The following is a 57,671-nucleotide window of genomic DNA, read 5'->3' as shown; positions in this document are numbered from 1 at the left end:
AAAAGATCCGGTATAATTACACGTTCCACTCTGCCCATCCGTGCCATAGCTGCGCCAAGTACTGGATCCACACTTCGGAGATAATCTATGTCTTCTTGCCCATAATCAAAAAACTTAGTAATTACGCTGCTCAAAGTGTTTCCTCCTGTATCTGATAGTGATGACCCTAATCCTAATATACAATACCTATTTGGCAGTGTACGGATTGTTGAATAGAATAGCAAGATAGCGAAACTATAAAAAGCCATAATACCTCCTAAGATAGGTGGTTATGGCCTATTGTAGCGCACAGGCTTATTCATTCTCAGTAATGTATTTTTATGCTCGCAGGATTCTTTTTTCTTTCGCTGCGCTTAACCACAAGGGGAATTCATTCAGCAGCTGATCATACAGATCTTCATCAGACACCTTTTCAATGTGATCCAGATGAATAAAATTGGCGTTATCCACCAAACGGCCCTTCATCGTATCAAGTTGCTTCAATACTTCAAAATCCGAGTTACCGATTCCGACAAACTGCCAGAAAATCGGTTGGACCGAAGCAGCCATAATCACATTTTTAGTGGATTTCACCACACCACCATCGTTAATAAATATGATAAATACCGGTGTAGAATCGGGTTCTTCCTCCGTATATTTTTTAATGATATCCTCCATTACTGGCGGTTCATTATTGCGGCCAAACTTATGAATGGTACGATTATTTAAAATATGCGTAAATACATATCTTCCTAAATCCTGCTCTGTCACAGGTGGCAGCCGGCTAAACTCCGTATCGTACACCCACACATCTAACGATTGGTTATCATCAAATTTACAGGCAACGGCTAATATACGCTCAACTACTTCTTGAACGGTTCCATTATTATAGAGATTTCTCATAGATCCTGTAATATCCAGGACAACGCCTACCCTTGCAATGACTCCTGTCAGATTCTTTTTTTCTAAGGTAATCTGAACAATTTTTTTACGTAAATCAATAGAGGACAGTACATTCTTCTCTTCATAACGGATCGTTTCTAAAGGCAGAGTTAACTCAGCTGTGGCCGCTACCTCAGGGTTTCCTTCGTCTTCTTCAATAACGAGCCCATAGTTTGTACATAACGCAGCCAATCCTCCCTCAAAGCCACTACCAATCGCACTGAATTTCCACTCTGAACCATAGCGATATAGCTCTCCAACCACAATAGCTGTCTCCGTCGACAGGTCAGAGCCATATTCGAAAACGAATAATTCCTCACCGCTAGCAGCATCCACTAAGCGTAGATAAGGAGAGGTTACTTGCTTCATAGAGTGTCCTAATTTTTCTCCTTCATAGATCGTTAAAGTTAAAGCTATTCTAGTAATATCCTTAGGAAGTCGAGAAAGCGTAATGGCGATAGCTTCTTTATCCCCTAGTTGTAAGACAGAATGAGTTACAGCTTCGTCTATAGACAACGGATTACCATAAAAGATAAAGTTCTCATCGCGTTCGCAACGGTTCTGTTCTGACAGTAAAAAAGCAGCAGAGTCTATGCCAATTCTAGTATCAGCAGTCATCCACCCAAATTTCAGCAAAAGCTTGTTCACGTTTCTCCCTTTCGTAATATCCACCTTTTGCCCCTTTATAAGCCGCACTCTATCATCTCCTTATTTTTACTGAACAGCTCATTGTGATTCACTAGATTGTATTTATCATTTTACTACTTTAATATGAAACGTATATATGATAGATAAGGAGCTTTATGAATGGACTTTATAGCAATTGACTTTGAGACCGCGAACTCCAGTCGATCCAGCGCATGTGCCTTGGGACTTGTGGAAGTTAAAGCTGGAAATATAACTGCAGAACATTCTTGGCTAATTGACCCGCAGCAGCGGTTTGATGGCATGAACATTTCGATACACGGCATCACACCATCAATGGTAATCGGGCAACCTACTTTTCAAGAGCTATGGCCCACCGTTGAACCGTTACTACACGGACAAATCGTCGTGGCGCATAATGCTGCTTTTGATATGAGTGTCCTGCGTTATTGTCTCGATGGAGTGTCCCTGAGCTACCCAAGCTTTCAATACTTATGTACCTATTTATTAGGCAAAAAAATGCTGCCCGACCTGCCCTCCCATAAACTTAATGTAATCTCCGAGTTTTTCGGCATTACGCTGAAGCACCATGATGCCTTGGATGACGCACGCGCAGCCGCTACAATTCTAGTAAAACTTATGGAGCAGGAGGAGCACTATGATCCTCTATTGCTCTCTGCCAGTCAAGGATATACTAGCGGAACGATGTTTGCCGGCGGGTATACCCCATTTTCGACTCGCGCGAAAAAGCCTGCTAAGAAACAAGGCACTAAACATAAACCCTCCATTTATAGCAGCCGCGCCACGTTGTCCAAATAACCAAAGAACATCAAAAACCCCCAGCCAGCTCCTTTCTGCTGATTGGGGATTTGTTTTACAGGGCATCACTTAAATCTTCAAACGATACACAGCCTTATTCTCTAGACCTCTGATGAACGGTGTCCATTCCTCGGTCTCCGGTGTGGTATCCAAAGCATCCTCCACCATTTGCAGCTTCGCATCCATCGCATCGATATGATGCAGAGCGACTGCCTCAGCTGTCTGTGGCTGAACAGGACTACCCCATTCGCCCAAATTATGATGTGACAATACAAGATGCTGTAACGCCATAACCTTTTCCGAATTCAAATCAATATCTAAACGGATAGCCGCTTCCGTGATCCAGTTAGACGCCATCGAGATATGGCCAATCAACTTGCCCTGAACGCTATATTCCGAAACAATCCCAAGCTGGGAGACCATCTCCTCCGGCTTCGCGATATCATGCAGAATGATCCCGGCCTTCATTAGATCTGGATTCAAGAACGGACGCTGCTTGCACAGAAAATCACCAATTTCCAGCATACGCACCATATGATAAGCAAGTCCGGCAAAATAAGCATGATGATGTGTTTTGGCTGCCGGATAATGCATCAATTTCTCTTCCACTTTACCCACACAAAAAGAGACAATCGAAGCAATTTCCGGATCTGAAATACTTGCCATAACCCCTTTAATCGTATGAATAAGGTCTACTGGACGAATTGGGGCAGAACGGATGAAATCCGTAAGTGCAACACCATCCTCATCGTTAACCAACCTGATTTTAGTAATTTTTATTTGTAATTTCTCACGATAAGTATGAGCAATCCCGCGTACCTTCACAAGCGCCATAGGAAAAAAAGTTTCTTTATCGGTTGTGCTGGCATCCCAATATTTCGCAGATAATTGTCCAGTGGAATCCCCCAGAACGATGTCAAAATAATCTTTTGGAGGAGTGCCGTTCGTTTGTTTAATTGCCAGCTCTCTTAAAAGATAAAAGCCAACAAATTCATCTTGTGGAGCGAGCTGTTTAATTTGTGTCATGTTGGAGCCTCCTATTAATAACAGGCTTTTGGCCTGCTCTCTATATTAAACTTTAGACACTCACCTCCAAAATCCCTTTAAATCACTATACGATCTATTTTCATATTTATGTACAAGCCAAGAATATTTGAAAAAGGAGGCTACTCCCCGGCCATATTCTGGCACTGGAATACCCTCCTTTTATTATAGAAGATAATTATTTACCAGCCGATTCAAGCGCTGATTTAATAGCTTCTACCGCTTTAGCGGATATTTCTTTCTCTGCATCATTTTTTCCGAAGACTGCTGGACGGTAACCATATTTATGCAGGCTATATCCGGTTGATGTAGACTCGATTTCACCCTTCACCGCCAGCTCCGCGTCCGTTAACTGATTGATTGTTCTTACACTTCCGTTTTTATCCAAATAATAAACAAGCATTTTGACAGGAACACCGTACTCTACATTCACCATAACATTTACAAGCTTATCGGCACTTACACCAATGAAGATTCCATCGAAATAAGCCGCTTTATTAGCTTCTACAATCTCAGCTTTTCCGTATGCTCTATCCACCGCAGTCTTCAAAGCCACGCTGCTGCTGGTTGCACCGGACACAGCATCTACTTCCTGCACACCTTCTCTAGTTCCTGCTGCGAGGAAGCTAGCCGTCAACTGAGGAATTGCTTTTACCACCTCAGGGTAAGCAGCGTTCCCTCTATCTACAAGGTTCATTCCTACACGGTACAAGGCTACATTTACGATTTTGCCGTTACGCAGGGTAACGTCTGCTCTGTTCGTTCCTTTATCATAAGCATCACCAAATGCAGTAAAGGTTCCGTCTTTATAGGTTCCTTGGACTTTGGAAGCATTGGTCAAAGCATCTGTCAGTGCTGCTTTAGCTGCTGCCGACAATGCTTCTTGGCCTGTAATATCGGCCATTTGTACACCTTTTTCTAACAGCCCGGATGTGAGTGTAGCTACCCATCCTTTTTGTTCTGCACTCAGTTTATCGTCAGCAATCAGCTTGCCGTCAGCTCCAAACAGACTTACTTTAATGCCTGTTACCGCATCTGCATCAACATCAACTAGCAGCAGCACTTTAGATTGATTATCTACTCCGGCAAATTTGCCGTCAAAATATTGACCTTCAGCAGGAACCTTCAGCGCTTTCTCAAATGCTCTTTCTACAGCTTGGTTCCAGCTGTGACTACTTTCCGTAGCTCCGGAAATTCCGTCAACCTTTTCATCATAGTTAGCGATATATGAACCATTCGCTAGTAGCTTAGCTGTCATAGGGGCATTTGCTTTTACTACTTCCGCATAAGCTGTTGCCCCTCTGTCAATCAGGTTATTGCCAAGTCTAAACAGCTTCACATCAACCAACTTACCGTTGCGAATCACGATGTCAGCTCTTTCAACGCCAACACTTCTTGCCGTACCATAAGAGGAATAGAATCCGTCTACATAAGCAGATGTATTGTTGATTATTGCATTCTGCTCAGCATCCCAGAAAGCGTTAATCGCTGCTTTAAAGTCGGCTTCAAGACCTGCAGCAGGCTGTGCCTCTGTTCCTTTGGCCAGCAAGGCTGGAGCTATAGCTGCAACCGCTGCCGCTTGCTCAGCTGTGTAAGCTTTCTCCTCAATGAAATCACCAGCGCTGTTCATAGGATACACTTTAACATCTGTGAGCTTGTTGGATTCGTAGGTCGCAAATACAGAATATTTACCTGTAGGATCTACGCCCATATGAACTCCATCAAAGTAAACGGCATTTGTATCTTTCACTGTTAGAGCTCTTTCAAACGCTCTATCTACAGACAATTTCCAGCCATTACTGGAGCGGGTAGCTCCCGAAACAGCATCAACTGCCGCTGCTCCATCTCTTGTTTTGCCAAGCAATCTATCCTTCATCAATCCATAAGCTTGCCATAAAGCACTATAATTGTTACGAGCATCTCTATCAATCAGCTTAGGACTGGTTCTCAAAAGCTCAATGCTGGTAATTTTGCCATCTTTAATTTCGATCTTGGCACCTTCCGTGCCTTTGGAGTATGCATCGCCATAAGCTACGTAAACTCCATCCTGGTATACGTTTTCATTAACTGTAACAGGCTTTGCTGTAGCTACAGGCTTAACAGTTTCCGCTGGTACTACTGTCGCTGCCGGTGCAGCGGTTGCTTTTGGGGTTGCTACGGGTGCTGCTGTAGCTTTTGGGGTTGCTGCTGGTTTGGCTGTTGTCTTTGGTGTTGCTGTTGGTTTTGCCGTTGGCTTTGGCGTTGCTGTTGGCTTTGCCGTTGGCTTTGGTGTTGCTACTGGTTTTGCCGTTGCTTTTGGTGTTGCTGCTGGTTTTGCTGTTGGTTTTGCCGTTGGTTTTGCTGCCGGTGCTTCCGCTTCTTCGGAGGCTGCCGATACTGCATCCACCTTCAAGTTTACAGCAGGCACATTAAGTGTGTAAGCAAACGGCGCTAACAATATAGCCGCGCTAACCGTTAAAGAAATTAGTTTTTTCAATGAAAATTCTCCTTTACCAAACCCCAGTGATATGTAGCTTTTTGTTAACCAAACCTTTTTCGTACGATGCCCCTTCTCTTCTTATGAAGCATAACTTCTCTCTTCATAAGAACTCATCCCCCCTCTCATGCTTTTGCATGCTCGATTTTCAATAAAAAATATCTTGAATCTATTTCATTTCTTCCTTTTAACACAAAGCTGTATAAAAGGTGAAATAATTCACATAAGTTACTATAAAAACACTTACACCCGTTTTCCATCAATTTCTGGTTTGATACTACCAGACCTTTCTGCGGTTCTTCTGTATCGAAAATCACACACCCTATAAGAAACATCACTATTTGCGATTAAATTTAATTTATACGCGCAAAGTGATCTCAATAACTGTGCATTCAAGGCCAGCTATGCTATTTTAGAACGATCTCTTATATGGGAAAGGAGTTCTGTGCTTTGAGCAAACAGCCACCTATTGGAGTTATAATCGCCCAAATCGGCACCCCTACTGCACCAACTGCAAAAGCTGTACGGCCTTATCTGAAACGTTTTTTATCAGATCGCCGAATCATAGATTATTCTCCTCTGCTGTGGCAGCCTTTGCTGCGAGGTGTCATTCTGCGTTCACGTCCACGCCGGTCCGCTGAGCTGTACAGTCAAATATGGACAACCGAAGGATCACCATTGCTCTTTCACTCTTTAGCTCAGCAATCTGGATTACAAGAACTGCTTGGCCCGCGGTATCAGGTAGAGCTTGGATTGGCTTATAGCGAACCCAGCATGGAGCAAGCGATGGCGAAATTCGACACCGCCGGAGTTACCCGAATTATCATTGTGCCGCTGTTTCCGCAATATTCGTCCACGACTACCGCATCCGTATTCGATCAGGCCAGCTTTGCAGCCTTAGGTCGCCAAAGCTCCACTGGTCCTGTAACTAAACGTCTGATTCCGGCTCTAAGATTTATTGATGCCTACTATAATGAGCCCGGTTATATTTCAGCTTTGAAGTCACACCTACTGCGTCAAATGGAGATTCTGAGCAAAGAACCTGATTATTTTGTACTGACCTTCCATGGGATTCCCAAACGGTATGCGGATACCGGTGATCCTTACCCGCAGCAATGTATGGAAACTGCGCGTCTTCTTGCTTCTGCTATGAACTGGGAGCCCGAACACTGGCAGCTTAGTTTTCAATCACGTTTCGGACGAGAAGAATGGGTAGGACCCTCTACTGCGGATGTTCTGGGAGAGCTTGCCGGACGAGGAATACGTAAACCTCTGATTTTTTCACCGGGTCTTGTGACCGATTGTCTGGAAACGCTGCATGAGCTAGCCATAGAAGGACGAGAACAATTCGAGGCTGGTGGAGGACAAGCAGAGGAATTTATGGCAATCCCCTGTTTGAATAACCATGAGGATTGGCTTGATTTTTTGGCTGAACATGTAGAAAAAAATGCCCAAGGGTGGTAAAACAAAAAACCGTCTTGTCCACAGATCATCTCTGTTGCAGACAAGACGGTTAGCTATATCAATTGTTAAGCATGAAGAATCGAAAGGATACTTATGCTGTAAGCTGCTTATATTTCGTAGTCAGTTCATGGAACCACTGCTTGTCCTGTAAGGTCAACGCAAAATCAATCAGCTCGGCAATCTCACTCGACTGTAAATCTGCTGAGTCATTAAAGGATACTTCAGCCATAGCTGTAGCTGCGCCATTCCCATCCTCTGCGTAATCATAAGAAAAACATAACTTAATGTCACTTTCCAGAAATTCATTACGAAGGAAATATAATACCTCACACATTAACACAGGTCTAACATGATCATCAAAGACACATTCCATAACCTTTGCCCAATATTGCTGGTTGTTGAGGTGTAACTTATCATTAGTTAAGAGATATTTCTCACCCTGAAAATCGGTAACAAATCTCAGTTCAAGCGGCTTCATCTTAAAAATAGTAGCAATTTGCTTCATGCTAATATTCAAAATATCTTGCGTTTCTAGTCTGATCATCTCTCATGCACCTCGTCCCTCTTAGTTGGGTTATTCGAAACCTGCCATTATCTATAATTCTTTATATGCCATTAGTGTAAAATTAACTCCATTAATTCACTTTAATTTTATCTAATTTAACATTATTATCGTCACCTGACTATGCTTTATTTATATTTTTTTAGGATTTCGCTCAGAAAAATGTTTCATTCTCTAAAAATCTGTTTAATATTATTGTTCATTACAATAAGATATATAAAGATTACGCAACATGTGAAGCTTTTGCTTTCTTATATTTAAACAAAAAAAACTGTTCTGAATGGTCATTACAACCTCAGAACAGTTTTTTGCATTAGGATTATACTTCAGTTAATTTACTTAAACAAACAATGGCACTAACTGTATTCCCTCGGGTGAAATCCGCACGAGTCCTTTATCTGTGATACGTAACGTTGGGATAACCGCCAAAGCAAGCAGCGATAAAGTCATAAACGCGTAATTCAAAGTACAGCCGGCATCATACAACGCTTTGCTGATCGCAGCTGATTTCTCAGCAGCAATTTCAAATGGCTCTGTAGACATTAGGCCTGCAATGGCCAACGGGAATAACGTTTCTCCACTGGCTGTGATCATGCAAACCCCACCCTGAGCGTCCGCCACCGCGTTCGCAGCTTTAGCCATTAACTCATTATCATTGCCGATGACGAGTACATTATGACTATCATGAGCAACAGTCATTGCGATTGCAGCCGGTTCTTTAAAACCGATGCCTTCCACAACAGCCACTGATTTATTTCCTGTTCCTTTATGCCGTTCGAGCACAGCGATTTTACACAGACCCTCTACAGCATTTACATCCAGCTGCCCTGTCACTACAGGTACCGAAACTATACGTTCAATGGTCTCCACATGATTTTCTCTTACTTTAATAACTCTTGTAGTAAGTTCACCTGTTTCAATTGGAGCCGCGATAATAAAATCTTCGGCGGTAGGACGCTGTGGCAAATGAACCGAAGCCAACACTTCCTCTGGATAAGTGAATTTAGCAAGCTCTGCCGTCATCACACCGTTCTCCGCAACTACTACACCTGCGGCAATTGTCAGCACTACATTAATATCCGCCAAATTCCCGTCTAAAAGGATGATATCTGCAAAAGAACCCGGAGTAATAGATCCGATATCCCGCGCTAAACCAAAGCGTTCAGCAGTATTAATGGTAGCCATTTGGATAGCCATTATAGGCTTAACACCTTGAGCAATAGCATCACGCAGGACGAAATTCATATGCCCTTCATCTCGTAAGGATTCCGAACTACGATCATCCGTTACCAGCATCATTCGGCGTGTATCTATGCCGTGTTCTGTATGGGCCGTAATTGTTTTAGCCACATCATGCCAAGCGGAACCCCGGCGCATTTTGGCATACATCCCCAGTCGAACGCGCTCAATCACATCGTCTGCCGTCACACACTCATGATCGCCAGTCACACCTGCCGCAGCATACACGGGCAGTCTCCAGTCGCTGGAAGGCCATGTGAAATGACCATCTACAAATCTGCCTGCCCGCAGCGTAGCTTGAATCTCTCCAAGCATTTTCTCATCGCCGTAAACAACGCCAGGGAAATTCATCACTTCGCCCAGAGCAATCACATCTTTGCCCCAAGTAAAAGCTTCGGCAACTTCTTCAGGACCAATTGAGGCACCCGTTGTCTCGAATTCCGCACCTGCCGCAGGCACACAAGAAGCCACCTGCATGTAAGCAGCTAACGGCGTACCCCGCATCTCATCCAGCATCAATTGAATACCCTTCAGCCCGAATACATTAGCAATCTCATGCGCATCAAAGAAACCACCTGTTGTGCCAAGCGGCAGAACAGCGCGGGAAAATTCAGTAACGGTTAGCTGGGTGCTCTCAATATGGCAGTGGCCATCGAGCAATCCCGGAGCTATATACTTGCCGTTCGCATCAATAACTTGCGTTCCTTCGCCAATCATATGTGTCACATCTTTACCAACATAAGCAATTCGTCCACCTTGAACACCAACAGACATTCCTTCTAGAATTTCACCAGAGCATACATTAACCAGCTTTCCACCTGTAATTACCAGTGTTGCCGGTTTATCGCCTCTTGCCGTAGCCACAAGCTCAGGTACACAATCCGCTAAAGGCTTTCTTGTAAAAGTTGTCATCTTCATCTCTCCCCCGTTAGTATCCAAGTGTTGTCTTGATGTAGTGAATAGATCCGTAATCATAGAGGATTGCCTAACTATTAAGCCTAGGATAATATAGTTGCGCAGGTCTGTATTTGTAAGAAAAAACGGCTCAATCATCCCTGTAGATGATAGCCGTTTACTTATTCCCAAAGATTGTCCAAACCATCCGGACATGCCCCTGTTTTTACGCTCCCGCCATCCGCTCTATTCCAACGATTATCTTACTTTTGCCTCATATACGTCAAGTGCTGCCGGAACCCCAAACCCGCAAGGCCCCTTAAATCCATGACGCTGTAATGCGGCTTCCAGCGCTCCAAGCAGCCGCAACACATTATTCTCACGACAGCTAAAACCCATCGTACCGATGCGCCAGATCCTTCCCTTTAACGGTCCAAAAGAACTGGCAATTTCAATTCCGAACCGCCCCAGCAGCAGCGAACGGACAGCTTCCCCATCTATCCCCTCAGGGATCAGCACACAGGTAACAACAGTAAGCTTGCAGGAAGGATCCCCGTATAGTTCTAAACCCATAGCTGTTAATCCAGCTACAAGTGCTTTTTCATGGAGGATATGTCTGGCGAATCTGGCATCCAGCCCTTCTTCAAGGGTAAGCCGCAAGCCCTCCCGCAGTGCATAAAGCATTGAGGTCATCTCTGTATGATGATTGAGGCGTTGTGGACTCCAGTAATCCTGAAGCATGCCGAGATCGAAATAATTGCTGCGGACAAAAGATAAGTCACCTGGCTGGACATCACTTGTTCTAATCCCGCGTTCTACTCGTTTTCGGGTCATGAGCTTAGCTTCGGCACGATCATTATACGTTATCGGTGCCATTCCGGAAGGGACGGATAGGCATTTCTGTGTACCGCCAACGACGGCATCCAACATCCAAGCATCTGTCTCGACAGGAATGCCCCCAATGGTTGCAACTGCATCAACTATGAATAAAGCATCCATCCGGCGGCAAGCTCTACCGATTTCCGCGAGTGGCTGCACACGTCCTGTAGAGGTCTCCCCATGAACCATTGCCACCACATGTGGTTTAAAAGTCTCCATAGCTGCTATCACTTCATCCGGCTCAAACACACTCCCCCATGGCTTTTCCAGCACGAACACCTCAGCGCCACATCTTTCAGCAATCTCATGCAATAGATGTCCGAAGCGGCCAAAGATCGGAATCAGCACACGCTCACCCGGCAGGATCAAACTAACCATCACGGCTTCAATTCCAGAACGGGAGGTACCATCAATTGGGTAAGCCCATGAATTACGAGTAGCAAACAGCTCCCGCAGCATTTCCATCGTTTCATTCATAATAGAGGTGAACTCTGGATCAAACTGACCCAGCACCGGAAAAGACATCGCCCGCAGTACACGCGGATCTACCTCGACCGGACCTGGAGTCATAATACAGCGTTGGGACGGCGACAAATCTTCGTAACGCTTCATGATGATCCTCCCTTAAAAGTTCGGCGAACTCTTTTTAATAAGCTAACTCATATAACATCGCAGTCAGCACCTCAAGCCCAGCAACGAGCTGCTCAGGGGAAGTATACTCTTCCGGAGAATGGCTGATCCCAGCTCGGCTTGGCACAAATATCATCGCAGTAGGGCAACGCGGCGCAAAGAGCTGGGCGTCATGTCCCGCTCCACTTACCATCATGCGGTACGTCTTCCCCTGTTGGCGGCAGATATTTTCCAGCATTACAGATAGCTTCGTATCCATAGGTGCAGGGACTGTGTGGAGCACGGATGTAACCTCAAGAATCACCCCACGTTTAACAGCAATTTCATTACATTCCGCAAAAAGCTTCTCACAGAAACGTTCCAGTTCGTCCTCTTCACTATGGCGGATATCTAATGTAAAAAGAACCTCACCCGGGATCACATTTGGCGTATTCGGGAACACCTCAAGCTTACCCGAGGTTGCTACAAGAGGTTCACCAGCCGTTTTAGCAGAACTTTCAAGCACGTACAGCATTTCAACCGCACTAGCCAGTGCATCCTGCCGCATAAACATCGGTGTCGTGCCCGCATGATTAGCAATACCACTGACCTTGACCACATATCGTCTCTGTCCAACAATCCCCTGAACTACGCCTATCTGAGTATCCGTCTTCTCCAGAATAATCCCCTGCTCGATGTGCAGTTCTACAAAAGCACCAATATCATTTCTGACTCCGGTCCGCTTAGAAGCTTTCTCCTCCGTTATGTCCTGTAAGAAACTGAATTGTGCCATTGCTGCTTTTAACGTCACGCCCTCTGCATCCATACAGGTCTCGGCCTCGCTTCCGTCATACCTTTCCGTGACATGGCCCGAACCCCAATAAGCAAGCGGAAATCGGCTCCCCTCTTCTTCACAAAAAGATACGACCTCAAGCGTCCGCTGCGGCTGGCCAAAGTTCCTCTGCAAATCTTGAAGCGCAATCATAGCCGCAGCGATCCCATAGGCACCATCATATTTCCCGCCATTGACTACAGTATCAATATGCGATCCGGTTAAAATAACCTTTTGCTGCGGATTGCATCCACTCAATCGTCCATATACATTGCCAACCTTGTCTATGGAAACTTCTAAGCCGAGCCCAGCCATTTTTTCCTGCAAAAAAATCTGCGCCCGGCTCCATTCCTCCGTATATAGCAGTCTAGTAACTCCTGGCCCAGGTGTGCTGAATGCCGCCAGCTCCTCCAGCAGCTCCAGCAGTTTCGGAGTCGACGCTTGAACTCTGGAATCATTCATAGGCTGTACTGCTCCTTCCTAATTCGCAGCCACTGTCCACCTCCCTCACTGATCACTCCTTCTTCAGAGGTATAGATCACATTCCCGCGGCAGATCGTAGCAACTACTTTGCAGGATAAAGTTCTTCCGATGTAGGGGCTGTGCTTGTGGCGATACAATAAATCCTCCGCAGTCAGCGTATAGGTTGTGCTTGGATTCAGCAGAACTAGATCGGCATCTAGACCTAGGGCTATAGCGCCTTTACGATGCTCTATTCCAAAACGTTTTGCGGGTTGCCCTGCGAGCAGACTGGAAATTAACGTAACATCCAACCCCCGCACATTCACACCTTCATGGAACATAAGCTCCAGACTGCTCTGCGCACCTGAGATCCCACCCCAAGCTGCAAAAAAGGACAAGTCCGGCTTCACCTTCAATTCCGTTGGACAGGGGGAATGATCCGAAGCAATCAGATCGATTTTGCCTTGGGCCAGCATCTCCCATAACTTCTCCTGCTCCACCGCACTTCGCAGCGGAGGCGCACACTTCGCCACAGGGCCTAAAGCCTTCATATCATTTTCAGTGAGGACCAGATAATGTGGACAGGTTTCGGCCGAAACGTCCAGACCTCGTAGCTTAGCTTCATAGATTTTCTCAATGGCGGCGGCCGTGCTGATATGAACAAAATGCAACCGGCAGCCCGTACGTTCACTGTACAGCAGCGCCCTGGACACTGCCTCCAGCTCTGCTTCAGCAGGGCGGCAAGCCGCAAAATCACTTGCGCTGGTTCTGCCATTTCGCACTGCATCTGCGGTCAACACCGCCGTGATAGCCTCACTTTCTGCATGCAGCGCCAGAATCCCGCCCAGAGAAGCGATTCGCTGCATCCCTTGATAGAGTGTATCCTCATCCACTTCACGGAATCTGCCTTCGCCCTCCCCTCCAGGATTGGAGAGAAAGGCTTTAAACCCAGTGACGCCAGCGGCTGCCAAAACTTCTAAATCATCCAGATTGCCGGGAACGAGCCCACCCCACAGCACATAATCAACGGCAGAGTTTCCAGCCGCAGCATCCACCTTTTGACGAAGTGCAGCCTCGTTCACAGTAGGTGGATTGCCGTTAAGCGGCATATCTGCATAGGTTGTGCAGCCGCCAGCTGCCAACGCCGCAGAGCCGCTGCGAAAGCCTTCCCAATGTCCAAACGTTGGTTCATTAAAGTGGACATGCATATCAATCATACCGGGGAGCACATAGAACCCATCTGCGTCGATGACTTTGGTTAGCGGCGCAAGCGAAAGTTCCTCTCCAAGTGCGACAATCTTACCCTCTGATACTGCAATATCCAGCTTGAGTACCTGATCGGGCAGCACTACATTCCCGTTCTTAATCACAAGTTCATAGGATTCCTTCATGAGCTGCCACCTCCTCCGGTCGTCAACTTTCTCCTAACTTCCCCGATACGTACTATATCCACCAGGAGCTACTAGCAAGGGGACATGGTAGTGTTGCATGGAGCTCTCTATATGAAAGCGAATAGGTATTTGTTCTAGAAAAAAAGACATCTCACGTTGAGTATCTGCTGAGCTTTCTGTTACTCCTATGCCAGCTGCTGACGCTTTGGCATCAGCTCTACGGTAGTAATCGCCAACCATAAACAGCAGCTCGTAACATCCAGCCTCCATTTCGTTTCCCTCCAGCAGCGGAGCATCCAGCCTCCCGTCACTGTTCGTGACTTCTTCATACAGAAGCTTGCTCATCCCATCCGTAAGCTTCCAGAGCTGAAGCGTCAGACCTGTAGCAGGAATCCCCCGCGACAGATCCAGCACATGGGTGGTAAGACGCCCGCTCATTACACTGTCTCTCCGGCCAGATCTGCACGGCTGACAGAAAAGCCCTGAAAACCATAGGGTGGACGAGGTTCGGTGAAGACTCCACCTTTAGTTTCTTCAGGCTCAACAATGGTTTCCCAAGTCCGGTTATTGGACTCAAATGAAACGGTAGCCAGCTGTGAAAAACGGGACAATACGCGCAGCCCAATTTGATAAATCAACGATTGGATTGATGGACTGTTCAGCTCATGAAAAGCGCTATGGGCGATATCGCGAACCTGCTCCGATGCCACATATTGGCCTAGATCTCCATCCAGAGCATGCTGAACATTACTGTAGGTCCAGTTAATATTCAGAAAAATATAAAGCGGACGGTCAAAGCTCTCCGGCAATGTTGTGTACTCATCACGGACGAATCCATAAAACGAGCTTCCACTCACTTTTATCAGCTGTAAATCCTTCAATCGGCATTCATGAGCGATAACCTCAGTCCCATTTTCTCCACGTTTTATAGTTAACGAAGCCGAATAAGATTCATTATTGGAGTGACGCAGTACTAAATGACTCTGTATAAGCCCCTCAACCCCGGGCACCATCACCTGTTCAAAAGGTAACCGGTCTGCGGAAACTGAAACTGCGGTGACATGATCGTATTTATCGAGAAAACGGCGGCTTAGAAGCTGCAGTAGCCCCTCCGTTGTGCTGCCAGTGTAGTCCGCGGTATTGCGCAGAATAAAATTTTTCATAGAATCGGTAGCAACAACCATGGAATTATCCCCCTCTGAAAAAGAAGGAAGAAACGCTTCGCCCGTGACCGCGAATGTAATATTATGTGCGAATATAATGTTCTCGCAGCCCGTGAAGGAAGATTCGGGAACGGGGGTAACGGCCAGCGGTTTAGCATAGGTACGATAAGTTAGCACATCACTTTTTCCATAAAATATTGTACGTCCGTTAATTGGTTCCAGCATGGCTGACACCCTCCCCGTTTATGATGAATGAATGAATGAATGAATGAATAATTAAATAATTAAATCACTTAGGCGAAATCTCGTAATTGTACCGACTTCAGAAAAGGCTTGAACCCATTCCTCCTGAGGGGAACGCTCAACTCGCACTCCAATGGCGCCGATGATGTCATCTTTGTTTTTGCCACGAACAGCTAGAATAAAAGGGAAATGAAATTTGTCCGTATATTTTCGGTTCAGATCATTTAATAGATTGAACTCTTCCGTTGTTAGCCGATCCAGTCCAGCTCCCTGCTGCTCCGAGGCAGACAAAGCCGTAACTTGAAGCCTAGTCGCCAAATCTGGGTGAGCTTTTAATAGTTCCTCCATTCGGCTCCGGTCAGCACTCAGTACGGTCTGCATCATTGTGCTATGCAAATGCTCTAAAGAATGGAACGGAATCTGCTTATAAGCCTCCTCTGCTACCCACGGTGAATGTTCAAAAATGCCGCCTAGATGATTCACAAAATCCGTTATACTCATGGCATTTATCTCTTCCAACGTAAACCTGCCTTCAGAAACGACCATCCACTCAACCTCCAATAGCTTTGTTAACAGCTCGTAAAATGCCACCGTACCCCGTACAGCGACAAATGTTACCCGATAAAGCTTCTTCCACTTCAGCCTGAGAAGGATGCGGGTTCTCTTCCAGCAGAGCAACCACCGAGATAACCATCCCTGGAGTACAATAACCGCATTGGAACCCCCCCTCTTCTAAAAAAGCCTGTTGAACGGGATGTAGGCCTACTTCACTAAGACCCTCAATTGTTGTAATTTCCGCACCTGAGCATTGATAGGCCATAACCAGACATGAATTCACTGGACGTCCATCCACCAGCACCATACATGCCCCGCAGCGGCCAATCTCACATGAACGTTTTGTGCCGGTCAGCTCCAAATCTTCACGTATGACATTTAAAAGCCGGCGAGAGGGTGGAATCTCTGTGGATATCGCTTTCCCATTGAGATTGCAATTAAAGGTGAACCTCTCTTCTGCAAAAGCTTCCTCAGACGATAAGGGGTCAAGGTTATCTTCATCTAGATTGTGATCTGAATTATGGCTCGACATGGATGTTCACCACCTTTTGTGGAATAAACGGTGTAGACTGCAGCCATTCGGGATCAATGGGCAGCCTGGTTACACGCTTCCCTACAGCCTGAAATATGGCTGACACGACTGCCGGAGCTAAATTGACGGAACCCACCTCTCCAATGCCGCGAGGACCGTACGTGTCATGATCCGGTAAATCCTCTATCGGCTGCACCTGAATGCTGCCATTCATGTCGGCAATGGTCGGCACCAAATAGGTGTCTAAATTTTTGGTGACATAGCTGCCGCCAGACATCACAGCATCCTCTGACAAGGTGAAGCCTACCGCCATACTGCTGCCACCTTCGATCTGTCCAAGATAACCTTGCGGATTAGCCACCGGTCCCGCCGCTACCGCATGATATTGGTCCAGTACACGGACACGTCCAGTAAGCAGATTAACTTCCACGCGGACTGCGATTGCAGAATAGGTGTATAGGAAATGTGCCCCCACTCTTTTAAAGGGTGTCGTTGGATAAGTAAACTTTGTATTACAGACAATGGGTTCTGAAATACGCTGTGCCAAGTCCTTGTAAGTCAGAAGCAGACCGCCGTCTTTTAGCCAAATGCCGCCAGGGCCGAGCTTCATTTCATAGCTATCCAGCTCCGGCTTTATCATCGCAGCTGCCTCCAGCACTCGAGCGGTGAAGTCTGGATGCAGCCGTTTCAAGGCCATCCACATCATGCTGGTTGATCGGGAAGCCGTACTAGATCCGCTATCGGGCACAACATCCGTATCGCCAATGACGATGCTTAGATCCTCTACCGCCAAGCCAAACTGTTCAATCAGCATTTGTTCCATTGTTGCAATTAAGCCCTGACCAAACTCCTCGTAACCAAACACCGCCTCAATCTTGCCCTCTAGCGTCAAAGAGAGCCTGCCTCCCGCCGGATCGGGAATACCATAACCAAGTCCTGCACCATGCATAGCTATAGCAGCACCCGTGCCAGTTACGATCCAAGGTTCCACAACACCTGAATCACTGTCTGTAGATGCGGCCTCAGTCATAAGAGGCGAACCCGCCAGCGCTTCCCACACCTGAAAGGCACCATCGGTCTGAGCAATTTCCTGACCCAGTGGCCCCAGATCTCCATATTTACGCAAATTGCGGCGGCGCATTTCCCACGGGTCGATCTGCAATCGCTCAGCCAACCGATCGATTTGTCCCTCCAAAGCAAAAATCGCCTGATTGCCGCCAAAACCGCGAAATTCACCAGATACACCGTTATTGGTATATATAGCAAAACCCTTCACATCCACATGATCGATGATATAGGGGCCCATCACATGTTCTGTTGCGAAGTTGAGCACCTCCGCCCCCAGTGTTGCGTAAGCTCCCGTATCCGAAATAATGCTGACCTGATGTGCCCTGATGATTCCTTCGGGGTCGCAGCCAGTCTTCATGGTGATTTTCATGGGATGGCGTTTTAGTCCTGCACGTACCGATTCAGCTCTCGAATTATGCAGCCTTACCGGACGGAGTGTCCGCAAGGCGAGCAGCGCTCCATACGGCTGTACATTCAGCTCGTCTTTTCCTCCAAAGGACCCGCCGATAGGACTCGAGATGACGCGAATATCTTCTTGAGGAATAGCCAGAATTCTGGATAGCTGCAAGCGATCCATTAACCCATGTTGTGTAGCTGAATATACGGTAAGCCGTCCGTTATCCTCTGGGATAAACAGTCCACCTTCAGTCTCCATATAGGTGTGCATTTGGCGTGGTGTATAGTAAGTCTCCTCTACCACATGGCAGCAATCCGTAAATACCGCTTCCGGATCCCCTTTCCGATATTCCGTATGATGAAGCACGTTTCCCTCGGCATGCAGCAGAATTGCGTCCTTTTTCATCGCCTCTTCCGGATTCTCGAGTAAGGGTAGAAGCTCATAATCCACTTCGATAAGAGATAGGGCGTATTCCGCAATTTCGTCCGTCTCTGCCGCGACTGCCGCAATCGCATCGCCAGTGTAACGCACACGGTCACTGCAAAATACCGGTTGATGCGGCAAAGCTATGCCAAAGCCGTTAAGTCCGGGCACATCCTCATGAGTGATTACAGCGTGTACACCAGGGACTTCAATGGCCTTCTCAATGCGTATGGACAAAATACGAGCATGTGCCTGCTCACTGCGGAGCACGCGGCCGATCAACATTCCTTCTGCCCTCATGTCGGTCAAATACTGCAGCTTACCGGATACCTTGCCCTCTCCATCAGGTCGTGTACGCCAGCGGCTACCGCTGGATTCCTTATTCAGCAGCATTTTCCCTCTCTCCTTTCGTCGGGTTATTCACCTCTTAACTCCGTACATTCATAGCCTTCCACAGCTCAGATACAACCAAATTCCCAGCAGTCTTTTTCTTGTAAAGTTCTGTTGCAAAGGGATCACTATACGTCTCAAAGCTGTTCTCAACCCCTTCATATAAAGAAGCCAACAGCTCCTCTGTATACCTCACACCTTCAAGCATAACTTCAGCCCTACTTAGTCGCTGTGGCCGCCCAGAGCCCCCACCTGCGGCGATACGCACCTCACGGAAACGGTGTTCCTCATCAATTGATGCTGAGATTGCTACCGTTACAAGTGAAGGGGTGAACGCTTCCCTGCGGCCAACCTTACGAAAAATTTCTAGCCTATCCGTTAACGGACTCTCTAAGCGAGTAGGTGAGATGCGAATCTCAGCCACAAGATCTGCCGCAGGTTTTATCCCGCTCCAGTGATTGTTTAGCCACTCTATCAAAGGTAGAGGAGTCATAAATTTGCCGTCAAAGGAGATTAACTCCGCGTCATAGACCAGTAACGCAGGTAGAATATCTCCGAAGCCAGAAGCGATATTGCCCCCTAGCGTGGCAAGATTACGCACCGACGGAGCCGCTATGCAACGTGCAGCCTCTTGCAGCGCAGGAGCTAAGGCCTGCAAATGCTCATTACTGCGGCACTGGGAGAGTGGAACAAGAGCGCCCAGAGATAAGTGAAATTCCGTTAAGGTAATGTCGCCGAGATTTGTAATTTGCCGAAGATCAATCAGCTGTTTGGGCATATGAGCCGTTCCATTTTCCCACCCTATTCTCAGCAGTGTTCCTCCTGCGACATATCGGGCACTGTCACCAAACGCCGTTTTTCTCTCCCAAGCTTCGTGCAGGCTGCGGGGTTGAATTACTTCAGGTAGCCTTCCTTCCTCTTCCCGTATAACTCCCATACACTCCGCCTCCCTTTTTGAGTACCAGATTGCCGCTTCCCTTCTCGTATAGCCTGCCTTAAAACCTTTGTTCCCGAATATAAGGAACTCCGAGCGCCTCCGGTGTGCCGGATGGTTTGTTGCGATTGCGGTACCCCAGGTACATCAGGACCAGAATGGTCACAAGGTACGGAATCATTTTGAGAAAATAGGGCGGAACTGCACTGCCCAGCAATTGAATACGGAAGCCAAGTGAATCCAATGCCCCAAAAAAGTAAGCGCAGAACAAGGCGCGCAGCGGATTCCATCTGGAAAAAATCACTAGCCCTACCGCAATCCAGCCTCGACCGGCTGTCAGCCCTTCATTCCAGGTTGGCGCGTAGGCCAATACCATATCCGCTCCGGCCAGGCCGATGAGAGCAGCACCGGTGATCACATAACTGTAGCGGATAAGCCGTACACGGATCCCCATCACATCTGCGGTAGCCGGACTGTCTCCGACTGCCCGCAAATGCAGGCCCCATGAAGTGCGGTGAATTAGCAAATGCAGAGCAAGCACTAGCAGCAGGCTGAACCAGGTTAGGTAATCCATATTGCCGAATATTTTTCCGATGAACGGTACATTTTCCAGCCAAGCCAGATGCAGCTTAGGGGAGGTTCCCGGCAAAGGAATGCCGCTGATCGGTTTACCAAGATAAGCGCTCAACCCACTGCCGAACAGGGTCATCGCAAGACCGGACATCGTTTGATTCGCCCGCAAGGTCACACAGAGAAAAGAATGCAGCAAACCAAGCACAGCCGTTACAGCTACGGTAGCCAGCAGAGCCAGCAGCAGGTTTCCGGAGCGAATATACACGATACAAGTGGTGACCGCTCCCATCAGCATTAGACCTTCAGCCCCAAGCTGTATAATGCCGGCACGTTCATTTAGAATGCCTCCCAGCGTAGCCAGCAGCAGCGGGGTCCCTGCGGAAATAGCGGCAATAAGTAGCTGTGTTGTAAAATCCATTGCCTATCTCCCCCCTTTCAGCTGAACCCGGCTACGGCGAATGCGGAAGCGATAGATCATATCGCCAGCAATCAAGAAAAACAGGATGGAGCCTTGCAGCATCTCAGATATCGATGAGGGCAGCCCGATGGTTTGAACACTATATCCGCCAACAATTAAGCCACCGAATAGAATAGAAGTAACGATTAGACCGAGTGGATTCAATTTAGCCAGCCAAGCTACAATAATGGCGGTGTATCCATAACCCGGTGAAATGCCCTGCATCAGCTTGTGTGTAACACCGGAGACCTCCGCCATGCCAGCGATCCCGGCGAGCCCCCCACTGATCAGCATGACGATAATAATATGACGCTTGATAGGAATCCCCGCGTATCTGGCTGCAACAGCATTGGCCCCAATCAGCCGGAGCTCGTAACCCCACTTGGTAAAACGAATCATTAAGTAATAAATCACAACGGCGATAAGTGCAAATAACAATCCAATATGCAATCTTGTACTTCCGAGAACAGGCAGCGACTGAGCCGCAGTAAACATAGGTGATCCCGGGAAATTAAATCCTTTAGGATCTTTCCAGGGTCCGAATACCACGTAATCGAGCGCCAATAGGGCAACATAATTCAGCATTAATGAAGTGATTAGCTCATTCACTCCAAAATGCGTCCGCGGAATAGCTGTCAGCAGTCCCCAAAGCGCACCCGCGGCAATCCCGAACAGCAGCATTAAGCTCAGGGACCAGAATGAAGGTAAGCCAGGAAAATAAATCGTGACCGCTGTGGCCGCCATAGCCCCAACGGTTAACTGGCCTTCTGCTCCAATATTCCATACCGAAATGCGGTAAGCCACAGCAATCCCAAGCCCACATAGGAGTAGCGGGATCGCTTTAACCATCGTTTCCGTGAGCCCATACGCAGTGCCAAATGCGCCACGGAACATTTTTTCATAGACCAGCACCGGATTCATGCCATTCGCCGCAATAAATAGGGCACACAACAATAGCGCTAAAATTATAGATACAATAGGTGTCCACCAAGGAGAACGGATGCGGCTGGCATCGTATTCGAAACGTAGAGAGAATCGTTTTCCGGAGTGGGAGGGGAGGGATTCCAGTACAGCTGCTGCGGTATTTCTTCCATTCTCCAGGCTCATACGGCGCTCTCCTCTCTATTTTGAATACCAGCCATTAGTAGTCCTATGCTCTCTCGATTCGCTTCCTCATGTGTACTCTCACCAATAATTGAGCCGTTATAGATCACTAGAATCCGGTCGGACAACTGAAGCAATTCATCTAAATCCTCCGAAATTAACAACACGCCACTACCTGAACCACGCAGCTCCATAAGCAGGTCGTGAACACCAGCCGTGGCACCTACATCCAGCCCTTGTGTCGGATGAACGGCGACCATCAGCTTCGGCCGATGACTGATTTCACGTGCAAAGAGCAGCTTCTGCTGATTACCACCTGACAACTGTTGTACTGGCGTCTCGAGCTCAGGTGTTTTGACGTTAAAGCGCTGGACCAGCTCCTGTGACCACAAACGGTTCTTCGCGGACTTCAAGAAACCAAATTTGGAATGCTCCTCTGAGCGGTAAGACTTAAACAAAAGATTATCCACCGATCCGAGGCGTCCAGCTAAACCGCTCTTCATCCGGTTCTCCGGCACGTGGGAGATTCCTGAATCAATTGCCCCTCTAACCGAAGCCGATTTCACCGTCTTTCCATCAAACGTGATTTCACCACTTTTCCAGCCTCTAAGACCTGTTAACACTTCAGCCAGTTCCTTTTGCCCATTACCAGCTACCCCAGCTACACCTACAATTTCCCCTTTACATACGTTCAGAGAGAAGTGATCCAGTGCTTTTCGCCCGTGATCAGCATATACGTCCACATCTTTCACTTCTAATAAAGAATCCCCTTCAGTGGCTTCCCGTTCTTGACGGGTGATGGTTACTTCCTTGCCCACCATCAGACGAGCCAGCTCCAGTTCATCTGTATCTGCCGTGGTCAGCGTGGCGATCATTTTCCCTTTGCGCATGACGGAAATCCGATCGGAGGACGCCATAACCTCTTTCATTTTATGAGTAGTCATAATGACCGTCTTTCCTGCCTGCTTCATGACCCGCAGCGTTTCAAATAGCTGTTCCACCTCTCCCGGGGTCAGTACAGAGGTTGGTTCATCCAGAATAATAATGTCAGCCCCGCGATACAGCGTCTTAACGATTTCAACACGCTGCTGCTCACCCACGGACAACTGCCAGATCGGGCGATCCACCGGGAAATTCAGTCCAAACCGTTCCGCTAATGCCTCGATCTCCTTGTGTTTCTTCTTCATCCACTTACGGCCGCGCCAGAAAGACGACTTTTCGCCAAGCACGATATTTTCTGCTGCTGTGAGGCTTGGCACCAGCCTAAAGTTCTGAAACACCATACCTACACCCAGCTGCGCAGCATCTTTAGGAGAACGGATCTGAGTACCTTTCCCATGAATGAAAATTTCTCCTTCGTCTGCTCTATACACCCCTGACAGCATGCTCATCACCGTGCTCTTTCCGGCCCCATTCTCCCCAAGCAACGCATGAATCTCACCCGCATTTGCCGAAAAGTCGACTTGATCACTGGCGGTTACCGAGCCGAATTTTTTCACAATCCCCCGCATTTCAACTGAAGTTCCCCGCATGGCCTGAACCCTCCTTCCTTCAAGTTGTAGTACGGGTGGGGAAGTTTCCGCTTAACGGAACCCGCCCCACCCATAGATTGTGCACATTTTATTCCCTATTTTTAAACATTATTGCGGGATAGTTCCTTCCACACCTTTTACGAGCCAGTTCATGCCCAGCACTTCCTCCAAGGTCAGCTTCTGACCCTCCTGAACCTTCACATTCCCTTGATTATCTGAGATCGGACCTGTGAAAACCTCGAGCTCACCACTGATAATTTTCGCTTTGGCGTCTTCGACAAGCTTTTTCACATCATCTGGGATCTTGTTCCCGAAAGGAGCCAGCTCCACCATACCGTCAGCCATATCACCAGAATATTGCTCGCTCTTCCAGGTTCCATCCATAACTGCCTGCACAGCTTTTACGTAATACGGCCCCCAATTCCATACCGGGTTCGTCAAATAATTGTCCGGAGCGTATTTGCTCATATCCGAGTCATTTCCCCCGGCAAAAGCCCCTCGTTCAGCAGCAGCCTGCAGTGTTGCAGGTGAATCCTGATAGGCCAAAAGCACATCCGCACCCTTATCCAGCAAGCTGATTGCCGCTTGACGTTCAGTCGTCGGGTCATACCATGTATTCGTCCATACCACATTCACCTTTACATCAGGATTGACACTTTGCGCTCCAAGGGTAAAAGCATTCAAGTTATAGATCACTTCGCTGATCGGAAAAGCGCCCACATAACCCAACTGATTGTTTTTGGTCATTTTTCCTGCCGCTATGCCGCTCAGATAGCTGGCCTGATAGTTTTTCCCGAAGTAGGTTCCCATGTTCTCTGCGGTTTTGTAACCCGAAGCATGCAGGAACTTCACGTTGGGGAATTTGCCCGCTACATTTAATGTAAAATCCATATATCCGAAGCTCGTTGTAAACACGATGTCATGTGATTGTGCAAGCTCGGTGATGATTCGTTCGGCGTCAGCACTTTCAGGGACATTTTCTACAAAGTCAGCTTTAATCCCAAGCTCCTTCTCCATATACAGCCGTCCTTGATCATGTTGGTACGTGTAGCCGCCATCCCCTGGAGGTCCGATATAAACAAAAGCAACCGTCGGTTTCTTTGCAGCCGGTTCTGTTGTTGCAGTTGCCTCTGTTGCCGCTGCAGTTGTCGCTGGTGCCTCCGTTGCATTTGTAGAAGTATTATTATTGCTGCCACACCCCACCAAAGCCACCGTCATTAGAACCATTAATGCAAGACAAGATGTTATGAACTGACCCCTTTTTTTCATAATTCTCCTCCTCCAAATCATCTCTCATCATGGCTGCAACCATTAATGTACTTCTACTATACTTAGAGGTGGCCTTGGCGTAAATTTATATAACATACGTTTGTATAGGAATATAAGAATCAGAACTTTTTTTGTGTGTAATGCACTAATTGGTTTTTGTATGGTGAGTTTCGTGTCACATTATATGACCAGAAGTGGAAAAGGAACACTGTTTCAGATTACTTTTCAGATTACCTTCCAGACTATTCTTTACTTCACTTTCCATGTCTCAGAATCCATTGCTCCTGAATCTCACCAAAATCCTCTTTTGTATCTGCGTCCATGAAATAATGGGCAGACTCAGATTCCAGAACAATCCCCTTATAATCAGGTGAACGCAATATCCCCGCCGCTCCTCGATCTCCATCTAATCCCTGTAGAGCTGGAAACAACGTCTTCGAGAACAAAGCCGGGGGCATAGCCGACCCATTGCTGACGCTAGCGACATAGTCCATCTCCGGAGATTGTTCAAACGTTTGTATTAGACGGTTCACTAATGCTGTAGTAATAAATGGCTGATCCGCAAGCGCAACAACTACTGCATCGGGCTGCAAAGGTAATACCGCATTAAGGCCGCAGCGCAGTGAAAAAGACAATCCTAGATGTGCGGTCAAGCAAGTTTCGGTACGTCTGGATGCTTGCGGTTCAATCGCGGGTGGCAGCCATTCCAAGTTATCATCCGCACGCACTACCACGATTAGCGGTTCTAGATTGCAACGATCCAGTTCACTAAGCGCGACGCTCCCGAGTGAGACCTCCTGCGACAATTTCAGTGAAACCTTGGACACGCCCATCCGCCTGCTCTGCCCCGCTGCCAAATATATTCCTGCTACCTTCAAGACTATCCGCTCCTTTGGGCAGCTCTCGTGAGCCCACCCTTCTAATTTGAATAATTTCCGCTATAATACTGACCGCAATCTCCTCCGGACCTTCTCCTCCAATCGGCAACCCTACAGGTGCATGCAAAGATGCAGGATCCTCAAGCCCTTCCAGTAAAAGAGATATCCGCGCCTTCGAACCGATAATCCCTATATATAGAGGAGCAAGCGGAATCACACTCTCCATGAACTGTCTATCCCGCCCAAGTTGATGACTGCAAATTAATACATAATCCTCCCGAGCTATACCCAATCGCTGAACAACCTCCATAGGAGAACAAATTACTTGTTCAGCTCGAGGAAACTTATTGTGCAAGCTTCCTTCGCGCCAATCCGCAACCGCTACCCGAAAGCCAACTCTGTCAGCAAGTTCCGCAATCGGAACCACATCACGTCCCCCTCCAAAAATCACAAGCCGCGGTTTAGGCACGAAAGACGTATGAAATGCTGTCAATTCTGCTGGAGCGGCCATAAAGCGACCTGCCGCCAGGCTTTCTTTTGCCGAGTGGGATAATTTCGGATGTTTCTTGCTCTGCGGCAGTACAAGGTCTGGATCCAGCTCCAGCTTATAGGCAAAACCTTTCTCCACTGCTTCGCGGAACAGAATTAACTTCTCTCCCCTAGCCAATCTGTCACTCGCCTGCACTAAAAGCTTGCAGAGCTGACCCTGCACGGGTTCAAGCACTACTTTGATTTTGCCTCCACAGCCGACAACCTCACCCCAGGACAGATCATCCGGAGACAGCATGTTGTATTCCACAATTTCGGGCAGCCCTCGTTCCCAGATCTCAGAAGTTCGCAGCTGCAGATCGTTTTCCAGACAACCTGGACTCAGGCTCCCAATCGTACCTTCTTCAAAAAACAACATCACCGCTCCGGGTTTACGATACGAGTGTCCCTCCACCTCTATCAGCGTTGCCAGCACCGCAGGCGCCTGATGGGTTTGAATATGCATTGCGATCTCATGTGTATTCACGAGGTTCCCCTCCTCCGTGTTTGCATTTCAACCCAGAACTTAGAACTTAGAACTTAGTCCCGTCCGAGCATCCTCCGAAACATGAATACTAACTTCAACCTCATTAGATCATTTATTTTTTTAAAATCGACGTCCAGCAGCTCACTAAGCTTCTCGATCCGGTAGGTAGCCGTGTTTCGATGAATAAACAGTTTCTTAGCCGTCTCATTAACATGACCATCGTTCTCTAGATAAACTTCCAGTGTCCGCAGCATTTCCCTGACATACTCCGGTTCTCGGCTAAGCAACCCTCTAAGACTTCCATTACAATATTTCTCCATAACCTCTGCCGGAATTTGCCCGAGCAGCAGGTTAAGCTCAAGCTGCCGGTAATGCACAACATTCCCTTTTACTCCCCCGCCCTGAAGCATTCCCATACAATCCTTTACCTCCGCAAAAGCCTCCTTCAGCCCCTCCGGCTTCGCTTTACAACTGCTTATCGCAGCTCGCGGATAATATCCCTTATCAAACTTCATGTTGTCAAAACAAACCTGGATTAAATCCCGAAATTGTTCAGGACGCTGACGATCTCCCGGATATATAGACAAAAGCCCTTGATCTATGATCACATGAATTCCCTTTACTTCCCGCAGCCCGGGATGTTCAAGATATTCTTCTTTTAGTCTGAGCAGCTCCCCTTGACGTTCTTCCCCAGTCGCAGCTGTATCGGTCAATAAGAGACAAAATGGTGATTGAAGCAGCTCAATCTCCAAGTCGACAGCAGCCTGCGCCAAATCTGTGTAAGATAAATTACCGCTCAAACAACGTCTCAGCAATCCGCTAAACTCCCTGTGTTCTGCCTGTTCAAAATAATCTTCGTATCCTGAATGAATATGATAGGAAATAAGTTCAGCTCCCTGAACGAACAAACTTTCTTCCATTGGGAGCAATAAAGGGTCGATGGCACAAAACAATAGATATCCGGAGCACTTCTCTCCTTGCAAAAGCGGTGTACGGTAGCCCACATGATCTCCCACACGAAAGCGCTGATTCCGTTTCTGCCATGGCCACCCCTCAAGCAGCTGTGAAGGATGGTATTCAGAGTTGTTGTAGATCACATCCCCCCGTGCGCTAACCACCACAAGTGAATGGCCAATCACTTCAGACACCGAATCAAACAATGGACGGCTGCGGACAGGTCTTAAGGCGAATTGCATCAGCTTTTTCTGCTTCTCCATAATGTTCTGCAGAACGTGAGTGCTGCGGCTAAGCTCGGCGCGAAACAGACCATTCATCTGATCCGAAAAAGTAAACTCGAACGGCAGCTGGATTAGAGGGAAGTTAAGACTCTCCGCTTCTGCGACCAGTTGCTCTGGTACTTCATCCCAAAACCGACCCAGCTTAATGCCCAAGGCTGAAGAACCCCGGCGATTCAAAGTCTGCAGCAAGGCAGAGGCTTCCTCCATATTGTCCTTTATCAAATAGGCTGTCGTTAGCAGCATCTCGCCTTCTTTGATCCAATCCGAGATATCGGGGGCATCCATCACATTAATTGACTTCACAATTCGATGTTTCCCTTTAGACCCAGCGATAAGCTTCGCCTCGGACAAAGGATAAATGGACAACGCTTCTTCAACCGTAAGATGCATGCCACCCCTCCTTATTAGGATCAATAGAACCATTTCTGATTTATAATGTTATTTTATGTAACATTATAAATAAAATGAACCGTGTTGAATAGAGTGAAGTTAAAATTTCATGATCAACGTGTTATTAAACATAACATATAGTGAACATGAATTATGAAATATGAATTATGAATGAGGAATTATGAATTATGAATGAGGAATTATGAATGAGGAATTATGAATGAGGAATTATGAATGAGGAATTATTGAACTTTAACTCATATCGTTCGCGTGAACTATATAAAGGGATTGGAAAATAGTAGGTGGAGTTGAGGGAGGGCTTTCAAGTAAAACAAGTTTTTACGGGTTCTACATGGGAGTTGATGGGAGGGTATTCTCGGGCCATTCGAATGGGCCATCGGATCGAAGTCGCAGGCACACCAGCGTTGCAAAACGGGGAATTGAGCTGTGTAGGAGATCCTTACGAGCAGAGATAATATCACCCCACTATAGCTGTGGCGGAGGTACAAGCTCTTATAAATCCACTGCTGCCGGTAGAGGTGGAGGGCTTTTTTGCCCTTCTTTTTGGCTACATAGGCGTCTACGCCACATTCTACGGGATTTATACCGTTCTTTTTAGCTACTTGAGCCAATTCCACGACTTCTGCGGGATTTATACCGTTCTTTTTAGCTACTTGAGCCACTTTCCTAGATTCTACGGGATTTATACTGTACTTTTTAGTTACTTGAGCCAATTCCCCGACTTCTGCGGGATTTATACCGTTCTTTTTAGCTACTTGAGCCACTTTCCTAGATTCTGCGGGATTTATACCGTTCTTTTTAGCTACTTGAGCCACTTTCCTAGATTCTACGGGATTTATACCGTTCTTTTTAGCTACTTGAGCCAATTCCACGACTTCTGCGGGATTTATACCGTTCTTTTTAGTTACTTGAGCCATTTCCACGACTTCTGCGGGATTTATACCGTTCTTTTTAGTTACTTGAGCCATTTCCACGACTTCTGCGGGATTTATACCGTTTTTTTCTCTCCAGCGACGTATTCACTCAATTCCACTGGTTTTACAACATAATCGAGCGCTGAATTTATCTTTTTCACACTACTGCCCCACTATTGAGCCGAACTCCAACTAATTTAGTATTAAAAGCAACTCCACTAGGCTCCCCGGTATCAATAAAACTAAGAGCAGGAGGGAATCACATGTGTATTCCGTTAATTTGTGAACGAATAAGTGAGTGTGGCGTTAGAGTGTATTTCTAGAGTGTATTTAGAATGTACTTAGAATGTACTCCAAGAGTATATTCCTTGAGTGTATTCCAAAAGTATAATCCAAGAGTGTATTCCAAGAGGGTAATGGAGGAGTACCGGTTAACAGTAACTAGAAAAGTATCAAGCTATGTTGTTCAGTAGCTACGATCTGTTTAGTATCGCTTTTTCAAGACCACTGCAGCCAGCATCTCAGGACTGCTGCCACACTTCATTCACCCAAGAGAGTAACCGGAGATCCTGACCATGTCCGGCAATAACGGATAATCCCAGTGGCAATCCACTTGTGGAGAGCATAGGTATTGTTACCTGAGGCAAACCCGCCAACCCTGCTATGCAACTCAACATCATCGCACCACTACGATTCTCCTCCAATTGGCGCAAATCCCCTCCACGCAGCGGCGCTGGTCCCGGAACTGTCGGAATCACAAGACAATTGTTCTCCCCTAGCAGCAAGCGCAACTGATTAGAAATCTCTTTTTGCTTACATTTCGCAACACTATGATCCTCTTCCGCCAAACTAGCAGCCCACGAGAATCGCGCTGCAATATCAGGTCCAAAAACTGGTTTCTTGTTCTCAATCCAAACGCCATGAGTTTCCCAAATTTCATTCCCCTGCAATTCTCTAAAAACATCCATCCAGACCTTTAACCCCTCCAAAGCAATCTCTATCTCTATGAGATGATCTGCCCCGGATCGCAAACACCTTAATCCCTCCGATAAAATAGCTGCATCCTCCAGATTAACCAGAGCCCAACAGTCAGTAGCAACAAATACAGTACCCATTTTGGTTTTGTCTTCTATTTTCTTCTTCGCCTTGTTCTCCGAGCCAATCTCTAAAATTTCCTCCGTACTGTTCTCAATACGCTTCTCCAAAATCGTTTCAAAACTTTCCTTCTGGCTCATTTCTAAATTATTTTCATCAGTCTTCACCATGTCTCCCTCTAGGTTGTTCTCTAAATTTTTCATTACATTCTTCTCCATGCTCTTCCCTACAGTTCCCTCTATACTACTTTCTATTTTCTTCGCCGTCTTCACAGATATACTCCCAGCCACAAACAACACTTCCCCTACCTTCTGGAGCACATCCAAACGATCTGACATCCAGCCAACGGTATCAAAAGCCGGAGATAATGGAATAACACCTTGAAAATCCACAGCGCCATGCGTTGGTCGAAAGCCATATACTCCGCAATAGGAGGACGGCACTCGAATTGAGCCACCGGTGTCCGTACCGAGCGCAAAATCAACACTACCAGAAGCTACCGCTACTGCCGAACCACTTGAAGATCCGCCCGGAATACGACCTACAGCACGCGGATTAACTGGCGTTCCATAATGATGGTTCTCACCACCCAGACTATACATCAGCTCATCCGTATGGGCAGCACCACGAAGTGTAGCACCCGACAACAATAAACGATGTACAGCCACCGCATTTGCCGTGGACGGATGGTGGCTATGCAGCCAATCAGGATTACCTGCAGAAGAGCTGTGTCCAGCTACAGCGAATACATCTTTTACTGCAAAGGTCAGTCCATCCAATATCCCGCTACCTAAACTCTCAACCGTAAGTTCAGGATCTATAAACGCACCATACCGATTATCCAAAACCATAATTACTCCTCCTCCCTTCACCATTACTATTACAATCCCTCTAGCAGCCTTTCAGATCCCACACAATCTCGCCTACGATTCCTCCAGCAGCCTTTCGAATTCTTCACCTTTTTTCCTACGATTCCTCCAGCAGTCCCTTTGCTCCCTGGTCTTTCCACCTACGCCCCTCCTCCACTCTTTCGCTCCCTCATCTTTCTTCTACGACTCCTTCATAGCCCGTTAGCTCCTTAATCCCCCTCTTACGATTCCTTCAGAGTCCTTCCGGTCGCTCCATCATTCCTATACTTACCACCCAATCGCCGCACCATCGCAGCGCGGGTCCGTCCCCCCACTGCGGTATCCATTGTCATCTATCGAAATCACATGAGCGTGCCCCATAACCCCATCGTAGTCATCTACTTTCCGGACAATATGACCGGCTGCGGCCAAATCTGCCAGCACCTCATCAGCTACCCTGCTCTCCACCTTCAGTTCTTGCGTAGGCTCTCCCCACGTTCTCCCCCACACAAAACGCGGCGCATTCACAGCCATTTGTGGATTCATGCCATAATGCAGCATCCGTGTGAGCAGCAGAGTTTGAGTCTGTGGTTGACCTTCGCCACCTTGCGTCCCATAAAGAATTGCAGGTTTTCCCTCGCGGCAGGCCATCGCTGGCATCAGTGTGTGGAAGCTGCGCTTATGTGGCTCAAGCGTATTGATGTGCCCGGGGTTCAGCGAAAAAAACGAACCTCGATTCTGCAGCAGAATCCCAGTATCCCCAGCGACCACGCCCGAGCCAAATTCAAAATACAGACTCTGAATAAAAGAGACCGCATTCCCATCTTCATCCACAACCGCAGCATAAGCTGTATCACTGCCGATAGGCTGACTTGTCAGTTGCGCAGCTTTTTGTATCGAGATCGCAGACGCTAATTGTCCTGCATAACGTTTATCCAGCAGCTGCTCCAAAGGTATAGCACTAAAATCCGGATCCGTAAGCACCCTATCCCGATCGCGGAAGCTTAGCTTCAACGCTTCAACAAGCAGGTGGTAGTATTCATACGATCCATGTTCGATTGCTTCGAAGTTGAAATTTTCCAACATATTAAGACTCATTAGTCCTGTGAAACCTTGAGAGTTAGGCGGCACTTGGTACACCGTATGCCCGTGATAATCCGTTTGAAGCGGCTCGCCCCACTCGCCCTGATGATCCGCAAAGTCATCCCGAGTCAGATACCCGCCAGCTGCCAGCATAAAGTCACAGATGTCCTCCGCAATCTTCCCCTTATAAAAAGCGTCCCGCCCACCCGCCGCCAATGTCCGCAGGGTGGCTGCCAGCTGTTTTTGCTGGAATCGCGATCCAGCACAAGGAATCACGCCGCCTGGCGTGTAAATCGCTGCCGCCTCCGGCGACAGCGCAGAGCCCGCAACAGCCGTGTTATTCCGCTGATCCGGCGACAGCGGAAACCCCTCCAAAGCATAACCAACAGCAGGCTCCAGTACTTCCGCCAGCGTAAAGCGGCCATACTTACTCAGTATGGCATCCCAACTGTCTGCCATCCCCGGCACCGTAATGGCGCTGCTAATCCCCCGCCGCGGAATAAAAGCATCCCCGGCATAGCTGCCTCTGCGGACTCCGTACCCGGAGCGCCCGCTTCCGTTATAGGCCCGAACACGTGCCTCTTGCGTGTTATAGGTCAACCAAAAGGAATCTCCGCCTAGCCCCGTCATATGCGGATATACTACAGCTAATGTCGCACTGATCGCCACCGCTGCATCAAAGGCATTCCCCCCTTTTTCCAACATACGTGCACCAGCAGCCGAGGCTAAATAATGTGGGCTAACTACCATAGTTTTTGTGCCTATTACGGGTTTCTCCGCCATGTCCCATCCCCCTATGTTTTTACGGATTACTCCGCCATGCCCATCCCCCTAAATTTTACGGGTTTCTTCCTCATGCCCATCCCCCTAAGTTTTATGAGTTCACCATCATGTCCCAACTCCTTGTTTTTGCGGCGGGATTCTTCAACATATTCAATCTTCCTATCTTCTGCACCAGGTTCCTCTGCGAGCCCCTATAACTTCAGGTTTAATTAGTGTCATTTAACATTACACGAAAATCCTTTGTCAATCGGTTACGCTGAAACGCAAAATAAACCTCTTCTTTTTGTGAGCCATGCACAAATAAGAGGTTATCTTTGTTTAACCTTGTAGATTCACGTCTACGAATATTATAAAATCATTTTAATTACAGGGAGCCGCATACTACCATGGCGTACTACCGTGACCTTTTACCGTCAAATGGCTACCTATCCCAGATATGTCTAGTCACCTTTTGCCACCAAATGCCTACCTATCTCGGATATGTCTCTAACCTATTTCTTCCACTGGCTGCCTATCTCAGATATATCTAGCTGAATCCAACCTTAGTAATCTTAGCCACTTTTACTTAGGGGGGGCTTGTGCTTTGGAACACCGAATAAACAATTTATTTTAAAATATATTGCGACAACACGGCCTGCACCTCGTAAATATTTACGGATTTATTGAAGGTCTTCTTCACCGGAAGCGTGCTGCTGGAAATGTAGATACATAGCTCCGCATCCAGATCAAAATGCCCTGCCGTCTCCACGGAATAATGCGAGATGCTTTTGTAAGGGATCGAATGATATTCTGTTTTCTTGCCCGTCAGACCTTGTTTATCCACCAGAATAAGCCGCTTGTCCGTAAAAATGAACATATCTCTAATCAGCTTATAGGCACGTTCGATTTTCTCCTGAGGAGCAAGAATTTGTGCGTATTCCCGCTGGACCTCCGTAAGATTCACTTGCGATGCATTGCCCATTAATCCGTCAAAAAGTGCCATATCTCTTCCTCTTTTCATCCGTTAAATTTAGCCACTTGCCCCCCACTACAGAACCATATTATTCTATTTTCCATATTCTATGCTGTGTAAAAGACATCTTTTTACTTGCTTATTTTCTGATTTTTGATTACACTGTCATTAAATTTACTAAGAGAGGGGTGTGGAAGGAATGGATCACAATTGGACCAACAGTGTTATGAGTCGGCTACCTAAAGCGATAGCTGGCATTGCTCATGTAAATGGCGATAACGGGAGAAGTCTGTCCATTTGTATGAATTTAATAACACTACACAATTGTGAAATGCCTTTCCTGCCATCACCCGGACGGATCAGTTAACCGGAGAATGATAAGGCCGTGGGGAAATTTCCCTACGGTCTTTTTTTATGGTTTTTTACAGGATTTCGGAGCCATTTAGGGTACTGGCGGTGCGAAGGGCATTCTTAAAGGAGAATATAAATGATCATCCAATGCCAAAATGTTCAAAAATACCACGGGGCACAACTCGTGCTGAATAGCATCACCTTCGATATCCGCCAAGGGGAAAAAATCGGCCTGATCGGCCGCAACGGCTGTGGCAAAACGACACTATTCCACCTGCTGAACGGGGAGGAACGCCCCGATGAAGGGCAAATCTCAATACGCAAAGGCAGCGTAGTAGGTCTGTTAGCTCAAATTCAAGAAGTTAACGAAAAAGAAACCGTATATGATGTTCTGCAGCGCAGCTTTGCCGAACCTTTGCAATGGCAGCATCGCCTGCGGGAGCTTGAGCTGGAAATGTCCAGCTTTAACAGCGGAACGGATGAACCCCTCTGGAATCGGCTGCTTAAAGAATATGGCAGCTTGCAGGATAAGTTCGAGGCCGCCGGAGGGTACGAGATCGAATCCTCTATTCAGCGCGTAGTCTCGGGTCTCGGGATCGGAACCGGACAATACAGCCGACTGTTCGCCTCTCTTTCAGGAGGAGAAAAAACAAAAGTCGGACTTGCGGAGCTGCTGCTGCGCCGTCCAGACATCCTTCTACTGGATGAACCAACCAATCATCTCGATATGAATGCCATCGAATGGTTGGAGCAATTTTTACAGAGTTATGATGGAACAGTGCTGGCGATTTCCCATGACCGCTACTTTCTGGACGCTGTAGTCAAGAAAGTCATCGAGATTGAAGATGGCGAGGCTTTTACCTTCCACACCAACTACAGCGGCTATCAAGTGGAGAAGGAAACACGGCTTCTTCAACAATTTGCTGATTATCAAGAGCAGCAGAAAAAAATAAAACAAATGCAGGAAAGCATCAAACGTCTCATTGATTTCGGCAATCGCGGGACCCCTCCTAACCCTTCCTTTTACCGGAGAGCAGCATCCATGCAAAAAGCACTGGATCGTATGGTGAAGGTTAAACGTCCTATTCTGGAGCGCAAATCGATGGATTTGCAGCTACAGCAAAATGACCGTTCCGGTAATCAGGTTGTCATTTTGGAGGATCTCGGAAAAGCCTATGGTCAGCGAAGCCTTTTCGCAGAGGCAAACGAAGTACTTCGCTACGGAGAGACTACGGCACTCATCGGCGGTAACGGGGCAGGTAAAAGTACACTTTTAAGAATTATTTTAGGGCAAGAAACCCCGGACAGCGGAAGCTGTACACTCGGCTCAAGAACTGTGGTCGGCTACCTCGCACAAGAGGCTGTTCCGGAAAATAACAAACAGTCTGTACTCCGCTACTTCCGCGAAGAAGCTGGACTAGAAGAAGGTGAAGCTCGCGGGCAGCTTGCACGTTTCCTATTCTATGGTCCCGATGTATTCAAAGACATTACGAATCTGTCCGGTGGTGAATGGACCCGCCTGCGTTTCGCTGTACTAATGCATCGCAAGCCAAATCTGCTGATTCTCGATGAGCCGACCAATCATCTGGACATAGATTCTCGTGAAGCACTCGAAGAAGCACTAGAGGAATTTCCAGGCACAGTTCTGGCGGTATCTCATGACCGTTATTTCATCAATCGTCTATTTCACAAACTATGGTCCATTGAAGACGGGCGGTTTGGAGTGTTCAACGGAAACTATGAATATTACAAGGAAAAACAAGCTGAAAAAGCATTACTAGCTCCCTCTTTTGCGGATCAAGCTAAACCTTTCTCTGCAGAACGAACAAGTTCAGGCTCTGATAAGCCTCAATCTAACAATTCAGGGAAAGAATCCAACGCTAAATCCTCCAGTTCCCGTAGGAAAAACAACAACTTCGACTGGGAAACGGCCATTGCAGAGGTAGAGAAACGCCTTGGCGTGATCGATGCCAAGATGTTAGAGCCCCTGATCAGCAGCGATGCAGTTGAACTTGCTGAACTACAACAAGAACGTGATGCGATACAGGAACAGTTGGATGAGCTCTATACAGGATGGATGGAGACAACTGATCTATAAATTAATCTATAAGGAGATGAGCATATGAGCAACAAAGAGAAAATTAAGTTGTTATGGAAAGAATATACCCAGCTTCATCCACAAACAGCGGATAACTATGACGCGTGGGCCTTTGGTGACAGTCCCCAGATGGCCGATGAACTGCTCGATCTGGTGATTCGTGGGATTAAGACAGGAACTGCTTCAAATTATGATATATTTGAAACTTGTGACGAGACGTTTCCGCAAGTCGGCGGTCACAGTATCGTGCTGGATGGTTCTGGTGATCCGCAGGCAATAATTGTTACTACAGATGTACAAATTATACCTTTTGATGAGGTTAGCGCTGAGTTTGCCTATACTGAAGGAGAAGGTGACCGGACGCTTAAGTCATGGCGGTATGATCATGAGCAGTTCTTCACCCGAGAATCCTTAAAATTCTTAAACAAACCCTTTGATCCAAAGATGAAAGTTGTTTGTGAGAATTTCAAAGTGGTATTTACAAAAGGCTAAGATCTTCAAAAAACGCAAAAGGCTGTCTCTTCCACAAAGAAGGGACAGCCTTTTGTGTATACTATAAATTCAACAGAATTAGATCCTCATTAATTTATGGTTTAGTGCCAAAATCCCAAAATCCAGCCAATAACAGAGATCCATAACGGAATGCTGATTAAGATACCCCAAACCAGCCCAGTGGCAATATTGCCTTCTGCAGGACGCACCACATTTTCCTGTTTCAATGGAATGCTCAATTCTTCTTGTTCCATGCGATCCCCTCCTAAAATATCTTATCGTCACAGTAGAGGAAAAAATGTAGACCGCTCGACCCAAAAAATTAAAATTTTGAATTTTGGTAGATATAAAGGCTCAGCGGCCAAAACGTTGTAAGTGCTTACATATTAGATATTAACCAAATTTTGAATAATTAAAAACTTAAATTTACGGAAGTCATACAGTATATGCAGATTCTTAGTCCAATATTACTACTTTTTCCGGATTTCGTAAATATTCAAACATCGTCCGAATCTGTGCCTCTGTATTCCGCTCTGCTGAAAGCTCAGGCAGCATATCTTCTGCAAAAAACGAAACTTCGCTAGTCTCTACCCCTTCCATTGCCTCTCCGCCCACGATGCGGCATAAAATAAAGAACTTGTACACGTGATAAGGCTCCGGAGGATGGTTATGAAATTTCTTATCTAATACAGCCAGTAAGCGAATTGCTTCTGCCTCAAAACCCGATTCCTCTTTGATTTCTTTCACAACAACCTCACTCGGGGACAGTCCAATGTCTCCCCAGCCACCAGGAAGCGCCCAATTCCCGTCCAACTTCTCGCGAACAAGTAGAATTTTATCCTCCCGGAATACAACACCACGGACATCAACTTTTGGGGTAGCATAACCCCCTTCACCCGCAAAGGAGAGTCTAATTCTCTCCTTGCTTTCAAAGGTATAATTAGCGAGGATATCTACACTGAGCTCCCGCAAAGCTTGATACCGTTCTATATCATAAACATCCTTAGCATAAGTTAATCCAGTCTGTGCGATGGCCTGAATTTCTTTGGCCCACGTTAACCATTTCTGCTCCATTGCTGCACCCCTTTTTCGGTACCTGATTAGGATTACTGGCAAAGCATTAAATGACGCGAGAAGGCTCCTTTTTTAGCTTCACAACGGTCTATGATTGTAAATCCAGCTTCAGTGATCATCTCATCCATCGGTTCAATCGCAACGATAACCACCCGATCTGCAATCCGGCGCGCATTCACTAGAATCGCGAACTGCTCCTCAGGTGTAATACTAGAATATAGATTATATGGCATATCTACAATGGCTACATCGTAATGATCAGTGATATCCGCAATATCCCCAAGCGTTACCTCACTGGTGAATCCAAAATGGGCAATATTTGTTCTCGCACCGGTAGCAATCATAGGGTTAATATCACGTCCAACCATATCGATTCCCATTGACAAGGCTTCTACCATTACAGTTCCAATACCGCAGCAAGGATCTATAGCACGTATACCTTCAGGATTCGGAATAGCCATATTAACCGCGGCACGGGCTACACGTGTACTAAGCGCGATAGAATAGCTGCGTGGCTTCTTCATTTGGCGGAACCAAGTTGCCTTGTTTTTATGATAAGATCCGAAGTACCAGCGTCCACCCAACGTAACAATGCCGTATACCAGCTCCGGATGGTTAACATCCGCTTCTCCTTCAATCCGCAACCCAATTTCCCGCTCGATCACTCTGCGCTCATCATACTCTATTTTGTCTGCAGGGCCCAGATCGTTGGTCTTCACAAAAATAACCTTAAACGTCTTGCCGCCAAGCTCCACCTGCTCCGTTTGATCATAAATCTCAGGCAGACTATCCCCTTCATACATTACATCAATCCGCTCTTTAATGAAGGGACTGCGGCTGACATCCACCTCAACCTCACTCTTAAAAAGAGCAGTCGGCACCTGCTCGCCAAAAAGACATCGCAGCTCCATCTGACACAGCGATAACTCGTCCTCTGAACAGGTGTAAGTATAAATAAATGTGTTGGTTTCACTTTCCTTATGCAATATAATCCATCCTCTATCCCAGTGAATTGTTCTGCTGTCTTGTTACTCCTGTGTGTCGTGCTGGTGGTCATAATCTATACGCGCTTTGGCGATCTTCCCATTGTTTTTGTTGACCCAGTCCACAAGCGAGGTTAAAGGTCCTAACAATGATTCTCCTATGCTCGTCAGACCGTATTTCACAGTCAATGGGACTGTAGGCGTCGCTTTACGCCAAACTAATCCATCCCGTTCCAAATGGCGCAGGGTCTGGGTCAGCATCCGTTGTGATATCCCTCCAGAGCGCCTTTGCAACTCTTTGAACCGCAAAGCTTCAGCACCTAAATTGACTATGATCAGTACACTCCATTTGTCTCCGACCCTGTCCAGAATCTGGCGGGTAATGGAGCAATCCTCCAGCATCGGCATGAACCGGGTGGGTTCTTCCTTTGAATGTTCCAACTGTGGTTACCTCCATGTAACTTAAGCATGTAATAGTGCCTTCTTGTCCCTCAAGCCTATTCAGCTTATCATGGTTACTGTTAGTAATCAACAACCGGAAAGGAACTAATAAATCATGAAAAAGACCATTGCCATCATGGGTGCTGGACCCGGCCTAGGACTCTCAATCGCCAAAAAATTCGGAGCCAACGAATTTCAAGTGGCATTAATCTCTCGAAATGAAGAGAAGCTGAACACCCTTGTTCAGGAACTGCAAGCACTGAATATTGAGGCTGCTGCTTTTCCTGCCGACGTATACAATAAAGAACAAGTAGCCACAGCCTTCGATAATATCAAGAAAAAATACGGCTTTATCGATGTGCTCGAATTCAGCCCGACAAGTGGAAATCACCCTCCTACTCCTGCTTCACAAGTAACAGAAGAAAATGCACAGGATGCCTTTCAGGCACTGGTTGTAGCCGCTATCCGCAGCGTAGCACAGGTATTGCCTGAGATGCTGGAGAAACGCAGCGGCGCACTGCTGTTCACAACCGGATTGTCCTCCGTCTATCCCATGCAGATGATGGGTAATGTAGGCATTGCGCTTAGCGGATTAAGAAACTACGCACTTAACCTGCATGCAGATTTGGCTCCACAAGGAATCTATGTAGGTCATTTAGCACTTGGTGTATTCATTAAACCCGGCACAGCTACAGATCCAGGAATCATCGCTGATGTTTGGTATGAAATGTATATGGACAAAAGCAAAGCTGAGGATACTTTTCCCCAAGGTGTGACACCGGCTACAATCATCTGGTGAGAGGTTTGCCCCATCGCTTTTGATCCATAGTGAGTTCTCCAGTATAATGGTTCCTATAGAATGCTAAACAAGACGGTCACGCATGGCCAATAAGCTTATGCCCAGGCGCTTACAAAGCCGGTTTTGCGCAGCAAAACTTAAGGAGGTACATACTCACTATGTCATACGAAACGTATTTTTCAACCCACCGGGATGAACATCTCGAAGAACTAAAACAATGGCTCAGAATTCCAAGTATTTCTGCCTTATCTGAACATAAGGACGATGTACTGAAGGCAGCCCATTGGCTGACAGACACCCTGAAAAAAGCCGGACTTGAGAACATTGAGTTGCATCCGACAGCGGGACATCCCGTTATATATGCCGATTATCTTCATGCTCCAGGCAAACCAACCATTCTCGTGTATGGTCACTACGATGTACAACCAGTAGATCCATTAAACCTATGGACCACACCTCCATTTGAACCAGAGATTCGTGATGGCAAGCTTTATGCACGCGGAGCAACAGATGACAAAGGACAAGTATTCGTTCACCTCAAAGCCATTGAGGCGATCCTGAAACAAGAAGGTACTCTTCCTGTGAATCTCAAGCTTTGCATCGAAGGTGAAGAAGAAATCGGCAGTGTGAATCTGCCTCCGTTCCTTGAAGCCAATAAAGAAAAGCTCGCTGCGGATGCGGTGTTAGTCTCCGATACATCCCTATTGGAACGCGGTCGTCCTGCCATCTGCACTGGGCTACGTGGTCTAGCTTCCCTTGAAGTTGACGTAACTACTGCTTTGACAGACCTGCACTCCGGTTCTTACGGCGGTGGCGTTCCGAATGCACTGCATGCCCTAGTATCTTTGCTAAGCTCACTTCATGACGACAAAGGACGTGTATCTGTAGACGGATTCTATGAGGGCGTTCCTGAGCTTTCCCCAATGCTGCGGGAAGAATTCGTGAAGCAAGGTGTGAATGAAGATAAAATCCGCGAAGGTCTTGGATTGGAATCGTTATACGGCGAAGAAGGTTATTCCTTTGTAGAACGGATTGGCGCTCGTCCTACGCTAGAGCTTAACGGCGTATACGGCGGTTTCCAAGGGGAAGGCAGTAAGACGGTTATCCCTAAAGAAGCCCATGCGAAGATTACCTGCCGCTTAGTTGGCGATCAGGATCCACAGCATATCCTCGATGCCGTTGAAGCACATCTGAAAGCTAATATTCAGACCGGAGCGAAAGTGCATGTTAAGCAAATGGAGAAGGCACGTGCCTTTAACATCGATCCGTCGAATCCTATTCTGCAAACTGCAGCAGACGCATATGGCAAAGTATATGGAACCCGTGCCCTCTTCACCAAAGACGGCGGCTCCATTCCGATCATGGAGAGCTTCTCCCGTGTGCTGGAAGCACCCGTCGTTCTGATGGGCTTTGGTCTCGATGATGAGAACCTGCATGCACCGGATGAGCATTTCAACCTGGAGAACTTCGACAAGGGATTACTCACCATCGTTGAGTTCCTAAAGACTGTATAAGATACCTACAAACAATTAAAGCCAGGATCCCTAAATTGGGAGCCTGGCTTTTTAGTATGCGGCCAAACAAAAAAACATCATTACTTAGTCCATTTATAAAACCACCATACCATTGCTATCACCAATATTATTAAAAGAAAAATCAAGCTTTTAACTGAGCTACTTATTATTAAAGGTCTTAAATAAGCGATCATTATCTGTCCCCCATATAGAATGAATATAAAAGAGATATAATCACCATATCACTTAAAACAAAATATTGAAATAGCAGAGAAAATCTGTGAGTAATCACCATTATTAGCCTTCATGTAATATAGGTTTGTTAGCCAACTGTTCATGTTCGGGTTCAATGTGAATTAACACCTGAGCACGTTCAAATATGCCTTGAATGGCTTGTTCAATTTCGTCGCATAATTGATGCGCAGTAGCAACACTCATTTTAGAAGGAATCACAAGGTGAAAGTCGACATATTCTTCTGGACCAGATCGTCGGGTACGAAAATCATGAAATTCAATATATCGCCCTTGAAATAACTTTATGACACGTAATATTTCATTTTCTTCTGCCTCAGTTAATCGTGCATCCAACAGCGGAGGAAATGACTCCTTTAGAAGTTTATAGGCTTCACCCATAATGTACAGAGCCAACACAATCCCAATGACAGGGTCGAGGATCGTCCATCCAGTGAGGGTGACCAATAATAAACTGAATGCAACCCCCAAAGAGGTGAAAACATCCGTAAGCAAATGCAGAGCATTCGATTTCATAGCCACAGAGTGAAGTTCGTCTGCCTTCTTTTTAACCTTGCGCGAAACCATATAATTAATCCCCGCTCCGACCACCATCACAATAATGCCCAAAAAGGGAAGTTCGATTGCGGTTGGATTCATTATTTTATGAACACACTCATTTATAATCCAGAATCCAGCTACAAAAATAAGCAACGTTTCAATCGTCCCTGAGATATTCTCCACTTTGCCATGACCATAAGGATGAGCTTTATCCGCAGAGCGACTCGACCATCGGACCGAGAAAAAAGCAATCAACGAAGCAACTAAATCTAAGGAGGAGTGGATCGCTTCCGAGATAATTGCTACTGAACCTGTAAGTACTCCGACCATAAGCTTTAAAGAAACGATAAATGTATTGCTAAGTACAGATAGGAACGCAATCTTTGCACCATTCAAAAGTTTCACAACCTTTTCTTAAAAGTACGCTATATTAAAGTTTTTCCATTAGGCAAATAGTATAAACAACAAAATCCCACCAACCATTAATAGGCTGATGGGATATAAAAAAATCCTTGCATCGCAAGGATTTGGAAGTTTGAATTATGGAGCGGGTGATGGGAATCGAACCCACGCTATCAGCTTGGAAGGCTGAAGTTCTACCATTGAACTACACCCGCACTAGAAAGTGAATACAAGAGATATTGTATCATCCCTACAAGTAAAAATCAACATTTTTTTAGTTTACAGGGAAGCGCCGAGGGGTGCCTTTTTTAAAAATATCGCCTCAAACTCTGCTGGCTGAATAGGTTTGCTGAACAGAAATCCTTGAGCTTCATGACAATGCTGCTCACGCAGAAACTGCAGCTGCTCCTTGTTCTCAACACCCTCAGCTGTAACCTTCAGCTTCAAATGATGCGCCATAGAAGTGATTGTAGAGACTATAGCAGCATTGTTGCTGTCCTCCATAACCTCTGATACGAACGACCTGTCGATTTTCAATCTGTCGATCGGCATGTTCTTTAGATAATGCAGGGAGCTGTAGCCTGTACCAAAATCATCAATACTGATGAAGACACCAAGCTCTTTCAGACGTTTCAGCTGATCAAAGGCTGTTTCTTTGTCCAAGGTCATACTCTCAGTAATCTCAAGGTCGACATAACACGGATCTAATCCAATGTCGGTTAAGATGGTATGAATCCTCCCTGCTAGATTAGGCTGAAGGAATTGCCGCATAGATAGGTTGATGGAGACGCAAATCGGCACATAGCCGGCCAGCTGCCATTTTTTATTCTGCAGACAAGCTGTTTTGAGAACCCATTCCCCAATCGGAACAATGAGGCCACTCTCCTCAGCTAACGGGATAAATTCCGCAGGAGAGACCAGACCACGCTTCGGATGATTCCAGCGGAGCAGGGCTTCCATTCCTACGATCTCTTCCGTCTCCAGCAAAACCTTTGGCTGATACACCAGAAAGAATTCATTGCGTTCAAGCGCTCTGCGGAGGTCATTTTCCAGCTTTAGACGTTCCTTTGCTTTCATCTGCATAGCTGGGATATACCGGCGAATCTCCACTCCCTGTTCCTTGGCATTATGTACAGCCGTATCAGCATTCTGAATTAGATGTTCCGCAGTTTCACCGTCACCGGGATAAATACTTAAACCCATACTAAGCGATATATGGTACTCCCCCGACTCTAAAGCAATAGGTATCTCAAATAATCGATGCAGCTCCGTAGCTCGAACTAAACATTCTCCAAGACTTGCTCTCTCCATCATAAGAAAAGCGAACTCATCCGCCCCCATACTATAAAGCTCTTCAGTAGATTTGGCCTCATTCACAAGCCGCTCAGACACCAGCTTCAATAAATGGTCTCCGGCAAAATGGCCCAGGGAGTCATTTATATTCTTGAAATGATTAATATTCATAATAGCTAACGCTGAGAATTTATCGCTCGTATTCTTTTCCCCAGCAATAATCATTTCTTCTACACGCTGCGTCAGTCGACGTCTATTGGGAAGTCCCGTTAAATCATCATGATAGGCTAAATAATTGATCCGCTCCTCAGCCAACTGCTTTTCGTAAAAGGGTTCTTCAATCGTCAGACGATATACTCCGGTAAGCAGCAAGTAGTAAGCAACTCCGCTACACACCATTCCAAAAAGATCATCTATATTGCCACTACTGAATGGACTCATAAAAAAGGCTTGGCCCAAAGAGAAAAAGATAAGTGCTCGAATAATAATAAGAAGTGAGGCTGACTTTTCACTTTTTTCAGGAAATACAATAACTGCAACACCTGCCAAGTAAACAAAAAGAACTGCTAAATCAGCAATCTGCTTCAAAGGATTCATCCAAGGCTTAGTTAAAAACTGTGGCAACGCCGAGTGGCTGATTATAAACAAAACAATGGAAAGCACAATCAGCATGAAGGCTATTCTAAACAATTTTCTTTTTTCAGAGACAGACACGGGCTTATCTTCCCTGCTAAAAATAAACAACATTCCTAAACCGCTGATTAGTCGTGAGAGGGTTCGCAGCCATAAAGATTCTTCAAAAGTTATGAATGATGAAATCAACGGGACGCCGACAAACCCCAGTGTATGCAAGAAATCAATAATACATATTCCACCAAAAAGAGCAGCGGCATATAATCTTCCTTTAGATAATCTGCTAGAGAAGAATAACCAGCCCTGTGCAAATATTGCAAATCCAAAAGCAACATTACAGCAGCCGACAATGAGATAGAGAGAAGAAATAATATCCCAATCGTCCAATCGGTTAAGCGATGTATGGAAAATTTGAATTAAAAGGAACAGCAAGGCGCCTACAGCAGCTGCTTGAATTGTCTTTTTCTCTTCTTGTCTCATAAGTCCCTCGCGTCTGAAAATAATATCTATTAATTAACATTCAAGTATAGTTATGTCCTATGTATAAATATCGGCGGGATAGGACTTTTAAGTTACATTTCTTTTATGAGCATTCAAATGGAAGGCGCGTTTATAAGTTATATATTCATAAATCTTGCATAAATATAAACCATTTTCTGCTAGCAGGCAACCAAAAAAGCACTTCCCCCTACGAAAGGGTTCAGTGCTTCTAAGAAACTCAAGTTTATTTGTCTCCAAAGGTTACTTCTGGTGTTGTTAGCTTATCAAAAAAATCAACGGATTTATCCTTGTCTGCAGAGGCACGAAGTGCCATTGCTGAACGTGGATGCTCATCAAGTGTACCTGTGATCATATAAGGAATGATATAGCCCCACTCCTCTTTCTCACGCAAAGGAATCATCAGGCGTTCAATAATATCAAGCACAGGGCGCAAGGAGTAACGTGTATTCTTCAAATGAGTTACTAACAGCTCTGTAGGGCAATTTCCTGCAGCTCGTCCCATTCCATAACAAGAAGCATCCAGTAACTCTACACCATTCTCAGCAGCAATCAACGTGTTGGAGAACGCCAACTGAAGATTATTGTGAGTATGTACGCCTAGACGTTTGTTTGGCAGATGTGTTTTGAACTTCTCAACCAGATAATTCATGTCATTGTGATCCAAGCTGCCGTATGAATCTACAATATATACCACATCAACAACGCTCTCACGGATCATTTCAAAAGCTTCCAACAATTCATTCTCCATAACATTAGACAAAGCCATAATGTTGATCGTTGTCTCATAGCCTAGATCATGGAAAGTTTGTACCAATTGGAGGGCTTTTTCTACATCTTTGCTGTAGCATGCCACACGAATCAAATCCAGCATACTTTCGCTGCGAGGCAAAATATCATTTTCATCCACGCGGCCGATATCAACCAAAGCAGATAGCTTGGTGTGACCTTTTTGCGGAATCACTTTACGCAGGAAATCATCGTCTAGAAAACGCCATGGTCCGGCACCCTCTGCTCCTTTGAGTAATTTTGGTGAATTTTTATAACCGATTTCCATATAATCAACACCAGCTTCATTCAAGCCGGCATATAAGTTTTGTACAAATTCCACACTAAAATCCCAGTTGTTCACTAGGCCCCCATCTCGGATGGTGCAGTCAACAATCTTACATTGATTAGTCTTCATAATTATCTCCCTTCAACTATTGCAATCATTATAACATATAGCTTTACTATGCAATTTATATCGTATAATCATACTTTAATGAAGAATAAAATGTAAAGGAATTTCATCTTCATCTCTTTAATACTATTACCACATCGTGTCAGCGACAATAATCACAGTAAATAAGCCCTAAAAATGCTACATTACAAGAAAATCATTGAGATTGATTATCAGTCTCTTTTGGAGGGATAAAAATGGCTTCTACCTCTTGCTCATTACTGCGACTACAACCGGGATCGACCGGATATATTTATAAAATAGAAGGAATCAACCCCATCCTGCGTCGTCGTCTGGCTGATCTTGGAGTGTCCGAGGGTGTGAGCATTCGCCTGAAAGGGAAAGGACCTTTTTTAGGACCTATTACCTTAGAATGCAATGGCCAACTGTTCGCCATCCGCCGGAAGGAAGCTTCATTGATTGAGGTGAACGTGTCTTGAGTTCAATAGCACTTGTAGGTAACCCAAATACAGGTAAAACCTCTCTCTTCAATACGTTAACCTCCTCATACGAATATGTTGGTAACTGGTCAGGGGTAACGGTAGAAAAGAAGATTGGCAGCCTGAAGAACGGCGCTGGCAAGCTCATTGATTTGCCGGGCATCTATTCCTTGCACCCACTCTCACGTGATGAGGGAGTTGCTGCCCAGTATTTAATAGAAGAATCTCCTGAAGCCTTAATTAATATCGTGGATGCTTCACAGCTGGAACGAAATCTGCTGCTCACGCTTCAATTACTTGAGTATGGCAAACCTACCTTACTCGGACTGAATATGATTGACGTCGCCAATGCACGTGGAATTCGCATCAATCATGAAGTCTTACAATCACGACTGGGTATAACTGTCCTCCCGCTTGTTGCAAGAACGGGAAAAGGCTGCGCACAAGTCCTCAGTATTTTAGAGAAATCCTCTGCGATTCCCGCTGTAAAGTTCAAGTTGAACTACGGTGAGATTGTAGAGCATGCGATATCTTCTATAGAGAAGGAATTACTTCCTATCAAGGACTTACCCAATCACCGCTGGATTGCTCTACAGCTTATGGAGCAGAATCCGGTTATTCTTCATTTTCTAAAGACACGTATGGACACCACCCGCCTGCTAAACATCTGTGAATCCTGTCAGAGTGAGCTACAGATCAAAAAGCTGGCCCTGACGCTCCCCCAATGGATTCGCTCACAGCGGATGGATTATATCCACTCCATTTGTGAGGTAGTACTTGATACTACAACACAGAAGCCTCATAACTTAACAGAAAGATTAGATTCCATATTGACGCATCGTTTTCTAGGACTGCCCTTATTTATCTTCTTTATGTACGCTCTCTTTAAGACCACATTTGACTGGGTCGGCGGACCTCTATCAGATCTCCTTGATGGCCTGATCTCCGGACCGATTAGTGATGGGGCCAATTCCCTGCTTCAGACGCTTGGAGCATCCAGCTTCACGCATGCCCTGATCGTCGATGGATTAATTAGCGGTGTAGGGGGCGTCCTCGTCTTTGTCCCGCAAATCTTCATTCTCTTCCTGATCATTTCCTTCTTGGAGGATTCAGGATACATGGCTCGGGTTTGCTTATTAATGGACAGCACGATGGAACGTATGGGACTAAACGGAAAAGCATTTATTCCATTCATCATTGGCTTCGGCTGCAATGTACCTGCCATAATGGCGGCGCGCAGCATCGAACAGCCCAAAGACCGAATGCTGACCACCTTGCTAATGCCGCTGATGTCCTGTTCTGCGAGACTGCCTGTTTACGCTTTATTCGCAGCAGTATTTTTCCCGGCGCAAGAGGCCGTAGCAGTTCTGTCCATGTATGTGATGGGTATTGTGTTTGCGCTGATTCTTTGTAAGGTATTCTCTAAATATTTATTCAAAAATGAATCCTCAGTTTTCATGATCGAGCTTCCACCTTATCGTATGCCGCAGATCAAGACCTTATCGCGCAGTACTTGGGAAAAGGGCAAGGGTTTCCTGCGAAAAGCTGGAACTATTATTCTTGCAGGCTCAGCAATTATTTGGTTTATGTCTTATGCCGGTCCTGGCGGGTTTGATGTAGACATGGATCACAGCTTCCTGGCTAAGTTTGGAGGTATGATTGCCCCGCTACTGGCACCGCTTGGTTTCGGAACATGGCAGGCTGGCTCTACATTGGTTCCGGGATTTTTGGCAAAAGAGGTAGTAGTCTCTACCATGAATATCATCTATCACGCACCAGATGCTGCTGGTTTAGAAAATCAAATTTCTCAAGTCTTCACACCATTGAGTTCGATCAGCTTTATGGCCTTTATCCTGCTATATATTCCTTGTTTGGCTACTGTAGGGGTAATCAAAAAAGAAACAGCGTCTTGGAAATGGACCTTCTTCTCCATGGGCTATTCTCTCGTTCTGGCGTATATCGTATCTTTAATTATTTTTCAAGGCGGACGGTTATTAGGATGGTCGTAGACTTGTAAATTATAAGATTCTCATGATGAAAGTGGGGTACCATTATGATAAATGTTGTGATTGTCGCCTTAATTTTCGGTTATTCTGGCTGGACCATCTATCGACATGTGCAAAAGGGAAAGCAAGGCGCTTGTGCAGGCTGTGATAAAGGAAAAAGCTGCTCGGCAGCATCGATGGATTCCCCGCTTTCTTGTTGTTCTACACCGGTTAACAACAAGAAGTAGGCTTGTAAAATGGGCAATAAATAGAGATTTATCGTTTAGCCTCCTTAACTAACGGGTATGTTTGTTATAAGCAACTACAGACAATACCAAGGAGGTAATTCCTATGAATACCAAAAAGACATTATTTACAACGGTCGCATTGGGAGCAGTATATTTACTGAAGAATAAGGGAACTCGCGATAAAATTATGAACGGCATTCAATCCTACACTTCCCAATCGAAGGCCAAAAAATCCAGTGGTACTGTTTAAGCTTCTGCTCTTGGATTTCAATAAAGGGGTGTTCCCTAAACCAGACTCTGGTTTAGGGCACACCCCTTGTTGTTTAGAACGGACAGCTCTCCGGATGTTTAGATCTCGCTTTCACTCAGCAGCCACTGAATGATAGAACGAACCATGACACCTGTTGCTCCCTTAGGATTAACTCCACGTTCTTTAGATACATATGCAGTGCCAGCAATGTCTAGATGAATCCATGGCAAGCCCTCAGCAAACTCACCTACAAATAATCCGCCTGTAGTAGCTCCACCATATCTTCCAGCAGTGTTACGGATATCGGCAACCTCGCTCTTTAGCATCTCACGAAATTCCGGGTATGCCGGAAGCTGCCAGACCTTTTCCCCTGAATAGCTTGAAGCGGCCAGAAATCGCTCCAGAAAGGCTTCATCATTAGTCACAGCACCTGTTGCTATATCTCCCAAAGTGGACAACACAGCGCCTGTCAGCGTAGCTACATCTATAATACGTTTCGCTCCCCATTCCCGAGCATAAGTCAGCGCATCTCCCAGGACAATTCTGCCTTCAGCGTCGGTATTCAACACCTCTATCGTTCGTCCGCTCATGGAGGTAATAACATCTCCAGGCTTAAAAGCATTGGCAGATGGCATATTCTCTGCAGATGGAATAACCATAACGACATTAATTCGTGGACGTAAGCGGCCAAGCGCCTCCATTACTCCGAGTACTGCCGCTGCCCCTCCCATATCACTAATCAGCTCTTCCATACCTGGTGCCCTTTTTAAGGAGATCCCGCCGGTGTCAAAGGTAACTCCCTTCCCTACAAGCCCCACTACGTTATCCCAATTCCCTGTCCCCTGATAACGGATGACGATCATTCGTGGAGGGTTTACACTTCCTTTTCCAACTGCGAGCAATCCGCCCATTCCTTTTTGCTCAATTTCCCGTTCATCCAGCACCTCAGAAGGAAAGCCATATCGCTCTGCAACCTCTATAGCGGCCACAGCAAGGTCTGAGGGGGTCAATAGATTACCAGGCATGTTGGTCAAGCTCCGCGCCAAATTCGTGGCCTCACCAAAAGCTAGCCCCTTCTGAATGCCTTGAGTCCAATCCCGTCCGGTAGTACCCTCTAATTTCTCTTTTATAGTGAAAACAACTGCTGTTGGGCCTGTATAAAAAGACTGCACCTGCTTATAGGTAGTCCGACGATAGGAACCAAGCAATAGTCCCTCCGTCAGCGCATAAGCAATAGAAGTCACATCCTTCTCTACGGTAAGCTCCTGTATTTTGTCCGGCACTTCAAATACCAGCTTGAGCGCCTTCAAACGAAGCGCTGCACGGGCTGTCTGAGCCCCCATTTGCCTTAGATCCTCAGTCGTGAGAAGTTGGTCCCCCCTGCCAACTAAAATAACAACAGGACAACCAGATGAATTCTCAGCAGGTAGTACATAAGTCTGATTAAGCTTGCCTTTAAATAGACCTGCCTTTCCCAATAGGCGAATTCTGTCATCCCAGCCCTCGGAAAAGCCTCCATTTTCGACCTCAGACTCAGAAGTAATAAGGATAAGGGCATCACCCTGCACATTGTTGGCAACACCACTGTTGTATTCTATATTCATTGCGATTACCTCCATTTGTTTCCCAAAACCAACACCCATTGTAACATAAGCAAAGGCTGATCTCCGCATCTGTATTATCCGCAGGGATCAGCCTCTTATTACTTATTCTAATGGATTAGTGGCAAAGAGATCACAAAATGAGTACCCTCGTTAACTCTGCTGCTAACAGAAATGCATCCGCCATGATTTTTGATGATGCGGTCACTTACGGAAAGACCCAATCCTGTACCATTCTCTTTGGTAGTAAAGAAAGGATTAAATAACCTGTCCAGTGTACGAATATCCATTCCTTTACCGTTGTCAGATATGAACATACGGACCTCAGAGCCTTCTCTGCGGGCACCAACCTCGATTTTCCCCATCGAATCATCTTCTCGATCCGCTACAGCCTCCATTGCATTTCTAATCATATTAAGCACGACTTGCTTCATCTGTTTGACATCTCCAGAAATCACCATGTCCTCTTGAAGAGGCTGAAGATTGATCTGGCAGCCTTTCATTAAAGCTTCGCTCTCTGTAAGGAGAACAACCTCCTTGAGCAATGCCGACACGGGTATCATCCCCACCTGCGGAACTGACGGCTTAGAGGAGGACAGAAATTCATGGATTATATCGTTCGCACGATCGATCTCGGCCAATATAATCTTGGCATATTCCTCTTTCCCCAGTTGGTGCAAGTATGGATGAAGCAGTTGAATAAATCCCCGGATCGCGGTCAAAGGATTCCGGATTTCATGGGCAATAGATGCGGATAATTTGCCTAGCATAGCCAAGCTATCGTTCTGGTAAGCCGTTTGTTCGATTAACTTATAATCCGAGATTTCCTTGACAGTGAACAAATAACATCCTTTCATTTGCTCTCCGCAGCATAAAGTAACCTTCCAGTAACGGCCATACTCGTCTAGAAACTCATAATTTGATTTTCCTTTGTATACCATCTCTCTGTAGCTCTGCATTACTTGTTTTTTCTTGGAACGGCTCAGTCGAACATTAGACAGTAGATGGGAAAATGTGCAGCCCACAAGAGAGTGACGGGTAAGCTCAAGCATCCCGTACATTTGCTTATTTACAAAACTTATAACTCCCTCTTCATCAAAAAGCATGATTCCGCTGTCAATATTCTCTAGAACATCCTCGTATGTAGTATCCACAGGTCCAGTTTGATAGGTTCTTCCCGGTAATAGAAGACTTTCTTGATATTGGCTAATCACGATACGAAGTTCCCCCTTTTACTGCATTTGACGAAGACGCTTAAGCGACATCAAATTACTATGTATTTGAGTGTATGACGAAGCCGCCAGAACATTCGGTAATCGTTGCACTTTTTCCAACCGGTTCAATTATATTCCAATCATATCCAAGAGAACTAGACAACGCAATCGGAGAAACTGTCGAATGGTAAAAAAATTCATAAAATGATTCCAAAGACATATGAAACATCACATCAAATTATATTTATCGCTATTTATTCGCCTAAATGATTTAAAAAAATCTAAAAAGGATCACGAAAAACTAAAAAGGATTATAAAAAGCTAAAAAGCCCCCGCGATTGCGGAGGCTTACATGGAAAAATGGGGCATGCCCAAAAAATTAGTAATAAACTTATGCCTTTTGTTGCAGGCGTAGACGGCGCTGACTCATCACTGCTAACCTTTTTTTCAATTCCCGTTCCCACTTGGTATCCTCAATCTGTTTGGCTACAGCTAGCAGGTCAAGCGCCATATCGATTTGATTGCGTACAACGGCTAGAGGATCTTCACTCTCGACGTTAATGACGTTCTCGAATATTGCAGTTTCGTCTTCCATGACATAGTCCTGAAAGTCCACGTCGGTAACACCATCTCCATGTGCATATTCCGCTAAGATCTCATATTCATTCTCGACCTTGTAGTGAACCTCCACACGATGACATACCGGACAAAAAAGCAGGGGAACATTATGGACTTGCGTGCGATAATGTTTTAGGGTCCCCTTTGTTCCTACCATACTCGCTCCACAGCAAAAGCTCATATTTGTTCGCCCTCCTTAGAAATAACCCTTTGATTGTTTATTATTGTATTACATTACCCCAATGGAGATTCCTCCACTCGAGGACATAATATAACTTTTCGCGCCTATTTTCAAATCTATTTAGATATACAAGATCTTTTGGTGCAAAAAACCCCCTTACAGAAAATTTTCTGCAAGGAGGTAGAAATCAGAATATCAAAGATCACTATGATAACGTTCTAAAGTTTACAGATTCTTATCGCCCGGCTTCCAGTTCATTGGGCATAAGCCACCAGATTGCAAGGCTTGCAGAACACGAAGAGTTTCTTCCACGCTGCGGCCTACATCATTGTGGTTAACGACTTGATATTTCAATTCGCCTTCAGGATCGATTATGAACAAGCCACGCAATGCGATACCTTCTTCTTCAATCAGAATGCCATAGTCTTTAGAAACTTGTTTCGTAATATCAGCTGCAAGCGGGAAATTCAAACGACCCAGGCCGTTGGAATCCTTAGGGGTATTAATCCAAGCTTTGTGGCTGTGGATCGAATCGATGCTTGCGCCGAGAATCGCTGTATCAAGTGCTTCAAACTGTGCTGCTGCGTCACTGAGAGCTGTGATTTCGGTTGGACATACAAATGTGAAATCAAGCGGATAGAAGAAGAATACGAGCCATCTGCCACGATAATCAGACAAGCTTACTTTACCAAAATCCTTACCATCACCTGATACGGTTTCCATAGTAAAATCGGGAGCCGGTCTACCTACTAAACGTTCCGTCATTGCTAGAATCCTCCCTCTGATTATGTAAGAAAAAATACCATTTGTATCTCTCAATATACTGAAAAATGCTGAAATAGATAATATCTTGTCTACTTAACAAATGGTATCATCGCACAAAATCAAAGTCAAGATTAGATCAATTATTTATTTATAATTATTACAAATAGAAGATTAGGCTTTGCGGATTGCTGCAACAATCAGGTCGCCCATTTCAGTTGTACTGATCGCTTTGCTCTTATCCACGGCGATATCACTTGTACGGTGTCCTGCATCCAATACTGCAGCAACTGCCGCTTCGATTGCAGCAGCAGCATCCTCATAGCCAAAGGTTAGGCGGAACATCAGGGCCAGCGACAAGATTGTTGCGATCGGGTTCGCAAGCCCTTGTCCGGCAATATCAGGAGCAGAGCCGTGAACGGGCTCGTAGAGACCATAGTTGCCGTCACCCATCGAAGCTGAAGCAAGCATACCGATAGAACCTGTCAGCATAGCAGCCTCGTCGCTCAGGATATCACCAAACATGTTCTCGGTAACGATAACGTCAAAGCTAGATGGACGGCGCAGCAGCTGCATTGCGCAGTTATCAACCAGTACATGCTCTACCTCTACCTCTGGATATTCTGGAGCAATCTTATTCACAACCTCACGCCACAAACGTGAAGTTTCAAGTACATTCGCTTTATCAACACTCGCCAGTTTATTACGGCGCTTGCCGGCAATTTCAAAAGCTTGGCGGACAATTCGTTCTACTTCCATTACGTTATATACACAGGTGTCCACAGCTTCTTCACCATGTTCTCCTTGACGGCGCAATTTATCTCCGAAATAAATCCCGCCAGTCAGTTCGCGAACTACCATAAGATCTGTGCCTTCCAGGACTTCAGGCTTCAAAGTCGAAGCATCCTTAAGACAGTCAAATACGACAGCTGGACGCAGGTTGGAGAACAACCCCAGTGCTTTGCGAATTCCAAGCAGTCCGGTTTCGGGACGAAGCTCCTTTGGATTATTATCCCATTTCGGTCCACCAACTGCACCCAATAACACAGCATCTGCGCTACGACAGATTTCAAGGGTATCTTCCGGCAGCGGAGTGCCCTTCTCGTCTATAGCAATACCGCCAAATAATGCATGCTCTGTTTCAAAAGCATAACCGAATACTTCTTCTGTTACTTTCAATACTTTTTCCGCTTCTGCTACAACTTCTGGTCCAATACCGTCCCCTGCGATTACGGCGATTTTTTTAACTTCACTCATCTCAGTCACTCCTCAAGTTTTCTGCTCTAACAGACATAGTTCTTCTTTATATTGTTGTATCATACCCAGTCGTAAAGGACAAAGATATAGATTCTATTGAGCTGATAGGTATAGCCTATAAATAGAGAGGATCAGACCACTACAGTCAATGCTGAGCATATTTGCTCTTAGTTCTGAAGATGTTTACAATTAATATGAAGTCATCTATCAAAGGAGTGAATGCGAAGTGCAATATGCAAAGCTTGGCAAATCCGGCATGAAGGTCAGTCGCCTATGTCTAGGAACGATGAATTTTGGCCCGCAGACGGATGAAAAAGAAGCCTTCCGCATCATGGACGCTGCACTGGATGCAGGTGTTAATTTTTTTGATACCGCTAACATTTACGGCTGGGGCGAAAATTCTGGCCTGACTGAAACCATTATCGGACGCTGGTTTAAACAAGGCGGCGGGCGGCGGGAAAAGGTTGTACTAGCCACCAAAGTTTATGGAGCCATGAATGATAAGCTTGATGGTCCTAATGATGAAGAAGGATTATCCTCATATATCATTCGCCGCCATCTTGAAGGGTCCCTGCAGCGTCTTCAGACCGATCATATTGAATTGTACCAGATGCATCATATAGACCGCAGTACGTCCTGGGAAGAACTCTGGGGGGCTTTCGAGCTGGCTGTGAGTCAAGGCAAGATTGGTTATGTCGGTTCCAGTAACTTTGCAGGCTGGGATATCGCCATAGCTCAACAAGAAGCAAAGGCTCGTGGTTTTCTTGGACTAGTCTCAGAGCAGCATAAATACAGCCTGGCCTGTCGGCTTCCTGAACTTGAAGTTTTGCCAGCCGCTCGCCATCTGGGGCTAGGTATTATTCCTTGGAGCCCACTCGATGGAGGTCTGCTCGGAAGAAATGCACTCAAAAAAATAGAGGGCAGCCGGAGTGGCGGAAATGCAGATCGTGTAGAGCAGCACAAGAGCCAGCTTGAAGCCTTTTCCAGCTTATGTATAGAGCTAGGAGAACCACAGGATAATGTCGCTCTTGCTTGGCTACTGGCTAATCCTGCTGTAACTGCTCCTATTATTGGCCCCCGCACACTGGAGCAATTCGAGAGTGCGTTGCGCAGTCTTGAGATTACGCTAGATGAAGCTGTGCTTAAACGGCTAGATGAAATATTCCCTGGACCCGGCGGTGAAGCCCCTAAAGCGTATGCTTGGTAGGTAAGTTCTATCACAAAGGAGCTGAGGCCTCAGCAGAATCCATTCGCTGAAGCCTCAGCTCCCTTTTACTCCTGCTTATTCAGCTGTGTCCACGGTCACACTTCCATTACTCGTGCTTAAATCCACAGTATAAGTGGCTTTACCAAGCACAGCGGTACCATAGCTATCTCCGTCCCGATCCCAGGGCACATTCCCTTTCAGCGAGCCATTGCTTGTATCTGCAATAATCTTCGCATCCGACACGGCCGGCAAGCCCACTATAATCTTTCCGTTACTGGATGTACATTTCCAGTTTCCGGTCACAGCTGAATTTATAGTAATTTTGCCGTTGCTGCTCTTGGCTGACAATGCCCCATCAATGTTATCCAATACTATGGCTCCATTAGAACTCACAAGTTCAACTTCACCTTGGATATTCTGTACGGATAGTGACCCATTGCTGGTATGTGCATCCACTTCGCCGACAATATCATGAATATTTAATGCACCATTACTTGTCTCAACCTCTATACCTGACTTAAGATTCCAGGCTTCTATAGAGCCATCACTTGTCTCAACCTCAACAGCAAGGTTATTGGGTGCACTTACATTTAAATAAGGACTTTTGGTATTGAATCCAAACTGAATGTTAGAGAACCAATTATGATCGGTATCAAGCTCCATAATCAGTGTATCTCCTTCAGTACTAACTTTCCATTTCTTTTCTAGTGCACTTTCAGCATCACTTTGCGATTTTCCAGGCAGCAGTAAACTTCCCTCATAATCCAAAGAGCTTCCAGCTACACCCTCAACCTTTACTTTTCCACTTGGAAGTACAATTTTGAGCGTCGTAATATTCTCTTTCACTTCCACATTCCCACTAAGCGGAGTTAGATGTGTATTACCGATCAGATTGCTGAGTGAACCTCCGGCCATTACTGTCTGAGCACCACTTGCTCCGATCAGCACAATAATTAACAGGATGGCCCAGCCGCTTACACGGCTTTTGACATCGGATTTGATAAAAAGTCTAATCAACATCTCAAGTCCGAATAAGACCAACAACGCCGGCCATAAAAAACCAAGCACCTCATAGCTGATCATATCATACTGAGCCATCACGATAATGACACCAAGGGCAATGCAGCCCAAGGCTGCTGTGAAACTTCCTATTTTCCATCTCCCCATAGTTAAATCCCCGTTTCTTATGCTCTCGTATTGTTCCTTAACATCTTCAGTCCGT

Annotated in this window: 52 protein-coding genes, 1 tRNA gene and 1 pseudogene (2 of these 54 running past the window's edge); 12 read left to right on the top strand and 42 right to left on the bottom strand. The window is 46.0% G+C overall.

The genetic code is table 11. The features are described 5' to 3' along the window. The 3 genes and pseudogenes from MKZ09_RS07275 to MKZ09_RS34370 form a co-directional block, all read right to left on the bottom strand. Nucleotides 1–134, bottom strand: partial view of a DNA-3-methyladenine glycosylase family protein gene (locus MKZ09_RS07275; RefSeq protein ID WP_076136263.1) — the 5' end (the start) only. It extends 484 nt beyond the left edge of the window; 134 of the gene's 618 nt are visible here — the first part of the coding sequence; it begins with the start codon at nucleotides 132–134; its stop codon lies off the left edge, out of view. A 184-nt stretch (nucleotides 135–318) separates the two neighbouring features. After that, entirely contained in the window at nucleotides 319–990 is a 672-nt protein-coding gene (locus MKZ09_RS34375) for a vWA domain-containing protein (protein ID WP_256715159.1), read from the bottom strand. A 111-nt stretch (nucleotides 991–1,101) separates the two neighbouring features. After that, nucleotides 1,102–1,617 (bottom strand): annotated as a pseudogene (locus MKZ09_RS34370) (TerD family protein); the annotation flags it as partial. A gap of 111 nt (nucleotides 1,618–1,728) precedes the next feature. On the opposite strand from MKZ09_RS34370, the gene MKZ09_RS07265 reads away from it, so the two are divergent. Next, the gene (locus MKZ09_RS07265) at nucleotides 1,729–2,385 is read left to right on the top strand and encodes a 3'-5' exonuclease (protein WP_076206196.1); all 657 of its coding nucleotides are present in this window, start codon (nucleotides 1,729–1,731) and stop codon (nucleotides 2,383–2,385) included. Nucleotides 2,386–2,454: 69 nt separating this feature from the next. Here MKZ09_RS07265 and MKZ09_RS07260 read toward each other — a convergent pair whose 3' ends face one another. After that, a complete protein-coding gene (locus MKZ09_RS07260) occupies nucleotides 2,455–3,411 on the bottom strand; it encodes a 3'-5' exoribonuclease YhaM family protein (RefSeq protein WP_036680004.1) in 957 nt (318 codons plus the stop codon). 196 nt (nucleotides 3,412–3,607) lie between these two features. Further along, on the bottom strand, nucleotides 3,608–5,905 hold the full coding sequence (locus MKZ09_RS07255) for an FMN-binding protein (protein WP_076206199.1): 2,298 nt from the start codon (nucleotides 5,903–5,905) through the stop codon (nucleotides 3,608–3,610). Nucleotides 5,906–6,355: 450 nt separating this feature from the next. Here MKZ09_RS07255 and hemH point away from each other — a divergent pair, with 450 nt between their 5' ends. Beyond that, nucleotides 6,356–7,369 (top strand): ferrochelatase, encoded by a 1,014-nt coding sequence (gene hemH, locus MKZ09_RS07250; protein WP_179089592.1) that lies wholly within the window; start codon nucleotides 6,356–6,358, stop codon nucleotides 7,367–7,369. A 91-nt stretch (nucleotides 7,370–7,460) separates the two neighbouring features. Here hemH and MKZ09_RS07245 read toward each other — a convergent pair whose 3' ends face one another. The 22 genes from MKZ09_RS07245 to MKZ09_RS07140 form a co-directional block, all read right to left on the bottom strand. Continuing rightward, nucleotides 7,461–7,913 (bottom strand): IDEAL domain-containing protein, encoded by a 453-nt coding sequence (locus MKZ09_RS07245; protein WP_076206205.1) that lies wholly within the window; start codon nucleotides 7,911–7,913, stop codon nucleotides 7,461–7,463. A gap of 357 nt (nucleotides 7,914–8,270) precedes the next feature. Next, a complete protein-coding gene (locus tag MKZ09_RS07240) occupies nucleotides 8,271–10,082 on the bottom strand; it encodes an adenine deaminase (protein WP_445323450.1) in 1,812 nt (603 codons plus the stop codon). A gap of 240 nt (nucleotides 10,083–10,322) precedes the next feature. Next, on the bottom strand, nucleotides 10,323–11,555 hold the full coding sequence (locus MKZ09_RS07235; protein ID WP_076206208.1) for a pyridoxal-phosphate-dependent aminotransferase family protein: 1,233 nt from the start codon (nucleotides 11,553–11,555) through the stop codon (nucleotides 10,323–10,325). Nucleotides 11,556–11,589: 34 nt separating this feature from the next. Next, a complete protein-coding gene (locus tag MKZ09_RS07230; protein WP_076206211.1) occupies nucleotides 11,590–12,846 on the bottom strand; it encodes a M20 family metallo-hydrolase in 1,257 nt (418 codons plus the stop codon). After that, entirely contained in the window at nucleotides 12,843–14,237 is a 1,395-nt protein-coding gene (locus MKZ09_RS07225; RefSeq protein WP_076206213.1) for an allantoinase, read from the bottom strand. The genes MKZ09_RS07230 and MKZ09_RS07225 overlap by 4 nt, the downstream gene beginning before the upstream one ends. 33 nt (nucleotides 14,238–14,270) lie before the next feature. Then, nucleotides 14,271–14,675: a hydroxyisourate hydrolase gene (gene uraH, locus MKZ09_RS07220; RefSeq protein ID WP_076136251.1), complete on the bottom strand. Its 405-nt coding sequence runs from the start codon at nucleotides 14,673–14,675 to the stop codon at nucleotides 14,271–14,273. Then, nucleotides 14,675–15,625 (bottom strand): factor-independent urate hydroxylase, encoded by a 951-nt coding sequence (pucL, locus tag MKZ09_RS07215; protein ID WP_076206216.1) that lies wholly within the window; start codon nucleotides 15,623–15,625, stop codon nucleotides 14,675–14,677. The genes uraH and pucL overlap by 1 nt, the downstream gene beginning before the upstream one ends. Before the next feature lie 51 nt (nucleotides 15,626–15,676). Further along, entirely contained in the window at nucleotides 15,677–16,189 is a 513-nt protein-coding gene (gene uraD / locus MKZ09_RS07210) for a 2-oxo-4-hydroxy-4-carboxy-5-ureidoimidazoline decarboxylase (RefSeq protein WP_076206219.1), read from the bottom strand. Nucleotides 16,190–16,193: 4 nt separating this feature from the next. Continuing rightward, entirely contained in the window at nucleotides 16,194–16,730 is a 537-nt protein-coding gene (locus tag MKZ09_RS07205) for a (2Fe-2S)-binding protein (RefSeq protein WP_081389044.1), read from the bottom strand. Next, a complete protein-coding gene (gene pucD / locus MKZ09_RS07200) occupies nucleotides 16,717–19,011 on the bottom strand; it encodes a xanthine dehydrogenase subunit D (protein WP_076206221.1) in 2,295 nt (764 codons plus the stop codon). The genes MKZ09_RS07205 and pucD overlap by 14 nt, the downstream gene beginning before the upstream one ends. Before the next feature lie 34 nt (nucleotides 19,012–19,045). Then, nucleotides 19,046–19,945: an FAD binding domain-containing protein gene (locus MKZ09_RS07195; protein WP_076206224.1), complete on the bottom strand. Its 900-nt coding sequence runs from the start codon at nucleotides 19,943–19,945 to the stop codon at nucleotides 19,046–19,048. 58 nt (nucleotides 19,946–20,003) lie between these two features. Next, entirely contained in the window at nucleotides 20,004–20,933 is a 930-nt protein-coding gene (locus MKZ09_RS07190; RefSeq protein WP_076206226.1) for an ABC transporter permease, read from the bottom strand. A 3-nt stretch (nucleotides 20,934–20,936) separates the two neighbouring features. Then, the gene (locus MKZ09_RS07185; RefSeq protein WP_076206229.1) at nucleotides 20,937–22,079 is read right to left on the bottom strand and encodes an ABC transporter permease; all 1,143 of its coding nucleotides are present in this window, start codon (nucleotides 22,077–22,079) and stop codon (nucleotides 20,937–20,939) included. Further along, complete coding sequence (locus tag MKZ09_RS07180) at nucleotides 22,076–23,608, bottom strand: ABC transporter ATP-binding protein (protein ID WP_076206231.1); 1,533 nt, start codon at nucleotides 23,606–23,608, stop codon at nucleotides 22,076–22,078. Before MKZ09_RS07180 ends, MKZ09_RS07185 begins: the two co-directional genes overlap by 4 nt. A 108-nt stretch (nucleotides 23,609–23,716) precedes the next feature. Further along, on the bottom strand, nucleotides 23,717–24,877 hold the full coding sequence (locus MKZ09_RS07175) for a BMP family ABC transporter substrate-binding protein (RefSeq protein WP_076206234.1): 1,161 nt from the start codon (nucleotides 24,875–24,877) through the stop codon (nucleotides 23,717–23,719). A 254-nt stretch (nucleotides 24,878–25,131) separates the two neighbouring features. Next, the gene (locus MKZ09_RS07170) at nucleotides 25,132–25,704 is read right to left on the bottom strand and encodes an NTP transferase domain-containing protein (RefSeq protein WP_179089593.1); all 573 of its coding nucleotides are present in this window, start codon (nucleotides 25,702–25,704) and stop codon (nucleotides 25,132–25,134) included. After that, nucleotides 25,646–26,770, bottom strand: coding sequence for an XdhC family protein (locus MKZ09_RS07165; protein WP_076206239.1), 1,125 nt, complete (start codon nucleotides 26,768–26,770; stop codon nucleotides 25,646–25,648). Before MKZ09_RS07165 ends, MKZ09_RS07170 begins: the two co-directional genes overlap by 59 nt. A gap of 53 nt (nucleotides 26,771–26,823) precedes the next feature. Beyond that, entirely contained in the window at nucleotides 26,824–28,398 is a 1,575-nt protein-coding gene (locus MKZ09_RS07160) for a PucR family transcriptional regulator (RefSeq protein ID WP_076206242.1), read from the bottom strand. Between the two features lie 275 nt (nucleotides 28,399–28,673). Continuing rightward, complete coding sequence (locus MKZ09_RS07155; RefSeq protein ID WP_341040750.1) at nucleotides 28,674–29,387, bottom strand: hypothetical protein; 714 nt, start codon at nucleotides 29,385–29,387, stop codon at nucleotides 28,674–28,676. 467 nt (nucleotides 29,388–29,854) lie between these two features. Continuing rightward, the gene (locus tag MKZ09_RS07150) at nucleotides 29,855–31,279 is read right to left on the bottom strand and encodes an amidase family protein (RefSeq protein WP_370511179.1); all 1,425 of its coding nucleotides are present in this window, start codon (nucleotides 31,277–31,279) and stop codon (nucleotides 29,855–29,857) included. Between the two features lie 285 nt (nucleotides 31,280–31,564). Further along, the gene (ggt, locus tag MKZ09_RS07145) at nucleotides 31,565–33,142 is read right to left on the bottom strand and encodes a gamma-glutamyltransferase (protein WP_076206244.1); all 1,578 of its coding nucleotides are present in this window, start codon (nucleotides 33,140–33,142) and stop codon (nucleotides 31,565–31,567) included. 604 nt (nucleotides 33,143–33,746) lie between these two features. Then, nucleotides 33,747–34,124, bottom strand: a complete 378-nt coding sequence (locus MKZ09_RS07140) for a PH domain-containing protein (RefSeq protein ID WP_036680049.1) — start codon at nucleotides 34,122–34,124, stop codon at nucleotides 33,747–33,749. 169 nt (nucleotides 34,125–34,293) lie between these two features. Here MKZ09_RS07140 and MKZ09_RS07135 point away from each other — a divergent pair, with 169 nt between their 5' ends. The 3 genes from MKZ09_RS07135 to MKZ09_RS07125 all read left to right on the top strand — a co-directional run bounded on the left by MKZ09_RS07135 (nucleotide 34,294) and on the right by MKZ09_RS07125 (nucleotide 37,035). After that, a complete protein-coding gene (locus MKZ09_RS07135) occupies nucleotides 34,294–34,461 on the top strand; it encodes a hypothetical protein (protein WP_162636617.1) in 168 nt (55 codons plus the stop codon). Nucleotides 34,462–34,581: 120 nt separating this feature from the next. After that, nucleotides 34,582–36,543: an ABC-F family ATP-binding cassette domain-containing protein gene (locus tag MKZ09_RS07130; protein WP_076206247.1), complete on the top strand. Its 1,962-nt coding sequence runs from the start codon at nucleotides 34,582–34,584 to the stop codon at nucleotides 36,541–36,543. Between the two features lie 24 nt (nucleotides 36,544–36,567). Then, nucleotides 36,568–37,035 carry an ASCH domain-containing protein gene (locus MKZ09_RS07125; protein ID WP_076206249.1) on the top strand — a complete coding sequence of 156 codons (468 nt, stop codon included), beginning with the start codon at nucleotides 36,568–36,570 and terminating at the stop codon, nucleotides 37,033–37,035. 101 nt (nucleotides 37,036–37,136) lie between these two features. On the opposite strand, the gene MKZ09_RS07120 is transcribed toward MKZ09_RS07125, so the two are convergent. The 4 genes from MKZ09_RS07120 to MKZ09_RS07105 all read right to left on the bottom strand — a co-directional run bounded on the left by MKZ09_RS07120 (nucleotide 37,137) and on the right by MKZ09_RS07105 (nucleotide 39,533). Beyond that, nucleotides 37,137–37,289, bottom strand: a complete 153-nt coding sequence (locus MKZ09_RS07120; RefSeq protein WP_155288093.1) for a hypothetical protein — start codon at nucleotides 37,287–37,289, stop codon at nucleotides 37,137–37,139. A gap of 202 nt (nucleotides 37,290–37,491) precedes the next feature. Beyond that, nucleotides 37,492–38,109, bottom strand: coding sequence for an NUDIX hydrolase (locus tag MKZ09_RS07115; protein WP_076136226.1), 618 nt, complete (start codon nucleotides 38,107–38,109; stop codon nucleotides 37,492–37,494). A gap of 32 nt (nucleotides 38,110–38,141) precedes the next feature. Next, nucleotides 38,142–39,095: an RNA methyltransferase gene (locus tag MKZ09_RS07110; RefSeq protein WP_076136224.1), complete on the bottom strand. Its 954-nt coding sequence runs from the start codon at nucleotides 39,093–39,095 to the stop codon at nucleotides 38,142–38,144. A 42-nt stretch (nucleotides 39,096–39,137) separates the two neighbouring features. Further along, nucleotides 39,138–39,533, bottom strand: a complete 396-nt coding sequence (locus MKZ09_RS07105; protein ID WP_256717707.1) for a winged helix-turn-helix transcriptional regulator — start codon at nucleotides 39,531–39,533, stop codon at nucleotides 39,138–39,140. A 115-nt stretch (nucleotides 39,534–39,648) separates the two neighbouring features. On the opposite strand from MKZ09_RS07105, the gene MKZ09_RS07100 reads away from it, so the two are divergent. Next, nucleotides 39,649–40,332, top strand: coding sequence for an SDR family NAD(P)-dependent oxidoreductase (locus MKZ09_RS07100; protein ID WP_076206261.1), 684 nt, complete (start codon nucleotides 39,649–39,651; stop codon nucleotides 40,330–40,332). Nucleotides 40,333–40,490: 158 nt separating this feature from the next. Continuing rightward, nucleotides 40,491–41,846: a dipeptidase gene (locus tag MKZ09_RS07095; RefSeq protein ID WP_076136221.1), complete on the top strand. Its 1,356-nt coding sequence runs from the start codon at nucleotides 40,491–40,493 to the stop codon at nucleotides 41,844–41,846. A gap of 297 nt (nucleotides 41,847–42,143) precedes the next feature. On the opposite strand, the gene MKZ09_RS07090 is transcribed toward MKZ09_RS07095, so the two are convergent. The 4 genes from MKZ09_RS07090 to MKZ09_RS07075 form a co-directional block, all read right to left on the bottom strand. Then, nucleotides 42,144–43,034, bottom strand: a complete 891-nt coding sequence (locus MKZ09_RS07090) for a cation diffusion facilitator family transporter (RefSeq protein ID WP_076136219.1) — start codon at nucleotides 43,032–43,034, stop codon at nucleotides 42,144–42,146. Nucleotides 43,035–43,181: 147 nt separating this feature from the next. Then, nucleotides 43,182–43,255, bottom strand: a tRNA-Gly gene (locus MKZ09_RS07085). A 64-nt stretch (nucleotides 43,256–43,319) separates the two neighbouring features. After that, nucleotides 43,320–45,446: a putative bifunctional diguanylate cyclase/phosphodiesterase gene (locus tag MKZ09_RS07080; protein WP_076206263.1), complete on the bottom strand. Its 2,127-nt coding sequence runs from the start codon at nucleotides 45,444–45,446 to the stop codon at nucleotides 43,320–43,322. A 244-nt stretch (nucleotides 45,447–45,690) separates the two neighbouring features. Then, entirely contained in the window at nucleotides 45,691–46,650 is a 960-nt protein-coding gene (locus MKZ09_RS07075) for an aldolase catalytic domain-containing protein (protein ID WP_170914180.1), read from the bottom strand. 233 nt (nucleotides 46,651–46,883) lie between these two features. On the opposite strand from MKZ09_RS07075, the gene MKZ09_RS07070 reads away from it, so the two are divergent. The 4 genes from MKZ09_RS07070 to MKZ09_RS07055 all read left to right on the top strand — a co-directional run bounded on the left by MKZ09_RS07070 (nucleotide 46,884) and on the right by MKZ09_RS07055 (nucleotide 49,609). Next, nucleotides 46,884–47,126, top strand: coding sequence for a FeoA family protein (locus MKZ09_RS07070; RefSeq protein WP_076206266.1), 243 nt, complete (start codon nucleotides 46,884–46,886; stop codon nucleotides 47,124–47,126). Next, nucleotides 47,123–49,135 (top strand): ferrous iron transport protein B, encoded by a 2,013-nt coding sequence (gene feoB, locus MKZ09_RS07065; protein ID WP_036680095.1) that lies wholly within the window; start codon nucleotides 47,123–47,125, stop codon nucleotides 49,133–49,135. The genes MKZ09_RS07070 and feoB overlap by 4 nt, the downstream gene beginning before the upstream one ends. A 44-nt stretch (nucleotides 49,136–49,179) precedes the next feature. Continuing rightward, complete coding sequence (locus MKZ09_RS07060; protein WP_038569228.1) at nucleotides 49,180–49,359, top strand: FeoB-associated Cys-rich membrane protein; 180 nt, start codon at nucleotides 49,180–49,182, stop codon at nucleotides 49,357–49,359. Nucleotides 49,360–49,462: 103 nt separating this feature from the next. Next, nucleotides 49,463–49,609: a hypothetical protein gene (locus MKZ09_RS07055; RefSeq protein WP_172628785.1), complete on the top strand. Its 147-nt coding sequence runs from the start codon at nucleotides 49,463–49,465 to the stop codon at nucleotides 49,607–49,609. Between the two features lie 98 nt (nucleotides 49,610–49,707). Here the strand turns inward: MKZ09_RS07055 and MKZ09_RS07050 are convergent, their stop codons facing one another. The 5 genes from MKZ09_RS07050 to leuB all read right to left on the bottom strand — a co-directional run bounded on the left by MKZ09_RS07050 (nucleotide 49,708) and on the right by leuB (nucleotide 55,242). Then, nucleotides 49,708–51,213 (bottom strand): leucyl aminopeptidase, encoded by a 1,506-nt coding sequence (locus MKZ09_RS07050; protein WP_076136336.1) that lies wholly within the window; start codon nucleotides 51,211–51,213, stop codon nucleotides 49,708–49,710. A gap of 107 nt (nucleotides 51,214–51,320) precedes the next feature. Next, nucleotides 51,321–52,424, bottom strand: coding sequence for an ATP-binding protein (locus tag MKZ09_RS07045; RefSeq protein ID WP_076136215.1), 1,104 nt, complete (start codon nucleotides 52,422–52,424; stop codon nucleotides 51,321–51,323). A gap of 391 nt (nucleotides 52,425–52,815) precedes the next feature. Continuing rightward, nucleotides 52,816–53,223 (bottom strand): hypothetical protein, encoded by a 408-nt coding sequence (locus tag MKZ09_RS07040; RefSeq protein ID WP_036680100.1) that lies wholly within the window; start codon nucleotides 53,221–53,223, stop codon nucleotides 52,816–52,818. 225 nt (nucleotides 53,224–53,448) lie between these two features. Next, nucleotides 53,449–53,988 carry a peroxiredoxin gene (locus MKZ09_RS07035; protein WP_076206268.1) on the bottom strand — a complete coding sequence of 180 codons (540 nt, stop codon included), beginning with the start codon at nucleotides 53,986–53,988 and terminating at the stop codon, nucleotides 53,449–53,451. Between the two features lie 171 nt (nucleotides 53,989–54,159). Further along, nucleotides 54,160–55,242, bottom strand: coding sequence for a 3-isopropylmalate dehydrogenase (gene leuB, locus MKZ09_RS07030; RefSeq protein WP_036680106.1), 1,083 nt, complete (start codon nucleotides 55,240–55,242; stop codon nucleotides 54,160–54,162). A gap of 226 nt (nucleotides 55,243–55,468) precedes the next feature. Here leuB and MKZ09_RS07025 point away from each other — a divergent pair, with 226 nt between their 5' ends. Beyond that, nucleotides 55,469–56,449 (top strand): aldo/keto reductase, encoded by a 981-nt coding sequence (locus MKZ09_RS07025; protein WP_076136212.1) that lies wholly within the window; start codon nucleotides 55,469–55,471, stop codon nucleotides 56,447–56,449. Between the two features lie 75 nt (nucleotides 56,450–56,524). Here the strand turns inward: MKZ09_RS07025 and MKZ09_RS07020 are convergent, their stop codons facing one another. Both MKZ09_RS07020 and MKZ09_RS07015 read right to left on the bottom strand, forming a co-directional pair. Continuing rightward, nucleotides 56,525–57,616 carry a DUF4097 family beta strand repeat-containing protein gene (locus MKZ09_RS07020; protein ID WP_036680112.1) on the bottom strand — a complete coding sequence of 364 codons (1,092 nt, stop codon included), beginning with the start codon at nucleotides 57,614–57,616 and terminating at the stop codon, nucleotides 56,525–56,527. 17 nt (nucleotides 57,617–57,633) lie between these two features. Beyond that, nucleotides 57,634–57,671: the 3' end of a hypothetical protein gene (locus MKZ09_RS07015; protein WP_076125480.1), read on the bottom strand. 460 nt of this gene lie beyond the right edge of the window; only the last 38 of its 498 coding nucleotides appear in the window; its start codon lies beyond the right edge, outside the window; the stop codon is at nucleotides 57,634–57,636.

This window comes from Paenibacillus sp. FSL R5-0908 (assembly GCF_038006245.1).
In the GTDB taxonomy this organism is placed as follows: domain Bacteria; phylum Bacillota; class Bacilli; order Paenibacillales; family Paenibacillaceae; genus Paenibacillus_AQ; species Paenibacillus_AQ odorifer.
The sequence above is the reverse complement of the archived record's forward strand: the minus strand, read 5'-3'. Positions and strand labels throughout refer to the sequence as shown.

Bases quoted from the DNA above. Each gene is read 5' to 3' on its own strand.
- MKZ09_RS07205 (WP_081389044.1), bottom strand. From the start codon at position 16,730: ATGTCGAGCCATAATTCAGATCACAATCTAGATGAAGATAACCTTGAC.
- MKZ09_RS07160 (WP_076206242.1), bottom strand. From the start codon at position 28,398: ATGCATCTTACGGTTGAAGAAGCGTTGTCCATTTATCCTTTGTCCGAG.
- MKZ09_RS07035 (WP_076206268.1), bottom strand. From the start codon at position 53,988: ATGACGGAACGTTTAGTAGGTAGACCGGCTCCCGATTTTACTATGGAA.
- MKZ09_RS07120 (WP_155288093.1), bottom strand. From the start codon at position 37,289: ATGGAACAAGAAGAATTGAGCATTCCATTGAAACAGGAAAATGTGGTG.
- MKZ09_RS07155 (WP_341040750.1), bottom strand. From the start codon at position 29,387: ATGGCTCAAGTAACTAAAAAGAACGGTATAAATCCCGCAGAAGTCGTG.
- MKZ09_RS07040 (WP_036680100.1), bottom strand. From the start codon at position 53,223: ATGAGCTTTTGCTGTGGAGCGAGTATGGTAGGAACAAAGGGGACCCTA.
- MKZ09_RS07240 (WP_445323450.1), bottom strand. From the start codon at position 10,082: ATGACAACTTTTACAAGAAAGCCTTTAGCGGATTGTGTACCTGAGCTT.
- MKZ09_RS07080 (WP_076206263.1), bottom strand. From the start codon at position 45,446: ATGAGACAAGAAGAGAAAAAGACAATTCAAGCAGCTGCTGTAGGCGCC.
- MKZ09_RS07135 (WP_162636617.1), top strand. From the start codon at position 34,294: ATGGATCACAATTGGACCAACAGTGTTATGAGTCGGCTACCTAAAGCG.
- MKZ09_RS07150 (WP_370511179.1), bottom strand. From the start codon at position 31,279: ATGGTTTTGGATAATCGGTATGGTGCGTTTATAGATCCTGAACTTACG.
- leuB (WP_036680106.1), bottom strand. From the start codon at position 55,242: ATGAGTGAAGTTAAAAAAATCGCCGTAATCGCAGGGGACGGTATTGGA.
- MKZ09_RS07175 (WP_076206234.1), bottom strand. From the start codon at position 24,877: ATGAAAAAAAGGGGTCAGTTCATAACATCTTGTCTTGCATTAATGGTT.
- MKZ09_RS07115 (WP_076136226.1), bottom strand. From the start codon at position 38,109: ATGGAGCAGAAATGGTTAACGTGGGCCAAAGAAATTCAGGCCATCGCA.
- pucD (WP_076206221.1), bottom strand. From the start codon at position 19,011: ATGCTGCTGAATAAGGAATCCAGCGGTAGCCGCTGGCGTACACGACCT.
- MKZ09_RS07125 (WP_076206249.1), top strand. From the start codon at position 36,568: ATGAGCAACAAAGAGAAAATTAAGTTGTTATGGAAAGAATATACCCAG.
- MKZ09_RS07020 (WP_036680112.1), bottom strand. From the start codon at position 57,616: ATGGGGAGATGGAAAATAGGAAGTTTCACAGCAGCCTTGGGCTGCATT.
- MKZ09_RS07225 (WP_076206213.1), bottom strand. From the start codon at position 14,237: ATGAAGGAATCCTATGAACTTGTGATTAAGAACGGGAATGTAGTGCTG.
- MKZ09_RS07140 (WP_036680049.1), bottom strand. From the start codon at position 34,124: ATGGCACTTTTTGACGGATTAATGGGCAATGCATCGCAAGTGAATCTT.
- MKZ09_RS07100 (WP_076206261.1), top strand. From the start codon at position 39,649: ATGAAAAAGACCATTGCCATCATGGGTGCTGGACCCGGCCTAGGACTC.
- MKZ09_RS07190 (WP_076206226.1), bottom strand. From the start codon at position 20,933: ATGGATTTTACAACACAGCTACTTATTGCCGCTATTTCCGCAGGGACC.
- MKZ09_RS07070 (WP_076206266.1), top strand. From the start codon at position 46,884: ATGGCTTCTACCTCTTGCTCATTACTGCGACTACAACCGGGATCGACC.
- MKZ09_RS07235 (WP_076206208.1), bottom strand. From the start codon at position 11,555: ATGAAGCGTTACGAAGATTTGTCGCCGTCCCAACGCTGTATTATGACT.
- ggt (WP_076206244.1), bottom strand. From the start codon at position 33,142: ATGGCGGAGAAACCCGTAATAGGCACAAAAACTATGGTAGTTAGCCCA.
- MKZ09_RS07185 (WP_076206229.1), bottom strand. From the start codon at position 22,079: ATGAGCCTGGAGAATGGAAGAAATACCGCAGCAGCTGTACTGGAATCC.
- MKZ09_RS07195 (WP_076206224.1), bottom strand. From the start codon at position 19,945: ATGGGAGTTATACGGGAAGAGGAAGGAAGGCTACCTGAAGTAATTCAA.
- MKZ09_RS07075 (WP_170914180.1), bottom strand. From the start codon at position 46,650: ATGAAGACTAATCAATGTAAGATTGTTGACTGCACCATCCGAGATGGG.
- MKZ09_RS07130 (WP_076206247.1), top strand. From the start codon at position 34,582: ATGATCATCCAATGCCAAAATGTTCAAAAATACCACGGGGCACAACTC.
- MKZ09_RS07095 (WP_076136221.1), top strand. From the start codon at position 40,491: ATGTCATACGAAACGTATTTTTCAACCCACCGGGATGAACATCTCGAA.
- MKZ09_RS07060 (WP_038569228.1), top strand. From the start codon at position 49,180: ATGATAAATGTTGTGATTGTCGCCTTAATTTTCGGTTATTCTGGCTGG.
- MKZ09_RS07055 (WP_172628785.1), top strand. From the start codon at position 49,463: ATGAATACCAAAAAGACATTATTTACAACGGTCGCATTGGGAGCAGTA.
- MKZ09_RS07265 (WP_076206196.1), top strand. From the start codon at position 1,729: ATGGACTTTATAGCAATTGACTTTGAGACCGCGAACTCCAGTCGATCC.
- uraH (WP_076136251.1), bottom strand. From the start codon at position 14,675: ATGAGCGGGCGTCTTACCACCCATGTGCTGGATCTGTCGCGGGGGATT.
- pucL (WP_076206216.1), bottom strand. From the start codon at position 15,625: ATGCTGGAACCAATTAACGGACGTACAATATTTTATGGAAAAAGTGAT.
- MKZ09_RS07245 (WP_076206205.1), bottom strand. From the start codon at position 7,913: ATGATCAGACTAGAAACGCAAGATATTTTGAATATTAGCATGAAGCAA.
- MKZ09_RS07230 (WP_076206211.1), bottom strand. From the start codon at position 12,846: ATGAATGATTCCAGAGTTCAAGCGTCGACTCCGAAACTGCTGGAGCTG.
- MKZ09_RS07260 (WP_036680004.1), bottom strand. From the start codon at position 3,411: ATGACACAAATTAAACAGCTCGCTCCACAAGATGAATTTGTTGGCTTT.
- MKZ09_RS07050 (WP_076136336.1), bottom strand. From the start codon at position 51,213: ATGAATATAGAATACAACAGTGGTGTTGCCAACAATGTGCAGGGTGAT.
- uraD (WP_076206219.1), bottom strand. From the start codon at position 16,189: ATGGTCGTTTCTGAAGGCAGGTTTACGTTGGAAGAGATAAATGCCATG.
- MKZ09_RS07180 (WP_076206231.1), bottom strand. From the start codon at position 23,608: ATGCGGGGAACTTCAGTTGAAATGCGGGGGATTGTGAAAAAATTCGGC.